This is a genomic window from Leptotrichia sp. oral taxon 847 (genome assembly GCF_001553645.1).
Taxonomy (GTDB): domain Bacteria; phylum Fusobacteriota; class Fusobacteriia; order Fusobacteriales; family Leptotrichiaceae; genus Leptotrichia.
On record NZ_CP014231.1, the window covers coordinates 1153428 to 1211098 of the forward strand.

Genomic DNA, 57671 nt, shown 5'->3' on the forward strand with positions numbered 1-57671 from the left:
CATTATATGCATCATTAATATAGACAGTTTTCCCCTTTTCTATTATTTGAAATCTCATATCAGTCAAATTTATATTTTTTATTGCATCCTCAATTACTTTATCTTCAACTCCAAATTGTTTTGCAACCGCTATTGCCATTGTTAAATTTAATATGTTATGTTCCCCTAAAACATTTGTTACATAATTCCGTGTAACATTTTTTTTGCAGATTTGTCCAAAATATTTTAATGTAAATCTCGTATTATTTTTATCAAAATCAATATCTCCGTAATAAAAATTTTCCGAATTTTCCAAAAAGTCATTTTTTTCTAAATTTAATGCTTTTATGACTTTTATCTTTTCGGATTTTATACTTTTTAAATATTTGTCATCTCCGTTTACAATCAGTGCATCTTTTATATACGGTAAAATTTCCGTTTTAGCACGAAAAACATTTTCTTTTGTTTTTAAAAATTCAAGATGTGATTCTCCGATATTTGTTATGACGTTTATATCGGGATTTGCAATTTGTCCTAGTAAGTCAATTTCCCCAAAATCACTCATTCCCATTTCCAAAATAATAAATTTATCATCCGTTGCGCTCCGAAGTAAAGTAAACGGCAATCCAATATGGTTATTATAATTTCCCAATGTCTTTTTACCTTTAAATTTTTGCGATAAAATATGATAAATCATATCTTTAACTGTAGTTTTCCCATTGCTTCCTGTAATTCCTATCACTTTTATACTAAGACTTTCTCGCCATTTTTTTGCAAGTTTTTGTAAAAATTTGATACTATCGTCCACAAAAAAAGCCTTTTTTTCAAAGCCTTTTTTTATCTCTATATCAGAATTATCATAAATTACAAACGCACCTTTACTAAGTGCTTCGTTCACAAAATTATTTCCACCTCTAATTGCAATAAATAAATCTTTATTCTTTACTTTTTTTGAATTCATCTCGATGTTGTTGATATCTATTATTTCTCTTTCAAATTCTATGTTCTCTTCCTCTAGTAAGGCAACAAAAACATCCCTTTTTTTCATAATCTAATTCTCCATTTTTTTACTTATACATTTCCTTGTAGGATTATATCATTTGACAACCATTTTTTCAATATATTTTTGAAATTAATTTTTTTTTAATACTATTTCAAATCTTTTACAGCTTCACTCAAAGAATTGAAAATTCAAAACCTTTTTTATTTCAAAAATATAAATAAAACTATTATTTACACATATCTGTTAATCACTTGCCTCAGAAAAGTTTTCTAAAATCAAAAGAATTTCTCTACCGTATTCTTTCGTTTTTTTTCGTCCCATTCCCTTTATTTTTTCCAATTCTTCAAAATTTTTAGGTCTTGCTTTTATTATATCCACAAGAAGCTTATTAGAAGCGATTATATATGGTGGATACCCTAAATCTTGCGATTGCTCCATTCGCCACTCCCTTAAAATATCATAGAGCTCTTTTTCATATTGAGTTTGAAGTTCCTCTTCCAGTAGGCGTTTTTTATTTTCCAGAGCCGAAGTTCTTTCCAAATCATTATTTTTTTTACAAAGATTATTTTCTTTTTCCGTTTTTTTCTTTTTCTCATATTCGATAAAAACTGTCCAGTAATGTCTTCCATCTATTTCCACCAATTCTGGCTTATACCTTTTTATTTCAGAATCTTTTAACGCAAACAAAAATTCCCGCTCCAGCCTATCTTGGTCAAATTCTTCCATATCCTCGTCAAACGGCAATGTTATAATTTTAAACATAACCTTTTCCCCCTTTTATTTAACTTTTTTGACTTTATTGTCTCAAGATACCGTCAAAATCTTTTTTTACTTTGTTCACAATTTTATTTGAAATTTCCACAATTTCTTTTTCTTCAAGCGTTTTATTTTTATCTCTCAAAATTACACTAATAGCCACACTCTTCATGCCAGGTAAAACTCCCACGCCACGATAAACATCAAATAATTCCACTTTTTCAATCTTTTTATCAACTTTTTCAATTGCTTTCAAAATATCCCCAACCAACACATCTTCTTTTACAACAAAAGCAAAATCTCTTGGTACTGCCGGAAATTTAACAAGCGGTTCATAAACAGTTTTTCTTCCAATATATTTTTTAATCAAATCAATACTAAATTCTGCAACTAAGACAGCTTTTTTATTCAAATCAAAATTTTCTAATACATCTGGATGAATTTCCCCGAAACTTCCGATTAATTCCCGTCCGACAAACACATCTGCCGATCTTCCTGGATGAAGTTCAGTCGCAGCACTTCTTTTTATCTGATAATTTTTAAATCCCAATTTTGTAAAAATTTCCTGCACAATTCCTTTTAAGTCATAAAAATCGTAAGGCACAGGTTTTGCATTCCACAAAGTCTTATCGTTTTCCCCCGCAAGTATAAACGCTAGTTTAGTCTCTTCACTAGCAAGTTCTTCCCCTTTTTCAAAAGTTCTACTCGCTTCAAAAAATCTTATGTTTGATACATTTTTATTCATATTATCTTTTGCATTTTTCAAAAGGCTATAAATTAGTGTTGGTCTCAATGTTGCAAAATCTTCTGTAATTGGTCTTGGCAAGTCTATCAAATTTTTTCTTGGAACTTTTGTGAATTTAATTTTATCCATCGCATCTCTTGGCACAAAGCTGTAATTTATCACTTCTTTTAACCCCGCTTGAGAAGCGATAACCTTTACTTTGTCATAAAGTCTTGTCGTATCTGTAATCGCTTTTGGATTGATATCAAGCCTTGGCAAAATATTTTCGATATTGTCAAAACCGTACATTCTAATAACTTCTTCAAAATAATCCTGCTCATTTTCCAAATCATCTCTGTAAGTTGGTGCAGTCAGTGTAAGGCTATCTCCATTATCTTTAACTTCCACTTCAAGTTTTGTAAGTATTCTAATAACTTCTTCTTTTGGAATAACTTTCCCAACAAATCTGTGAAGTTTTTCAAAACTAAGTGTTGCAACTCTTCTATTGTAAGGTTCTGGATAGACATCAACCGCTCCAGCTAAAATTTCTCCTCCAGCAACTTCTTGAATCAAGTTTGCAAGTCTATTAATCACATTTATAGCGTTACTTCTGTCAACTCTTCTCTCGAATCTATACGAAGAATCACTTATAAGTGCAAGTCTTCTCGATGTTCTTCTAATGTTTATTGGATTAAAATGAGCCACTTCAAGTAATACATTTTTTGTATTTTCAGTAATTTGAGAATTTTTACCTCCCATCACTCCACCAAGTGCCACCACTTTTTCTGCGTCAGAAATAACAATGTCGTCTGTCGCAAGGTCTCTTTCCTCTTCATCTAAAGTAATAAGCTTCTCATTTTCTCGTGCACTTCTAACCGAAATTTTACTTCCAGCAATTTTATCAAAATCAAAAGTGTGATTTGGCTGATTCATTTCCATCATGACAAAATTTGAAGCATCCACAATATTATTTATACTTCTAATCCCAATTGACTCAACTCTTTCTTTAAGCCAAGCTGGACTTTCTTTCACAGTCACATTTTTTATAATTCTAGCCACATATCTTTTCGACAAATCGCTATTTTCAATTTCCACTTTTATATTATCTTCAGTTTTCTCACTAGTTTCACCGTTTATTTCTGTACTTGGATAATTAACTTCTTTGTTGTAATAAGCTCCAAGTTCTCTTGCAATCCCTATGTGAGAAAGACAATCTGGTCTATTTGGCGTGATTTCCAGCTCAAATACGACATCGTTTACTCCAAGATATTCTTTTAACGGCATTCCAACAGGTGCATCTTCTGGCAAAATCATAATTCCGCTAGAATCGCTTCCAAGCCCAAGCTCTTCTTCTGAACAAAGCATTCCACTTGATTCCACACCTCTAATTTTTCCTTTTTTTATGACAAAATCTTCAGCCAGTCTTGCTCCAATCTGTGCCAGTGCAACTTTGTCCCCAGCTTTGTGATTAGGCGCTCCACACACAATCTGCAAAATTTCTTTTCCGTTGTCAACTTTACAAATTGTAAGGTGATCAGAATCAGGGTGCATCTCTTTTTCAACGATTTTTGCTGTCACAACTTTTTCAAGATTTTCCCCTTTTACATCTATTTTTTCCACTTCCTGCCCAATCATAGTCAAGGCATTTTCTAATTCACTTATTTCAATTCCATCTAAATCTATATATTGCTTTAGCCAGTTTAACGAAATCAGCATTCTTTTCTTCTCCTTATTTTTTAAATTTTTCTATCTATTTTTTACTTTAAAACTCCCATTAGATTCTCAAAAATTCTAAAATTGATCCAAAAATCTTTCATCATTTTCAAAAAATGCTCTTAAATCATCAATTCCATATTTTAGCATCGTAATTCTTTCAAGCCCCAATCCAAATGCAAACCCTTGATATTTTTTTGCGTCAATTCCAGCATTTTCCAAAACTTTTGAGTTTACCATTCCGCTTCCAAGTATCTCAAGCCAGCCTGTACCTTTACATACACGGCAACCTTTTCCTTTACAAACTCCACATTCCACATCCATCTCAGCAGATGGCTCTGTAAATGGGAAAAAGTGTGGACGAAATCTCACATTTCTATCTTTTCCAAATATTTTTTTCACTATGTTTTCCAAAACCGCTTTAAAGTTAGCAAACGACACATCTTCTCCCACCATAAGCCCTTCAACTTGGTGAAACATAGGAGTATGCGACACATCATAATCAGGACGGTACACTTTTCCAACAGAAATCATTCTAAATGGTGGAACTTTATCTTTCATATAACGAATTTGCATTCCCGAAGTCTGAGTTCTTAAAACAACGTCATCTTTTATATAAAAAGTATCGGTAAGCTCTCTCGATGGATGTGTCTTAGGAATGTTTAAATCATCAAAATTATATTTGACAAATTCCACTTCTGGACCATCCACAATGTCAAATCCCATTTCAGATACAATATCTTTAATTTCCATAACAGTTTTTGTAATTGGATGAAGTGAACCAATATTAGCCACTCTTCCCGGCAAAGTTATATCAATAGTTTCATTTTTAAGTCTTTCCTGTTTTGCAATTTCTTTTAAATTAACTGTTGTTTCATCAAACTTAGTTTGAAGAACTTTTTTTATTTCATTAGTAGTTTTTCCAAATTCGGCTCTTTTTTCAGCGGCAATATTTGCCATTTCTTTCATAATCGCCGTAAATTCCCCTTTTTTACCCAATATTTTGACTTTCAGATCATTAACTTCATCAAGAGTTTCTATTTCGTCAAGTTTTTTTAAAACATCCTGTCGAAGCTGTGCCAATTTTTCCAACATTATATCTATTTCCTCCTAATTTTATTCTATTTTTTATTTTTCTAAGGCTATTTTTTAATTATACTACTATTTTAAATATTATGCAAGATTTCAACTATATCGAAACGAAGCAAAATATTTGACAGTTTCAAAAAAAAATGATAAAATGAGTTGTCATACTAGCTGGGGAGATAGCGGTGCCCTGTATCTACAATCCGCTTTAGTAGAGGTGATGTCAAATTTGAGGAAAATTTTAGTGTCAACGCCTTATTTTAAAAATGTTGAGAAAACAGTCCTATATTGTAGAAAGCTTACGAATCGTGTCAGGTCGGGAACGAAGCAGCACTAAGTTAGTTTTTCTAGGTTTATGGGGTAGCTGTTTTTGAGTTTTTATCTTAAGAAACGGATGGTAAAATTTTTTCGATTGTTTGGCGTATGACGCTTTTTTTGAAAATAAAATTATAAAATCCATAAAGAATAGCAAGTGCTATTCTATTTTTTATACTTAATTAGTTTAAATAATTTTGGAGGGAAAAATGAGAGTTGAACACTGGGATAAAAAGTCACATATAACAAAAGAATTACAAAAATTCAGAACACTGGATATAAATTTTTCAATTGATTTAGACAATGACGAACTTTTTTTCATTTATAATGAAGAAAAGTTGTGTGGATATGCGACGATAAACTTGAAAAAAAATGCAAAACTGAAAAAGATTTTTATAATTCCAAAATATAGAAATAATGGCTATGGAACGTTTTTGCTAAAATATATAATCAATTGGATAACTAAAGAAAAATGTGATTCATTGACTGTGACAAATCATAAAAAGATGAACAATTTTTTGGAAAAGCAAAAATTTTTGCGAACGGAAGACGGATATATTTTAGATAAACTTCTGGAAATTCAAAAACAGGAAAAAAATATGGTTTTTGTAGCAAAAGTGGCAATAATTATCAATATTATTTTGGCTTTCTTAAAAATATTTTCTGGAAAAATTTTTAACAGTATGTCGCTTTTAGCGGATGGATTAAACTCGTTTTCAGATTTGATTACAAATGTTTTGGTAATTGTTGGCTTGAAAGTTGGAAGCAATCCCGAAGACAAAGAACACCCTTTTGGACACGGAAAAATAGAATCTGTCTTTAGCGTCATAATTGGAACATTTATTATGCTTTCTGCAGTTCATTTGATTCGAGAAAATGTAGAAAAAATTTTTTCAAAAAATGGAGAAGGAGAAAATGTGAAATTAAATAGCATCCTTATCACAATTTCAATAATTTCTATTTTAATAAAAGTTTTTCAACTAATTTTTATGAAAAATAAAACAAAAAGTTACCGGGGCGCTTTGATAAATTCACTACTTCAAGATTACAAAAACGATATTATAATCTCAATTTCAGTACTAATAGGACTTTTATGCTCCGAAATTAATCCTGTTTTTGACACACTTATTGGACTTTTCGTTGCAATTTATATTTTAAAAAGCGGATACGAATTAATAAGAGATAATTCTTTAATCTTGATGGATTCCCAAGACGAAGGACTACTTTCCAAAATAAGAGATGAAATTTTAGAATTTGAGGAAATCGAAAATGCACACGACTTTAAAATGACGACTTCTGGAAAAGATATTCATATTTTTTTGGATGCGAGAATGAAAAAAGACAAGACAATAGAAGAAGCTCACGAAATCATAAATACAATTTCCAAAAAAATAAAATATCAGCACCCTAATATAAAATCACTATTTGTACACATAGAGCCAATGTACGAAGGCGACTAAAAAATTTTTTTTAATTTTTTAAAAACAAAATAGATGGTTTAAAAATTTTAGGGGCAGATTTTTTAATTTCAAATTTTTTAGGTTATTCTTGATTACAAGATGTTATTTTGTTTAATATTATTTTTTTATTTTTTACATAAGGGGAAAGGACCGCCATTTCCCCTTATAATCCCCACGCTCGTCTAAGCATTTTTTTGAAGCAAAGCCGAAACTCACTTCGTTCAGACAGTCGTCTTTACTCCAAAAAAATCACGACACTTTTGTATGATAGTAAAATTTAAACCGTCGGAGCATTTTTATGTGCTGACAAAACTGTCTGAGCGTAAGCGAGTTTTTTGGCAGTGCATAAAAATGTCGAAGACTAGCCGGGGTGCAGGGGTGCGGCGATGAGCACTTCTGCTTAAAAAAATAAAAAAATATTTTAGTAACTTTCTGGATTGAATGAAAAACTTAAAATAAGATTTTTTATTTACCCCTAACTATTTTACTCTGTCAAACAAAATATTTTTATTGAAAAATCAAAAAAAATGTGTTAATATACACTTGAAATAAACATTTGGGAATGTTTTGGTTTCGACAGGATAGAAAACTTATTACTAGCAAGTAAGCGGGAGCTTTAAAATCCAACTAAAATATAATCGGAAACGATAATTACGCATTAGCTGCCTAAGATAGCAGCTCATCACTTTTGGAAATGCCGTTTTTCCACTAGATGATGTTACTTTTTACGGCTTACTCAAATGTATGATTATGTCACTTGAGGAAAATTTATAATCTCGCTTTTAGACTTTTGTTTGTTTAATATCTAAAAGTTAAAAAGATAAATAAACTAAACTTGTAGAAGGTAATAAAGACTTTTTATTTTGGACACGGGTTCGATTCCCGTCATTTCCACCAAAACAAAAATAAAATCTTTTTAAACGAATTAATAATTTTTCATAGCTGAATAAGTCTTTTTTAGACTTATTTTTTTATAAAATTTTTTCTTTGAAAAAGTTTTCTCTAAAAAAAATTTTTTAATATTCTTGATTTTGACAATTATTTTTGATATAATTATATAAAACCTGCTCTATTTGGAAGTAGGGCTAAAAAGCCGAAGGAAAGGAGAAAATCAATGAGAAATTACGAAATTATGTTTATTTTATCTACACAATTGACAGAAGAAGAAAAAAATGCTGGAGTTGAATTTGTAGAAAATACTTTAAAAGCTGCTGGAGCAGTTGAAGTAAAAACAGAAGTTTGGGGAGATAGAAAATTAGCTTATCCTATCAAGAAAAAAGAAAATGGATACTACGTATTAACTACATTCCAAACAGATGGAACAAGATTTACAGAAATTGAATCAAAATTAAATATCAATGAATCAATTTTAAAATACATGATTGTCAAAAATGACTAATAAATAGTAAAAACAAGGGGGACAAGTAAAATGAATAATGTTATATTGATGGGAAGATTGACGAGAGATCCAGAATTAAATCAAAGTTCGGGTGGAAAAGCGTTTGTTAGGTTTACTGTAGCAATAAATAGAATCGGTGAAGGAACTGATTTTATAAACTGCGTAGCTTGGGAAAAAACTGCCAAAACTATTTCTGACTATTTTAAAAAGGGTCAAAGAATTTTAGTGCAAGGAAGCATTAGAACAGGAAGTTACGAGAAAAATGGTCAAACTATTTACACGACAGACATTTTAGTAAATAGATTTGAATTTATCGAAAGTTCTGGTAACAATACAAACAATGGAAATTATAGTGACGAATATCAAAATTCTTATAAAAAATCTAAAAAGTCTTTTAAACAGCAGGAAGAAATTTTTGAAGATAAAGATTCAAAAGCTGATGAAGATGATTTTCTTAACAAGGATTCTAATGATTTTGATGATAATGACGACGATGAAGATGATGATCAGTTTCCATTTTAAAAAATAAATTTAAAAAAATTTTAGGAGGTGTAAACTAATGAGAGCAAAACCAGCTACTGTATTTAAAAGAAGAAAAAGAAGACCAAAAGTAAAATTTAAAGTAGAAGATATTAATTATAAAAATGTTGAATTATTAAAAAATTTTATGAACGATAAAGGTAAAATTTCTCCTGCAAGAGTAACAGGATTAGAAGCTAAAATTCAGAGAAAAATTGCAAAAGCAATAAAAAGAGCAAGACAAATAGCTTTAATGCCTTACACAAAAATTGAAAAATAATTAGACATCTAAAAGACTATCTAGTAAATAATATAATTTATTTTTTAGATAGTTTTTTTATAACAAATATTTGGAATTTTATAAAAGTCCTAAAGTATTTCAAAAAAAAATACTTGACATAAAAGTGCATATATAGTATAATTATTTTTGTAAATTTACTTTGGTAACGAAGTTTAGGAATGCGCTAAAGATTTAAAATTTTATGAAATGCTATTCTGTTTTAATTTAAATCCGATACTAGTATGTTTGTGTCATAGTAAATTTTCATTTGTCGCGGGATAGAGCAGTCAGGTAGCTCGTCGGGCTCATAACCCGAAGGTCGTTGGTTCAAATCCGGCTCCCGCCACCAATTACGCCTAGATAGCTCAGTTGGCTAGAGCATACGGTTCATACCCGTAGGGTCGGAAGTTCAAATCTTCTTCTAGGCACCACTTCATAAGAATAGATTAAGTCAGGAAGTTAGAGCACTTTCTTTTTTTTTGGTTAAAAACTTGACTTAATTTGATATTCGATGGAAAAAATTATAAAATATAAATAAAAGGAATATATTTATGAAAATTTTGATAATGAGATTTAGCTCATTTGGTGATGTTTTACTAACGACACCTGTAATTACTGCGATCAAAAAAAAATATCCGAAAGCAGCAGTTGACTTTATTGTGTATGACACTTTTTCTCAAGCGATTTCGCAAAATCCTAATATCCGAAAACTTGTGATATTTGAGAGAAAAAAAAGTCGAAATAAAGAATATATAAAAAACATGATTGAGCAATTAAAAAAAGAAAAATATGATTTTGTGATTGATTTACATTCTAAAATTTTATCACGGATAATTGGAAAAAAATTAAAAAACAAAAAAACTAAGTATTGCCGTTACAAAAAGAGAAAATGGTGGAAAACTCTTTTAGTTAAAGCCAAAATTATTGATTATAAAGCAGATTGTACAATTGTAGAAAGTTATTTTTCTGCTCTTAAAAAAATGGGAATTGAATTTTCTCTAGAAAATAGAAGAAATGGACTTGGAGATGCTTTGGAGTTTTATGTGGAAAATTCGGTGGAAAAAAATTTGATTGAAAAATACAATTTTAGAAATGAGAATTACTTTGTCCTTGCGCCAGGTGCTTCTAAATTCACGAAAAAATGGCCATTTTATAATGAACTGGCGGGAGATTTGTTAAAACATTTTTCAGAAAAAAATATAAAAATTTTTGTGATTGGCGGAAAAGAAGATGAAAAAATTGTGCAAGATAGTGAAAATGATCGAGTCATCAATTTATGTGGAAAAATTTCTTTTAAAGAAAGTGGTGTTATCTTAAAATATGCAAAAATTGCCGTTGTTAATGATTCTGGTCCATTCCACATCGCTCGTGCTGTTGGAACTCCAACTTTTGTATTTTTTGGACCGACGGATCCAAATTTATTTTCTTTTGAAAAAAATACTTTTTTGATAAAAAATCCAAATTGTAAACCTCATTCACTCTATGGGGATGACAAATTTCCGAAAAAGTATAGGGACTGTATGTCTGGAATTCCTGTTTCAGAAGTGCTAAAAAAAATAATCTTGGAATATGAAAAAATCACCAAAAATAAAAATAATTTATAAAGGGAGAAAAAATGAAAATACTTGCAATCGAATCTTCCTGCGATGAGACTTCTGTCGCTGTTGTAGAAGATGGAAAAAAAGTGTTGAGCAACATTATTTCAACACAAATTGATATTCACAAAGAATTTGGTGGAGTTGTGCCTGAAATTGCCTCTCGCCACCACATTGAAAATATTTTACCTGTTTTCACACAGGCGCTAAAAAAAGCGAATGTAACTCTTAAAGACATTGACTACATCGCCGTTACAAATACACCGGGACTTATTGGATCACTTTTGGTGGGGCTTATGTTTGCAAAATCTGTAAGCTTTGCCAATGATATTCCACTTATTCCGATAAATCATATAGACGGACACATTTTTTCAAGCTTTATTGAAAGTGATGTAAAACTTCCTGCAATTTCCTTAGTTGTTTCGGGTGGACACACAAATTTGTACTACATTTATGAAAAAGATGAAAAAATTGTGACAGAACTTTTGGGAGAAACTCTGGACGACGCAGTTGGAGAGACTTATGACAAAATTGCTAGAATTTTAGGACTTTTGTATCCTGGCGGTCCACAAATCGACAGACTTTCTGTTGATGGAAAAGATATTTTAAAAATAAAAAAACCTAAAGTTGATGGATATAATTTTAGTTTTAGCGGAGTTAAAACTTTTATTACAAACTATGTAAATCACGAAAGAATGAAAAAAAATGAAATTTCAAAAGAAGATATTTCAAAGTCGCTTCAAGAAGCTATCGTAAACATTTTGTATGACAAAGTTAAAAAAGCTATAAAGGAAAAAAATGTTAAAACTTTGCTTGTTGCTGGAGGAGTTTCAGCGAACAAAGGTCTTCGGAAAAAATTTGAAGATTTTTCAAATATTGAAGTTCATTTTCCAAAAATGGAATATTGTACGGATAATGCTGCAATGATTGGAGTTGCGGCTTACTACGAACTAAAAAATAAAAAAATTGACGACAAAAAAAATAATTATGACGTCGATGCGATTTCAACAAAAGTAAAAAAATAAATTTTGAGAGGAAAAAAAATGGAAAAAAATAAGTTTCAAACACAAAGTATTCCAAGACTGTTAGCTTCTCTGGCAATTCCAGCGATAGTTGCAAATTTGGTAAACGCTCTTTACAACGTTGTAGACCAAATTTTTATTGGACAAAAAATAGGATTTCTTGGAAACGCTGCAACCAATGTAGCTTTTCCACTTACGACAATTTGTCTTGCAATTGGGCTTATGACTGGAGTCGGAGCTGCAACTAACTTTAATTTGGAATTGGGAAGAAAACGTCCGAAAAGAGCAAAAAGTGTAGCAGGAACAGCGGCAACAATGCTACTTTTAAGTGGAATTATTTTATGTATATTAGTTAATCTTTTTTTAAAGCCAATGCTTCTCGCATTTGGAGCAACAAATCAAATTTTTGATTATGCGATTGAATATACCAAGATTACATCGCTTGGAATACCATTTTTATTATTTTCAGTAGGAGGAAATCCTATGGTAAGAGCTGATGGGAATGCCTTTTATTCAATGCTTGCAATAGTTATTGGAGCACTTACAAATACGATTACTTGATCCGCTGTTTATGTTTTATTTTGACATGGGAATGGATGGTGCCGCCTGGGCAACTGTCATTGGACAATTTATTTCAGCAGTTATGCTAGCTTCTTATTTTTTTAGATTTAAAAGCGTAAAGTTTGAATTGAAAGATTTTAAAATAAAAATACGAGAAATCTGGATTTTATTTGCATTGGGAACATCACCTTTTATTTTCCAATGTTCTGCACTAATCATTCAAATTGTAACAAATAATTTACTGAAAATATATGGTGCAAAATCTATTTACGGAAGTGAAATCCCCATTGCTGTGGCAGGAATTGTCATGAAAATAAATGTCATATTTATAGCGATTCTTTTAGATCTGGCACAAGGAGCACAACCCATTGCGGGATTTAATTATGGAGCAAAAAAATATAGAAGAGTTCGGGAAATATTAAAATTAACGCTAAAAGTGGCTTTTATTATTTCTTTGGTGGCATTTATAATTGTTCAAATTTTCCCTGTTCAGATAATTTCTGTTTTTGATAGTGGAAGTAAGCTCTATTTTAAATATGGGACAAAATATATGAGAGTATTTTTATTTTTCATATTTTTAAATGGTATTCAAGGTGCGATCACAATGTTTTTAACATCAATCGGAAGAGCCTCTAAAGGAGCCTTTTTGTCACTTGTAAGACAAATTATATCACTTTTGCCATTACTTATAATTTTACCATATTTTATGGGAATTGACGGAATTATGTTCGCATTTCCAATAGCAGATTTGGTAGCTTTTATTGTGTCCGTAATTATTTTAAAAAGTGAAATGAAAAAAATTCCAAAAATAGATGAGACTGATTAAAAAAATAAAAAGTCTTAAAAATTGAAATCTATAAACTTTTACAAATAACTAAAAAAATAAGGAGAAAATTTTAATGAAATTAATAGTGGGACTTGGAAATCCTGGAGAACAATATAAATTAACCCGTCATAATGTAGGATTTATATTTATTGACGAATATTTGAAAAAAAATAATATAAGTGATATGAGAGAAAAATTTAAATCATTATTTATTCAGACAAATTATAATGGGGATAAAGTCTTTTATCAAAAACCTTTAACTTTCATGAATTTAAGTGGAGAAGCGATTGGAGAAGCGGTAAGATTTTTTAAGATTGATCCAAAAACCGAGCTTTTTGTAATTCACGACGATATGGATATGCAGTTTGGAAAATTGAAAATTAAGTCAAATGGAAGCGCAGGTGGACATAATGGAATAAAATCCATTATTTCTCATGTTGGAAATGAATTTGTGCGGATAAAATTTGGAATTGGAAAACCAAAGACAAAAGAAGAAACATTAGGATTTGTGCTTGGAAAGTTTTTGCCTGAAGAAAAGGAAGTTTTAAGAGATTCGAGAGAAAAAATTTTTAATTTGATTGACGATATAAAAGATGATATGCCAATTCAAAAAATTATGAATAAATATAACTCCAAAAAATAATTTTTTTATTTTAGACAAATTGTATATAAAAATGTTGACTTATACAGTTATTGTGATATAATAATTTTGTAAAAAAATAAATAAACTGTAACAATTGTATTTAATTGATATAAAAAAATACATTTGTTTACTTGGAAAGGAAGTAAAAAATGAAAAAATTATTGATTATGTTGTCATTATTTATGACATTTGTACTAGGTTGTGCCAAAACTTTTGAAGTAAACACAGAACCTGGAAATAAAGTTCCAAATTTTGAGCTGAAAGATTTTAAAGGAGTTAAGACAAAAAGTAGAAAAATTTTTAACAATGGAAAGCCAACATTATTTATAGTGGCTGCTGAATGGTGTCCTGACTGTCACGCCGAATTACCTGATGTACAAAAATTTTATGATGAAAATAAAGACAAAGTAAATGTAGTAGTTGTATTTACAAACAGAAAATCTTCATTACAAAATGCAAAAAAATATGTTGAAGCACAAAAATTTACTTTCCCTGTGTACTACGACTTTGATGGCTCAATTTCAAAAGGATTCAAAATAACTGAAGTTCCAACTAACGTTAAAATAGACAAATCTGTAATAGAAGATTTCCAAAAAGGAACTATGCAGATTGACGGATTAAACAAAATGTTTGCAAACTAATAAACTAATAAAAGTTTTTATAAAAAAATACAGGAATACTATTACTAATAAATTTCCTGTATTTTTAATTTACTGAATTTCTCACGACTAAAGTTGCGAGTGTTCTGGCATAATTAATAAATCATAAGTTATTTTACAACGAAAGAAAATATTTTACCAGTTCTTCTTCAATTTTTTCATTAAATTTTCCAATTCTATAATTGTATTTTAGATTTTCAAAATCATCTGGATTTTTGTCCATTTCTTCTCTTACAGCTTTTGGAAATTCATTCCAAAATAATTCATAATTTTTACCCTTTTTAACAAATAAAGACGGTATTTTTATACTTTCTCCCTCTTTTAAATTTGGGAAAAATTCAGCGCCAGTTTCTCTATTTCTATAATCTACCTTAATTTTATCATTCAAATCACTAAATTTTTTTAAAAATGTGATTGCAGCACGGCAATCTGGACAGTAAACTTGTGCAACTGCGACAATTTCAATCACTTTATCAATACTTTCTATCACTTTTTTCGTTTTTTCTGAAAGCTGTACTTTTTCTATAATTCTCAACTGTTTTTTATCTTCTTGCTCTTCAGTAACTCCAAACTTCAAATAATCTTCAAATGTAGCCATAAAATTTTATCCTCCCAATCTATTCAATTATATAATTGAATAGTATCATATTTTATTTTATAAGTCAAGATTTTTTAACAGTCAGGATGGTTTAAAAATTTTAGGGGCAGATTTTTTAATTTCAAATTTTTTAGCTTGTTTTTGATTACAAGATGTTATTTTGTTTAATATTATTTTTTTATTTTTTACATAAGGGGAAAGGACCGCCATTTCCCCTTATAATCCCCACGCTCGTCTAAGCATTTTTTTGAAGCAAAGCCGAAACTCGCACTAAACGTGCTCAAACAGTCGTCTTTACTCCAAAAAAATCACGACACCTTTTATATAACAGTAAAATTTAAACCGTCGGAGCATTTTTATGTGCTGACAAAACTGTCTGAGCACAATCAGTGCGAGTTTTTTGGCAGTGCATAAAAATGTCGAAGACTAGCCGGGGTGCAGGGGTGCGGCGATGAGCACTTCTGCTTAAAAAAGGAATAGAAAAAATTGTTATTTTAGCAACTTTCTGGATTGAATAAGAAACTTAAAATAGAAGTTTTTATTTCCCCTAAATATTTTACTCTGTCTAACAGTCAGTAAAACGAAATTTAAAAATTGAAAAAATTAGAAAAAAATATTTATTTTTGTTGACTATTTTTAAAAATAAGGTATACTTTATTGTAAAAAATAATAAATTAAAACAAATTGTGGCTACGCAAAACTAAAAATTTTGAAAAATTATATTTTTTCTATTTTTAGTTTTGTTTTTTTATCTATAAATTTATTTAACTTAATAATTTTGTTTTTCAAAAAAGTTTCTAGCATTACAAAACAATTTTATTGTAAACTTTTTAACATCGCAATTAAAATTGAAATATCATTGTAGGTTACCCCACTTATTCTACTCGCTTGTCCAATATTTTTAGGATTTCCGTAGATTAATCCAGAAATTGCTATGTTACTCAGTCCTTTTACATTTTCATAATCAAAGTTTTTGGGAATTTCCATCTCTTCCAACTTTTTAAATTTTTCAATCTGAGCTTTTTCCCGCTCTATAAAAATTTTATATTTCGCATTTATTTCCACTTGTTCTTTCGCCAATTTTGACAAATTCACAGTTTTGCAAAATTCACTTAAGTTATCGTAATTAATTTCTTTTCTTGCCAAAAAGTCAAACGCCGACACAGGACTATTCATACCATTTTCTTTGCCACCTTCAATACTTTTTAATTTCTCATTATTCTCTTTCGTCGGATAAATTGTAATTTCTTTTAATCTTTTTGTTTCATCGTCAATTTCTTTTACGGCATCTTCTAATTTTTTTGTCGTATTTTTATCCAAAATTCCGATTTCTTTTGATTTTTCAAGAAGTCTTATAAAGACATTGTCCTGTCTTAATGTAAGCCTATATTCAGCTCTTGACGGCAGCACCCGATATGGTTCCGGTGTTTTTTTATTAATTATATCGTCAATCAAAACTCCAATATATCCTTCACTCCTGTCAATCACAATTTCTTTTTTTCCCAAAATTTTTCTAGCCGCATTCACACCCGCAATAAATCCTTGACATGCCGCTTCTTCATATCCACTTGTCCCATTAATTGTTCCCGCAGTATAAAGCCCTTCCAAAACCTTCGTTTCAAGCGTCAAATTGAGCTGATGAGCTGGAATGAAGTTATACTCCACAGCATACCCATATCGCACGATTTGAGCATTCTCCAAGCCTGTGATTGTATGCAGCATAGCTTCTTGTGCAAATGGCGGCATAGCAGTCGTAAATCCGTTTATATAAATCTCATCTGATTCTATAGATTCCTGCTCCAAAAATATCTGGTGGTCGGTTTTTTGCGGAAAATTCATAATTTTTCTATCAAGTGAAGGACAATGTCTAGGTCCTTTAGTGCTTACAATTCCCGTTACAATCGGTGAATATTTTAACATTTCTTTTCCAACTTTTATCGTTTCTGGTGTTGTAAATGTAAGCCAGGTGGGAAGTGTTTCACTGTATTCCTTTTCAGTTTCATAAGAAAAATATCTTGGATCTTTCTCTCCGCCCAGTTTTTGCATTTTAGAAAAATCTATTGATTTTTTAGCAATTCTAGGTGGCGTTGCAGTCTGGTATCTGTCCAGCTCAAATCCATATTCTTCCAATCTATTGGGTAAATCAACACTCGCAGGTTCCCCTACTCTTCCCGAAGAATATTTAACATCTCCCATAATGTATTCTCCGCCTAAAAATGTTCCTGTACAAAGTACAACCGCTTTTGCCCCATATTCGATTCCAAAATTATCCACAACCCCGCATACTTTTTTATCACAAACTTTTAAATCCACGACAATTGCTTGAACAACCTCCACATTTTCTTGATTTTCCACAATTTCTCTCATTTTAATTCTATATTTATATTTGTCGGCTTGAGCTCTCGTTATTCTTGAGGCAAGTCCCTTTGTATGATTTAAGTTTTTAAGCTGTAAATTATATTTATCAATATGCCTTGCCATTTCTCCGCCAAGCATTCCCAATTCTGACACCAAATGACTTTTTCCAGGTCCTCCAATTGACGGATTGCACGACATCATAGCAATACTGTCCAAATAAATAGTAAATAAAGCTGTTTTTAGACCTTGTCTTGCTGAAGCCAAAGCTGCTTCCACTCCCGCATGTCCTGCTCCAACTATTATTACATCATAATTTTTACTCATCTTTTTTCCTTTCTAAAAAAATTTTTTTCTTAAAATTATTTTTTCTTTTTAAAGGCTCTTCTAACTGGTCTAGTTAAATCCATTATAAACACATAATTTTTATGTTTTTTTATAAATTTATTTAAATTTTTGTAGACAACACTTTCAGGTAGTTTACAATATTTTGCATATTCATTGCAAAAAATTTTAGCTAGATTTTCATCTTCCATCATTCTTGAAACATTTTTCATCCGACTTTTAATACTCATCTTCACATCAAATTTCATTCTGTTCAAATCCACAAGATAAAACTCATAATTTTTGCTTTTTTCCACAATTAACACATTTCCTGGCGAATAATCCTCAAAATAAATCCCCTTTTCGTGCAGTTCATACGAAAATTTTGCAAACTGTCTTATAACTTTTTCTCGTTTTTCTTCAATTTTTTTGTACCAATTCTCCTCTTTAACTTCTTCGTAATCTTCAGGCCAAAATATCTCCCGACAGGTAAAATCATATTTTAAATCTTCACTTATATAATAATCCCTTTTATCTTTTCCAAATTTATCAAAATAAGCAATTGGCTCCGGTGTTCCTATTTTTTTTTCCAAAAGCTTTTTGGCATATTCAAAAGAGCGCTTAGCCTTTGATCCTTTTATATATTTATAAATAACATTTGAAATAAAATTTGGCTTTTTAAATTTTTTTATGTTTAGCGTTTTATAAAAATTCTTTTCATCTACAACAATTCTTTTTATCTCATTCCGACCGGGTTCCACGACATATTCACCAATTTTATCAAAATTTTCTAATATTTTTACCAAAATTTCCTTTTCATAATTTTTATTTATTTCATAGTCATTCATCTGTAACCTCTTTTTTTTTATTTTTTAAAGTTTTTTTATATTTTCTTCTACCTTCATTCAACTTTTTTTTGAGTTCTTTTAAAATATTTTCATTTGTCAAAATATTTTTATTGTTTTTTATGCACTCAAAAGCTTCATCATACTTGTGTTCCTTTTCCAAAACAAATATCAAATTGTAGTAATGTCTAGGAACTTCTGGCTCAATCATTATCATCTTTCGACAAATTTTTTCAGCTTCACTAAATTTTTTTCTTGCAAGATAATATCGCCCTTTTAAATTTAATATTTTTATTCTGGGTAAACCAGAACTTTCATAATTTAAAAACAACAGCTCAATTTCTTTATATTCCTTCGCTTGTATCAATATTTCAAAAAAATCTTCAAATATATAATCTTGTACATCTTCACAGTTTACAGCGATATTGTAATACTCTATGGCCTTTTTAATATCATTTGAATAAACCATTGTATCTCCCATTCGAGCATATAGTTTAGCCAAATTTATTCCTTCAAAATTTACAAGGCTTTTATACTGCAAAATTGCACTGTCATATTTTTTCATCATTGTAAAAATGTCGCCTTTTTGCACATATGCTTCGACACTTTCTGGCTCTAATTCAATAGCTTTTTCCACATATTCCATCGCTTTTTTAAAATATTTTAAAAATGAATAGCACATTCCTAAATTCAAGTAAACAAAATAATTTTTCTCATCTTCCAAAAATTTTTTGTAAATAAAAATTGCTTTTTTAAACTTTCCCAATGTCTGATAAATGTATCCAAGAGAAAAAATGGCATCTTTATTTCTAGGATATTTTTCATAACGCTTCTTTGCATATTTTACTGCGTCCCCATACATTTCAAACTCAGAATACAATTCGACTATTTCAGTCAATGCCGCAAAATTGCTTTCATCTATTTCCAAAACTGTTTTTAAATAAAGCATAGCGCTGTCATATTCCTTTTTTTCTATCATTTTATTCGCTTCCAAAAGCAGTTGCTCCACATTCACTTAACTTTTCCCTTTCTTTTAAATCTTTAGTTTATCATCAATTTCAAAAATTTTATTTTTATCTGTATCTGTATTTCATTCTGAATTCCACATCTTTTTTTAATTTTGACAAAATTCTTTTTCGCTCAATTTTAAAAACTTCTTTGTTATCACTCCCAATTTTACAATTAACATAACTTTTTATCATATCTTCCATTTCTTTTTTAGCTTCGTTTCGTATTTCAAAGCTATATTCTTCGTTGTCGCCAATTTCTTTATTTTTTTCAATACAAAAGTATAAAAGTTCATTATAAATCTGCTGTGCCAAAACTTCCCGTGCCTTGTAATACGTCTTTTTATCCGTCTTTATAATTTTTAGTGCCTGTCTTTCCCCAATAAATGGCTTTTCCTGAATAAGCCCCATCATACTCTCAAAAATTTTATTTTTCTTTGCCATTTCGCACTCAAAACAAATTTTTTCATCGTTCATTGGCTTAAATAGACCTTTACACATTTTGCACTCCATATATCCAAGCTCTTTTAAACAAATTCTCCGCTTTTCCATCTTTATCAAAATGCTTTCCAATCTTTTTGAAAGATTTTTATCACGATTTGGATTTTCAGTCATAGCTTTATGAATTTCGTCAACTACTCTTTGAGGTAAAATAACTTTATTTATATCAATTTCACCTTTTTTTTTAGATTTTTTAATAAAAACTTTTTTTTTATTACTTCCCCATCTTCTTTTTGTAACTTCATGCTCTCTTAACATCTGTCCAACTTTTAGAGTCCCAAAATTTTCTTCATTTTCAATTAATTCATCCAAAATTTCCCTTTTTATTTTATAGTTTACTTTATGAATCTCAATATTTCCTACAACATCTTCACCTAAAAATTTATTGATTCTGTCTTTTACCACATTTTTATGTAGAAGAAATGTGTGATAAACCGTTGCATCTGTCAAATTTACTGTCAAAATTTTCTGAAACAGACTTTTTGGCTCAGACCTTTCAAAAATTGGTCCCCCCACAAATATTTCCCAATTTTTTTTTATTTTTGACAAAATATAACTTTCATTTTTAAAAAATGACATTTTTTTCTTATCATACATATATTTTGCTAAATCTCTAAAGTTACTTACTTTCTTTTCCATCATTTTCACCTACTTCAACTTTTCCAGCGTCAACAATAAATTTTTTACCACAAATTTTTAGGTCCTGTGTCGAAGTTATAAAACATTGAATTTTTTTATTTTTAAAATAATCCAAAATACTTTTTTTCCTAATTTCATCAAAATACGAAGAAATGTCGTCCATAATAAAAATTGGATATTCTTTTTTTCTTTCATCAAAATGTCGATTTCTGCAATTTTTAGAGAAAAAATTATAGATTTCTTTTCTCCTTGAGAAGAGTAAGATTTTGCATTTTTCCCATTTAACTCAAAGACAAAGTCATCTTTTTGCGGTCCTAATAAACTGTATCCCAAAAAACTTTCCCGCTCCATTTTTTTTAAGCACTGCTCTTCAAACTTTTCTACCAATTCAGATTTACTTTTTTTTTCCACATCTCCCAGAAAACAATCGTACTTTAGCTGTAACTCGGCTTTTTCGTCAAACAGTTTCTGGTAATTGAGGTTTAGTAAAACTGATATGTTTTTTATAAATTCCCTTCTGTGAATTATAATATTTACGCCTTCATCAATAAATTTTTTATTATAAATTTTATAGATTTCTTCATAAGTTTTTTTTTCTTTTATCAGTTTATTCCGCACTTTTAATATTTTTTCAAAACTTACAATTGACTTCAAATAATCTTTTCTCGCCTGTGAAATTTCGTAATTAAAAAAACCCCTTCTAATATTTGGATTTCCCACAATTAGTTCAATATCTTCAGGAATAAAAGAAATTACATTTAAGTTTCCGATATAGTCTATATATTTATTTTTATTCTTATCTATGTAGTAATCTTTTTTTTCCTCGTTGACATCAATTGCAATCGTTTTATCTCCGTCATTTCTCTCAAATTTTCCAAAGACAATCATCCTATGAAAATTATACTTTCTCATTTCCTTAACTTTTTTTGTCCTAAAACTTTTTCCCGTTGCAACAAAATAAACAGCTTCAATAAGCGAAGTCTTTCCTTGTCCATTTTTCCCATAAATCAAGTTAAAATCTTTGCCAAATAACAATTTACTGTCTTTTAAGCAACGAAAATTATTAAAATTTATCTGACTTAAATACATTATTTTTTCCCTTTTTTCTATTTTTTACGCTTCTTTTTTCACAACAATTTTTTCACCACTAAATTCCACAATATCACCCGAATATATTTTTTTCCCTCTTCTAGTTTCAACTTTTCCATTTACTTTTACATTGCCATCCAAAATAATCATCTTTGCTGCGGCCCCAGATTCTACCAGATTTGCCCATTTTAGAAGTTGATCTAATTTTATAAATTCGGTGTTTATTTTTATTTCCTCAATTTTTTTGTCCATCTTTATCTCCTTCTTCTACTTCACTTATTATTATTTGCTATTATAAATTCTCAAAAATTTGTATTTTAATATAGATACACTTTTCTCATTTCCCACAATCATTAATAATATTAATGTTTAAATTTTAACTGTAAAAACCTTAATTTTATTGTGGAAAACTTTTTCCACATTTTTTCCACATCTTTTCCACAACATCGCTTTACTACTATTTTTAAAGTCTTTCAGCCATCATAAAATTTATTTTTTTAATTTCTATTATTTTTTAATTTTGTGGAAAACTTGATTTTTTCTTTTTATTTTTAATTTATTTTATAATTTTATTAAATCACATTTTAAATTATTTTGAGTCTTTCATAATGTGGAAAACTTTTCCCACTTTTCCACAATTTTGTAATTTAGTTTTCCACACAGTTTTCCACATCTCTAACTTTTTCTCATTAAAATAAAGATTTATATCCACTTTTTTCTAATATAAATTGTGGATAACTTATCTTTTTTTCCACATTTTTCAAATTTAGTTTTCCACAATTTAAAATATTTTTTTATTTTTTTTATGTTATAATAATTTTTATTTAATTTTATACAAACTATTTTTTTTATGTGGAAAACTTTTTCCACATTGTTGAAAACTCTCTAAAATTTTACCAAATTTTTCCACAATTTTTTCCACACTTCTAACTTTTTTTTCCACATATGAAATAAATAAAAAAACTCTACATTTTAAATATCTTTCTATTTAAATCTTCCACTTCTTTTTTAAACACGATATCCTCTTTTTTTGACTTTTCCACCTTTCTAATGCTACTTATTACAGTGCTGTGATCTTTTCCTCCAAAAAGTCCGCCAATAGCGGTTAAACTTAAATCCAGTTCAGCATTATTTTTTAAAATAAACATTGCAATTTGTCTGGATTTTACTATTTTTTTTTGTCTTTTTTTAGATTTCATATCGGCAACACTTATGCCATAATGTGATGAAATCATCTCTATTACCTTTTGAGCGGTTATTTTTGAGCGTTCTCTTTTTATATTGTGAGATAACATTTCCTGCACCTGCTCTATTGTAATTGGTTCATTTAATAGCTTTGCTCTGGCGTTCAAATTTGTTAAGATTCCTTCAAGTTCTCTTACGTTTGAAACAACTGCGTCCGAAATATATTCCAAAATATCATCACCAATTTCTATATCTTGATTTTTTGCAATATTTTTTAAAATCATCATTCTAGTTTCAAAGCCTGGACGCTGAATTTCTACCGTAAGTCCCGATAAGAATCTTGATTCCAGCCTTTTAGATAAATTTTTTATTTCTTTAGGAGATTTGTCGCTTATCATAATAATTTGTTTTCCTAATTCCTGCAATTTATTAAAAGTGTGGAAAAACTCTTCTTCCACAGTCCCCTCACCACGTCCAAAAACTTTTTCAAAAAATTGAATATCATCTAACAAAAGCACATCCAAATTTCTAAATATATCCCTAAAATTCTGGATTCTTCCACTGTTTAAAACTTTAAAGAATTCATTTGCAAATTCTTCAGATGTGGAATAATATACTCTTTTTTCAGGATCTTTTCTAAGAATTTCATTTCCTACAGCTTGCATAAGATGAGTTTTTCCAAGTCCTGAACTACCAAAAATAAAAAGCGGATTGTAAACGGGCTTGGGATTGTTTACGACAGCAAGACAGGCATTGTATGCAAGTCTACTGTTTTCACCAACTACAAAGTTATCCAATCTATGTTTTGGATTTAAACCCGTATTTTTGGGCTTTTCCTTTTGAATTTTTGTTTTTTCCATTTCTTTTGTGGGGAAAATCTTCATTTCAGGCTGCTTTATTTCTTTTTTCTGTTTTTTTACATCTATTTTTATCTCCATCTTTTCGTCGGTTACGAGTTCTAAAATCTCTTCCATTTCAGCTTTATAGTTTTCCACATTTTTTTTTATAACTTTTGAATTACAGGACAAAAACAATGTATTTTCCACAATGTTCACAGCTTTAACATTTTGAAAAAATGTTTCAAAAATTACTTCTTCTACACTTTTTCTTATTAATTTTTTTAGCTTTTCCCACAATTTTTCAGCTTCTACCACAACTTCATCTCCTTTTTAGTCAAAGTCTTAAAATAGCTACTATTCCAAATAAATAACTGCTTTTCTAAGTCATTTTTTTAGTTTTTATTTCATCACTTATCAAATTTAAATCTCCACTTTTCCACAAAAAATAATAATTTTATAGTAATTTATAAAAAACTTTTTCTACAAGTTTTCCACAATTAATTTTTCGCAGTATTAAAAATTTTTTATTTATTTCCAAATAAATAAAAAACACTAGATAGTTTTCCACAGCTTTTAATTTTTTTTATCCATTTTTTTTAATTTGATACATTTTTATACTATGAATATAACATATATAAAATAAATAATCAAGATTTTGGAAAAAGTTTTCCACATAGTTTTCCACAATATTAAAACACTATATTTACTGTAATTGCACTGATTTTTCTTTTAAAGAAGTTCACTTTTCCACATTAAAACGAATAGCTTATATTACTCACTTTCCACACGTTTTCCACATTTTTTTGCTTTTCCACATTGAGTTGTTGAAAACTATGTTGATAAAATTGTGGAAAAAAGTTTTCCACAAAATCATTAAAAGTTTTCCACATCTTATTCTCTGGCAAATAAGCTATTTATCAGTATTTCCACATTTCCACAGAGTATAATAATAATATATATAATAATATATAATATATTATATATAATAGGTTGTGGAAAAAAGTGGAAAAATAAAAAATTGATAAACTAATTTAATAAGAAAAAACAGAATGGAAACAGTTATTTTTTTTATTTATTTTTGTAACAAATGTTTAACACTTATACAAACCCTTATTATCCAATTTTCAGAAAAAAATTGACAAGTCTAAAAAAATAGGGTAAAATAAAAAAACATCTAACTAGAAATTACAAAAGGATAAACATATGGCAGGTAAAAATTTTAATTAATAGAACAATTCTATTAAAAAAGATTAATCCTAAAAAGATGGATTTAATAACTTTAATTGATGATGCTAAAAATATAGATTTTCTTAATGATGAAAATCCCAAAAAATTAGAATTGGGAGATAAACTTAATGCAAAATTTGAAAAAGCATCTCAAAACTACAGTAATGTCATCGAACAGTAACTCTTAAAATAAATATCTGCAGAGCAAATGACAAGAAAAATTGATATGTCAAATGCCTTTGCTGTGGATTACGAAGAATCTTATAGTGATAAAACATGAACTAGAACATTTTTATTAAAGATTAAGCAAAAAAAAGAAAAAAATTAAAGAAGTTGCAATTAAAGGTGGATATGCTGCACAAGAAGAATAGGAAATAACAAGAGGTAGACAATCCAGTCTATCTCTTTATTTTTTTATAGGAGGAAGTTACAGAAATAATGTCTATAAATAAACATCCAGTTTTTAAAAAAGGAAATGTACTGGAAAAGGCAGACTTAGACTTACTTAGAGACGATCCTTTAGAAATATTGAGTTTACTTTATTCTGATAAAAAAAATGAAATAATAAAGGGTTTTTGATTTGTTATCAAATCAAGAAGAAAAAACAGTTACTGTAACAAAAGGAGATATAAATGTATAAAAAAATAGTAATTTCAATTTTAATATTTATCTTTTTGATAATGAGCTGTGGAAATTCGAAATTAAATGATGAAGAGAAAAAAATAGTAAATAAAGCAAAAACTGAAGTCAAGGAATTGAAAAAAAATCCTTCAAAAGAGAAAGCGCAAGAACTGTTTAAAAAAGGTGGAATACAAAATGAGAAAAAAAACTAGAAAGTATATTGATTCTAATATGTCCGAGATGTCAGTTAAAATATTCAAAAGAACAATTTTTAGAAGAAGTTAATCATGAATTAGGAGGAGCGTGGGACAAATGAAACAATGTACAAATAATGAAGAATTATTAGAGAATATCAATGAAGAAATATTAAAACATCAAATGGATTATGAAAAAAATGAAATAGAAAAAATAAAAAAAGTTTTTGAGGAAATTATAAATGTAAAAACAGAAAATGCAAATTCTATTGGTGATAAATTTATATCTCTTGTAGGAAGTGATCATATGGCTGTTTATTATTTAAAAAGTATATGGATTATAGAATTATTAATTAAAATTCTAGAAAATTCAAAAGGGAATAAAACTAGAACTATATTTTGTGTTGCTGTTTTAGGGGATTTATATTATTTTGGACTTGATGATTTAGATGAGCTAAGCATTGAAGAATACGAAATTGAAGAAAAAAAAATAAAACAAAAACTATCTTTATATACAGGAAAAATTGGTAAGGAATTAATTAAAAAATGTGAGGATAAAGAAGAGACTTTGGATTTAAAATTAAAAAGAAAAGAGAATCAAAATCAATTAATAGAAATGGACATTCTCATCAATTAAAAAATTATAGAAAGTAGAGAAAGTTATGAGTAAAATTATTTTTATTGTTATAGATATTATATGGCAAATATTTAAAATATATAATAGAAAAGTTTTTTACAATAAATATTTACAACAAAATTATGTAACTTTTGTAGATTATGTATTTTCACTGCTGGCGATTATTATCTTCGGATTTTTTATTTATTTTTTTTCCCTGTTTAATAATATATTTCAGAACGCGAATTTAATTATATCTTTCAAGTTACTATGTTTATTACTGATTTTCATATTTTATTTTGGAAAATTATATGTGTTAATTTCAAGAAATGTAAACATTAAAATAAAAAAAATATTTTTTGGAATTTCTTTGGTATTAGAACTTATGATACCCTATTTAATAGATATTATATTTTGAAATTATATATTGTATGTTAGAATGAAAAGTGGAGAATATGATAAACGCAGGAAGAATTATAAGAATAATAAAAAAATAGTGTTTATAATAAATCTAGAGATTCCAATTTAAAATCAAAAATAAATTTAATTAAAAAAATTCCTTTGGTAGCCTCTTTAAAAATCATATAGTTAAGATTTTAATAAAATTTTCATGCGTTTGTCGTGATTGTAAGGCAGGATAACCGCAAGAAAAAAACTTTAAAAGTCTGAATGACTGATTTTTAAAGAGTTTGAACTAATATTAAAAAATTTTTTTATAAAAAGTCAATTCATTTATTTTATCCGATAAATAAAGGGTTTCATAAAAAGAAAAATTTAACACGCGATAGCCCAATTGTAAGGATTTTACTTGACTTTTATTTAAATTTTGTATATAATATTTGTAAAATATTTAAAAGATTGTTGAAAAAAAGAAAGGAAAAAAAATGACAAAAAGAACATACCAACCAAATAAAAGAAAAAGAAAAAAAGACCATGGTTTTAGAAAAAGAATGCAAAATAAAAGTGGAAGAAATGTACTAAAAAGACGAAGAGCAAAAGGAAGAAATAAATTATCTGCATAATTTATGACTTTGACAAAATTAAATTGTAGGGGAATAATTCCCCTGTTTTTTAACTAAAAAATGAATGAATTAAAAATAAAGAAGAAGAAGTATGTCTATTAATAAAATAAAAAAAACAAAAGATTTTTCGCTAATATACAATAACTCAAAAAAAGTGCATACCAGGTATGCCATTATTTTTATAAAAGAAAATTTAAAAAAAGAACAGAGATTTGGATTTGTAGCAAGCAAAAAAACAGGAAACTCTGTTTACAGAAACAGGATAAAAAGACTATTTAAGGAATTTGTAAATCTGAACAAGAAAAAATTTAAAGAAAATACGGACTACATTTTTGTGGGGAAGTCAATTTTAAAAGAATGTATAAGAGATATTAAATATAAAGATATAGAAAAAGACTTAAGTAAGGTGATAAAATGATAAAAAGAATATTGCTACTTTTAATAAAAACTTATCAGAAGTTCATTTCTCCTATGTTTGGAAGAAGATGCAGATTTTATCCCACTTGTTCGGAATACTCAAAACAGGCAATCGCAAAATATGGAGCAGTAAAAGGAACTTATTTAAGCATAAAAAGAATATTAAAATGCCACCCTTTTCACAAAGGTGGTTACGACCCGTTAAAATAAATAAAAAAATTTGTGAAAAAAAATAAAATATGGAGGAAAATTTATGTTCAAAATACCAGCATTGGTAAATTTTGTTGTATTTGTACTAAATGCTATTTATAAAATTGTGGGAAACTATGGAATAGCAATAATTATTGTAACAATACTAATGAGAATAATTGTATTCCCACTGACATTAAAACAGGAAAAATCAATGAAAAAAATGCGTGAAATACAACCTGAAATGGATAAGTTAAAAGAAAAATATAAAGATAATCCACAGGAATTCCAAAAAAAGACAGCGGAACTATACCGTGAAGCGGGAGTAAACCCATTAGGAGGGTGTCTTCCATTATTAATCCAATTACCGATATTTGTAGCACTATACTATGCGTTTATAGGAGATGCGATACCTAGTAATGCAAAATTTTTGTGGTTTACATTAAAACAGCCAGATAGATTATTTATGATAGGAACATTTGCCTTTAATTTATTGCCAATATTAAATGTGGTTATCACATTTATTCAGCAAAAAATAATGGCAGCACCAGGACAAGACAATCAGCAAATGCAAACAATGTTGTATATGATGCCAATTATGATGTTATTTATATTTTATAGAATGCCATCAGGGGTAACTTTATATTATTTGGTTTCAGGAGCATTGGCACTACTGCAACAGTATATTATTTTAAAAGGGAGAAGTGATGATGGAGAAAATAGTACTAAAGTCACAAAATGAAGAAGAGCTTAAGGAGATGATAGAACGTTCCCTAACTTTGGGACCTGATGAAACTTATCGTGTGAAAATATTAAAATATCCGAAAAAAATATTATTTATTAACATTAAAGGGGAATATGAAGTTGAGATTATAAAAAAATCAGAATTGGAAAATTTAGAAAAAAATTTTTCCGGGAAAGAAAAAATTAAAACAAAAGAAATTGTGGAAAACTATTCCAAAGACTCAAAAGAGAAAAAAATAATTTCAAAACCTAATTCAATTAAAAAAAATGAATCAACAAGAATTACAGCAGATGCAAATGTTGATAAAATCAGAGGATTTTTTAAAGAATTTATAGTTAATGCAAAACTGGATATAAAAATTGTCGCAATAAAACGGGAAAGCAGTGACAAATATTTAGTTTTATTGGATGGAAGAGACATGAGATACATCATTGGAGAAAAGGGAAACACTCTAAATAATTTTGAATATTTGCTAAGTGTGGTAAAAAGATTTAGAAATATAAGAATTTTAGTGGATTCAAATAATTATAAGGAAAAGCGGGAAATTTCGCTTAGAGAACTTGCAAGAAAAAAAGGAAGAATAGTACTTTCGACAGGACACACGATAAAATTAAATGCGATGTCGGCAAGGGAGCGAAAAATAATTCACGAAGAAATTTCTTTTATGCAAGGACTCAAAACGGAAAGTTTTGGAGAAGAGCCAAAAAGATATTTAGTTATAAAAAAATTGGACAATGAAAATGTCTAGTAAAAAAATGCTAAAAAGAAAATGATTTAAAAAGAGGTAAAAAAATGTTATGGGATGACACAATAGCTGCAATTTCAACACCAAAAGGTGAAGGAGGAATTGCAATAATAAGAATATCTGGCGATAAATCATTTGAAATTTTGAAAAAAATATTTAAAAAACAAAACCCAAACAGCGATTTGGGTTTTTCTAAATTAAATTATGGATTTATCAAAGATGGAGCAAAAGCGATAGATGAGGTGATGGCAGTAAGGTTAAAAGCGCCAAAGACGTACACTTGTGAAGATATCGTGGAAATAAATTGTCACGGAGGAGCGGTCGTTTCACAAAAAATATTGGAGCTAGTTTTGAGAAATGGAGCAAGACACGCAGAAAAAGGGGAGTTTACAAAAAGAGCCTTTATGAATGGGAGAATAGATTTATCTCAAGCTGAGGCAGTGATGGACATTATTCATGGAAAAACCGAAAAAAGCGTTTCTTTGTCGTTGGATCAGTTAAGAGGAGACTTAAGAGACAAGGTAAATAGCTTTAAAAAGGCGCTTTTGGACATTACAGCGCATGTGAATGTGGTGCTTGACTATCCTGAAGAAGGGATTGACGATCCTCTTCCAAAAGATTTGAGAGATAATCTTGAAAATGTGTATGAAGAAGCGAATAGACTTATTGAGTCGTATGACAAAGGGAAAAAAATAAAAGAGGGGATAAAGACTGTCATTGTTGGAAAACCGAATGTGGGAAAATCGACTTTACTAAATTCGCTTTTGAGAGAAGAAAGAGCGATTGTTACACACGTGGCAGGGACGACAAGAGACGCCATAGAAGAAGTCATTAATATAAAAGGAATTCCTTTGGTGCTTGTAGATACAGCGGGAATTCGACAGACTGACGACATCGTGGAAAATATAGGCGTTACGAAGTCCAAAAAATTTATAGAAAAAGCGGATTTGGTACTACTTGTACTGGATGCGTCCAAAGAATTGGAGAAAGAAGACAGGGAAGTAATAAAGCAAATTAGGGAAAATGGCAAAAAGACAATAGTTTTATTAAATAAAATTGATTTAGCCAAAAAAATTGACATAAAAGAATTTGATTTGGAAAACGTTGTGGAAATTTCGGCAAAGGACAATATAGGAATTGAAGAAATGGAAGAAAAAATTTATTCGTACATTGTAGATGAAAAAGTTGAAGATTCTTCAGAAAAGCTTATAATTACGAACGTAAGACACAAAACAGCGCTTGAGAAAACAAAAGATGCAATAAATAATATTTTTGAGACAATAGATGCAGGACTTCCTATGGATCTAATTTCAGTTGACTTAAAAGAAGCTCTTGATAGTCTTTCAGAAATTACAGGAGAAATTTCGTCTGAAGATATTTTAGACCACGTGTTTGGAAATTTTTGTGTGGGGAAATAAATGAGAAAATAAGTGGTTTTGGAAGTAAAAAAGAAACTAAGGAAATTAAAAAAAAATGTAGTATAATATATTATAGTTTATTTTGATTTTTTGATAAAAAAATTTATTCTAAGAAAACTTAAGTAATATTGAGTATTTTGTATAAAAAAAGTTAAAAGCATATAAGAAAATAAAGAGAGGAATTATAAAAAATGGCTAATAATTATGGAGCTGAAAGTATCACGGTATTGGAAGGACTGGAAGCTGTAAGGAAAAGACCTGGAATGTACATAGGTTCAACGTCATCGAAGGGGCTGCATCACCTGGTGTGGGAAATTGTGGATAACAGCGTGGATGAGGCGCTTGCAGGAATTTGTGATAAAATTACTGTAAAAATACTGGAAGGAAATATTATTGAAGTGACGGATAATGGACGTGGAATCCCCGTTGCAATGCATAAGACAGGAAAATCTACGTTAGAAGTAGTCATGACTGTGCTTCACGCTGGAGGAAAATTTGACAATGACAACTACAAAGTGTCAGGAGGACTGCATGGAGTGGGAATTTCAGTTGTCAATGCCTTATCTGAATGGGTGGAAGCGACTGTAACAAGAGATGGGCAAATTGTAAGACAAAGATTTGAAAGAGGAGTGCCGGTTTCAGCTCCGGAAAAAATTGGAGATGCACCGCTTGATGCGCATGGAACAGTCATCAGATTTAAAGCAGATGATGAAATTTTTGAGACAACGGCTTATGATTATTCTGTTTTGGAGTCGAGATTAAAAGAGCTGTCATACTTAAATAAAGGGCTTAAAATAAAATTGATTGACGAAAGAAAGAAAGATGAAATAAAAGAGGAAGAATTTCATTTTGAGGGCGGAATAAAAGATTTCTTGAATGAAATAACGGATGATGAAAAAATTGTAAATGACGTCATTTATATGGCGGATTCGTTTGAAACTCAGCCTGCCAAAGAAGTGGAAGCCGTGGATGAAAATGGAAACGTTTATTTAAAAAAAGTTGGAGCAAAAGTAGTCGAAGTGGAAATTGCGATGAATTACACAACCGCTCAAAGAGAAATTGTCTATTCATTTGTAAATAATATAAATACTCACGAAGGTGGGACTCATGTCAGCGGATTTAGAACGGCGCTTACTAGAACGATTAACGATATAGCAAAACAGATGAATTTGATAAAGGAAAAAAGCGGCACATTTCAAGGAACAGATGTGAGAGAAGGGCTTGTCTGCATAATAAGCGTAAAAATTCCCGAACCGCAATTTGAGGGGCAGACAAAAACTAAGCTTGGAAACAGTGAAGTTACAGGAATTGTTTCAAATATTGTCGGAAGCAATTTAAAATTCTATTTGGAAGATCATCCAAAAGCGGCTGAAAAAATAATAGAAAAGATGACAATGTCGAAAAAGGCAAGAGAAGCGGCTAAAAAGGCAAGGGAACTTGTACTAAGAAAAAGTAATCTGGAAGTGGGATCGCTTCCTGGAAAACTAGCTGACTGCTCTTCAAAGGATCCTGCTGAATCAGAAATATTCATAGTCGAAGGAAACTCGGCGGGAGGTTCTGCAAAACAGGGAAGAGATAGAAGATTTCAGGCAATCTTGCCGCTTCGTGGAAAAATATTAAACGTGGAAAAGGCAAGTGTGCATCGTACGCTTGAAAATGCAGAAATACGGGATATGATAACTGCATTTGGAGCTGGATTTGGCGATGATATGAACCTTGAAAAATTGAGATACCACAAAATCGTAATAATGACGGATGCCGATGTCGATGGGGCTCACATAAGAACATTGATGTTGACATTCTTTTACAGACATTTAAGAGAATTGATAAACGAAGGGTATATTTATATAGCGCAGCCCCCTTTATACAAAATTCAGGCTGGAAAAGCAATCAGATACGCCTATTCAGACGATCAGCTAAAACAAGTGACAAAAGTCTTGGAAAATGACGGAAGAAAATACACAATCCAGCGTTATAAAGGGCTAGGAGAAATGAATCCTGAACAATTGTGGGAAACTACACTAGATCCAGAAGTAAGAACACTTTTGAAAGTTTCAATGGAAGATGCGTCTTATGCTGATAAAATGTTTAATATTTTAATGGGTGATAAAGTTGAGCCCAGACGTAAATTTATTGAAGAAAATGCAAGTTATGTCAAGAATTTGGATATTTAAAACTGCAAGAAAATTTTGAATTTGAAAAAGAAATGAGGTAAATAAATGTCTGATGATTTCAGAGATGACAAAGAAAAAAAAGATGAAATAGAAAAAAATAAAGAAAACAATGAGAAAGAAGTAACTTTAGAGGGAATTTCTAAAACAACGGACTTATCAAATGAGCAAAATGTCTATATTGAAGAAGAAATAAGGTCTGCATATCTTGATTATTCGATGAGTGTCATTGTGAGCCGTGCTTTGCCTGATGTGAGAGATGGCCTAAAACCTGTTCACAGAAGAATACTTTTTGCAATGAATGAAATGGGGATGACTCATAAGACACCATTTAGAAAATCTGCAAGAATTGTCGGAGATGTACTTGGTAAATACCATCCGCACGGAGATTCTTCGGTTTATGGGGCTATGGTAAGAATGGCACAGGATTTTAATATGAGATATGAGTTAATTGAAGGGCACGGAAACTTTGGTTCAATTGACGGCGATGAAGCAGCTGCCATGAGATACACTGAAGCTAGGATGGACAAAATTACGGAGGAATTACTAGCTGATATAAATAAAGACACGATTGATTACAGAAAAAACTTTGATGAAAGTTTGGATGAACCAGTTGTACTTCCTGCAAAATTGCCAAATCTACTTTTAAATGGAGCAAACGGAATAGCGGTGGGGATGGCTACAAATATACCACCACATAATTTAGGAGAAGTTGTGGACGGAATAATTGCATTAATTGATAATCCTGAAATTTCGATTGATGAATTAATCGGGTACATAAAGGGTCCAGATTTTCCAACAGGTGGGATAATTAATGGAAAACAGGGAATTTATGATGCGTACAGAACTGGGCGTGGAAAACTTCGAGTGGCAGGACGTGTGGATGTGGAAACATCAAAAACTGGAAGACAGTCAATTATTGTATCAGAATTACCGTATCAAGTGAATAAAGCAAGACTTATCGAAAGAATTGCAGATTTGGTAAAACAGAAAAAAATATCAGGAATTTCGGATTTGCGGGATGAAACTGACAGAGATGGAATAAGAATTGTAATTGAGTTAAAAAGAGGTGAAGAAAGTGAGCTTGTATTAAACAGTCTTTACAAATTTACTGATTTACAGAATACTTTTGGTGTGATAATGCTGGCATTGGTTGACAATGCGCCAAAAATTCTAAATTTAAAGCAAATTTTGGAAAAATATCTTGAGCATAGATTTGAAGTAATTACAAGAAGAGTAAAATTTGAGTTAAATAAAGCTAAAAATAGGGCTCATATCTTGGAAGGCTTTAAAATTGCACTGGACCACATCGAAGAAGTAATAAGAATTATTAGGGCTGCAAAAGATGCTAATATTGCAAAAATAGATTTGATAAACGCCTTTTCATTTTCAGAAGTACAGGCAAAAGCAATTCTTGATATGAGGTTGCAAAGACTTACTGGACTTGAAAGAGATAAAATTAATGAGGAATATGACGAGCTTATGGCGTTAATTTCAAAATTGACGTCGATTTTAGAAGATGATACAAAAGTGTTTGCAATAATTAGAGAAGAAGCGATTAAACTAAAAGAAGATTTTGGCGACGCGCGAAGAACAGAAATAAGAAATGCGAGAGCTGAAATAAGTATTGAAGATTTAATAAAAGATGAAGAAGTGGTTGTAACACTTACTGAAAAAGGTTATGTAAAAAGAATGGCAATTGATACATACCGTTCTCAAAAAAGAGGTGGTGTAGGTGTAAATGCCACAAATACTGTGGAAGATGATGTAATAAAAGATATGTATATTGCAAAAAGTCTTGACACACTTCTTATTTTCACAACAAAAGGAAAAGTGTTTAGCATAAAAGTATACGAAATTCCTGAAACTGGAAAGCAAGCTCGTGGAAAACTTATAGGAAATATTATAAATCTGGATAATGACGAAAAAGTAAGCACGATAATAAAAGTTCGTGAATTTGAAAAAAATAAAAACTTATTCTTTGTAACACGAAACGGAGTTGTTAAAAAATCTGAATTGACATTATTTAAAAACATTATGAAAACTGGAAAACGGGCGATTAGATTAAATGATGAAGATGAAGTTATGTTTGTAGGCCTTACAAGCGGAAGTGGAGAAGATGAAATCTTTGCGGCAACTAGAAATGGTATTGCAATAAGATTTTCTGAAAAACATGTAAGAAGCATGGGAACTGGAGCTGCTGGAGTGAAAGGAATAACGCTTCGTGATAAAGATAAAATTGTGGGAGCTGCGATTATAAGTTCAGAAATAAATGATGATGAAATTAAAATTCTTACAATAACAGAAGAAGGTTATGGAAAACGGACTAAGTTATCAGAATATAGACTGACTTCCCGAGGTGGAAAAGGTATTATAAATGCTAAACTAAACGAAAAGACAGGACTTATAATAGATGTTAAAATAGTCGGAAGCGATGATGAAATAATGCTTATAACTTCTGAAGGTACTCTTATTAGAACGAAAGTTGATAGCATTTCAACATTTGGCCGTTCTTCGCAAGGAGTCAAAATAATGAAAGTGAGAAACAACGAAAAAATAGTTTCAACGGTAAAAATAACAGAAACATCCGAATTAGGAGAAAAATAAAAAAATAATGTGAGGAAGTGATTGAAATGTTATCTAAAAAAATCTTATTTTTGATTACCGCAGAAAATGAAATTAACGCATTGACGCAATTTGGAAAAAAATTCAAGGAAAAATACGATGTGCAAATGGACGCAATTTATGTAAAAGATGTTTTAAAATACGAAGTTTTTCCTGTTGCAGTCGAAGGAATCGGCGTAAATGTGGGAATGAATTACTTTGTGAAAGAATACAAGGACCAGGAAGAAAAGACTTTTCAAAAAATAAAAAAACAGATGGACGCCTCTTTTGAAAATGTTTACGCAAAAGAAGGAGAAACTGATGAAATTGCGCTTGAAGAATTAAAAAAATACGATGCGCTTGTTTTAGTAAAAAATGAAAAAGTTAGTCCAATTTTAAAAGAACTCTTGAGAAGTAACTACAAACCTCTAATTATTCTTCCAAATGTGGAAAATTTTGAGTTAGAAAATATACTACTGCTGGATGATGGCGCTTATAATGCGAATAAGACATTGTTTACATTTTTATATATGTTTGGGGAACAAAAAATAAATGTTCTTCGGGTAAATAGCGATATTGAAAAAGAAGAAGATGGACTTGTTCAAAGATTCGGTAAAAATTATAACTTGATTTATAAAAAAGGTGAAACTTTTAAAACTCTTTTGCAGGAAACTAAAAATTATGATTTCATATTGATGGGGGATTTAAGATATACAATTATGGTGGAAAAAATTACAGGAAAACTAGGAATAAGACTTCTTGAAAATGTGAAAAAACCAATATTTATAGTGTAAAATCTCAAACTGTATCCAAAAATCAAATAAAAATTTGTTTATTTTGGATATAGTTTTTTTAAATTTTAAAATCAAATAAAAAAATATATAAAAACAGGAAAAGATAATGGAAAAATAAGTGATTTAAAATTTTAATTAACTATAATTATAACACACAAAACATTATATAAACAAATTTTCTAATCTAATTAGTTATTTCTTTCTAGTTAATAAAAAATTAATATTTTAATTTGAAAAAGAAAGGGGAAACGAAATTATGAAAGCATTAATTTGCTCTGACAGCCATCGAAGACTAGACTATTTTCAGCAGGTGATGGAATTAGAAGAACCGGAAGTTGTCATATTTGCTGGAGATCACAGCACTGATGCATTTGATATGTCACTTGTATTTAGAGAAGTTCCTTTCGCAATTGTAAAAGGGAATACAGATTCGGATGACTTCGATACAAGGGAAACAAAAGTCTTTGATTTATTCGGGAAAAAAGTTTTACTTACTCACGGACATCTTTTTAATGTCAAAACAACTCTCAAAGAATTAGAAAAAAAAGCACATTATGAAAATGTAGATATTTGCGTATTTGGACATACTCATAAAGAGTTTTTGGAAGAAAAAAATGGAATAATTTTTGTAAATCCTGGAGCATTGCAGGATAAAAAGTACGTAATTTACTACGGTGGAAAAAGATTTGAGCAAAAAGTTTTAAAATAAAAAAAATTTTTCTAAATAAAAATTTGCAATATGAAAAAGATGAGGTATAATTTTATTAGCAAGTTTATTTAGAGAAATTTTATTTTATTTGAGCGAAAGGAGTCTTTATGATTAATTTAATTGTAGCGACACATGGAAAAATGTCCGAAGAAACTGTCAATCTGACAAAAATGGTTTTGGGAGAAAGTGAAAAGCTTGATTTTGTAACTTTTGTTCCTGGAGAAGGACCTGAAGATTTGATAAAAAAATATCAGGATATTATTGCAAAATATGACAGTAAAGGGACATTATTTTTAGTGGATTTATTTGGTGGAAGTCCTTATAATGCAGCTTGCAGAGTAGTTGCCGAAACAAAAAATACTGATGTAATAACAGGAGTAAATGTACCTATGTTATTAGAAGTATTGGATGCTAGAGAAGAAACTGACGATGTTGCAGAGTTAGTTCAAATAGCAAAAAATTCTGGAATAAACGGAATTAAAATTTTTAGTGAATTGTTTGTAGACAGTTCGGAAAATGAAGACGAAGATTTGGATGAATTGGATTTGTAAAAACTTAATAAAAATGTTTTATTTAAAAAAAATAAATTGAAATGAAATGTGACAATTTTTTTAATTTTTCAAAATTAATTTTTTCAAAATAAAATAGTCAACTTTTTAGAAATAAAGTAAAAAGAAAATAAAATATAAAGAAAGGAGCGTTACTGTAAACTAAATTTTAATTTAAAATTAAATTTAGAATTTTCAGTAGCGGAAAATAAAATCATGGAATTAGTATTAACAAGAATAGACTCGAGATTGATACACGGACAAGTTGCAACTTCATGGGTAAAAGCAACTAAGCCAGAAGCGATATTCGCGGTAAATGATGCCGTAGCAGAAGATAAAATAAGAAAATCACTTTTATTACAAGTGGCACCAGAAGGAGTAAAATCATTTGTAATTTCTGTCGAAAAAGCGATAGCAGTTTACAAAAATCCTAAATATGCCAAAACAAAAGTATTGTTACTTGTCACTTGTCCAGCTGATGTAGTTAGATTAATCGAAGGTGGAGTTGACATTAAAACAGTTAATGTCGGAGGAATGACATTTAAAGAAGGAGACAAATTAATTTCAAAAGCGGTTGCAATTAATAAAGATGACTTAGAAGCATTCAATAAATTAAGAGCTATGGGAGTAGAACTTGACATGAGACAATTGGCAACTTCTGCAAAAGAAGATATAAATTCAAAATTGGATTCTATCTCATTTGACTAGTAAAAATTATCAGGAAATATAATTTTGCTGATTTTATTTAATATAAAGTTGCTAAATAAAACATTGAAAATTAAATTTAGGAGGACATAAGAATGAATGTTGTACAGCTAATTTTGCTGGTATTAGTAGCAGCAATAACAGGAATGGGAAGTGTACTTGACGAAAGACAAACTCATCGTCCATTAGTGGCGTGTACTTTGGTTGGTCTTGTACTAGGAAATTTAAAAACAGGAGTTTTACTAGGTGGTTCACTTGAAATGATAGCGCTTGGATGGATGAATGTAGGAGCCGCAATGGCGCCAGATGCAGCACTAGCCAGTGTTATTTCAGCGATACTTGTAATTGTAGGAAAACAGCCAATTGGAGAAGGAATAGCAGTTGCAGTACCGATTGCAGCGGCAGGGCAGGTTCTTACAATTTTTGTCAGAACAATAACAGTGTTCTTTCAACATAAAGCAGATGATTTTGCAGAAAAAGCTAATTTTAAAGGAATAGAAATGTGTCATTTGGCGGGGCTTTTGTTACAGGGGCTAAGAGTTGCAATACCAGCACTTCTAGTTGGTCTGATTGCGGGAACAAGTGCTGTAGAAGGAGCATTGCATGCAATTCCTGAAGTAATTACTAGAGGATTGCAAATCGCAGGAGGATTTATCGTAGTTGTTGGGTATGCGATGGTTATAAATATGATGGAAGCAAAGGCTTTGATGCCATTCTTCTTCTTAGGATTCGTAATAGCGGCATTTACAGAATTTAATTTAGTTGGTTTAGGAATTTTAGGATTATGTCTTGCAATACTATATATTCAATTAAATCCTAAATATCACGCATCTATTGCATTACCTAGTGAAAAAAGTGGTTCAGGTAGTGGAACTTCAGAAGAAGCTGACGACGAATTGGAAGGACTATAGGAGGTAAGAAAAATGGCAGAAAATAATGTAGAAAAAAAATTAACTGATAAAGATTTGAAAAGCATGTACTGGAGATCAACTACTTTATTGGGTTCATTTAACTTTGAAAGAATGCAGTCAATGGGATTTTGTGTAACGATGATTCCTGCAATAAAAAGACTTTATTCTAAAAAAGAAGATCAAGCTGCAGCACTAAAAAGACATTTGGAATTCTTTAACACTCAACCATGGATTGGTTCAACTATAATGGGTGTTACAGCTGCGATGGAACAGGAAAAAGCAAATGGAGCGGACATTGATGATGCAACTATAAGTGGGATTAAAGTAGGACTTATGGGACCACTTGCAGGGGTTGGAGATCCAATTTTCTGGGGTACATTAAGACCTGTTTTAGCGGCACTTGGAGCATCAATTGCACTAGCTGGAGGAAATTTATTAGGACCTATACTTTTCTTTTTGGGAATAAATATAGCAAGAGTTTTGACTAGATGGTATGGATTAAAATATGGTTACGAAAAAGGAACTGAAATCGTTGGAGATATGGAAGGTGGAGTTATTCAAAAATTAACTCAAGGTGCTTCTATATTAGGGCTTTTTGTAATGGGAGCGTTAGTTTCAAAATGGACTACAATAGATGTGCCGTTAGTAATATCAAAATATAAAGATGCAGCAACTGGAAAAGAAGTTGTAACTACAGTTCAAAGTATACTAGACCAATTGTTACCAGGGCTATTGGCATTATTGTTGACGTTTGCATGTATGAGCTTATTAAAACGAAAAGTAAATGCTATTTGGATAATCTTTGGATTCTTTGTAATAGGAATAGTAGGATTCTGGTTAGGAATTTTGCAGTAATATGTTTAAAAAAATGATTTCAAAAGTGGAAAAATTTGTAAAAGTTCCTCCGAAGGAAGGGTATATTAAAAATAGTTCTGTCTTAGTTACTGGACTTATGATTATTGGAATGATTTTATTAAATAATGCAAGAACACTCGCAACTTTAGTCGTGAGATGAATTGTTTGAGAATTTTAGTAAGCATATAGGGAAACTTGTATGTAGATACAGAAGAAAAACTGTACAACAAAGAAACTGAATTGCTGGGAACTCTTAAAGCTGGTATAACCACAACATAGTAATCTTACTCATAAGAGGCAAATGTGAAGGTAGCGAAAGCAGAAAAAATATACTAGATGGTGCAAGGTTAAATCCTAAACACTGAGCCATATAAAAAGGCATATAATAGACAATCAGCAGCTAAGCCTGAAAAGGAAAGTTCAACGACTATCCCTCGTGAGGGGAGTACAATACAAGCAATTGGTATTGGAAGTGGTTTCGCCTAAGTCCTTGAAATAGGATATGGATAAGATATAGTCTGTGCTTGTTAGAGATAACAAGAAGTTCATAAGAGAACTGCATAAGTAGTAGCGCACTTATGTGAACGACGCCTCCCACTGTTGTGGGGTTTTAAAAACTTTAAAAATATTTAAAAATAAATAAAAAACTTTACTTAATTATTGAAAATGTATTAAAAATACGGTATAATAACCTTATGAAAGTGAGGTGATGTATACGCATTTAACATTAAAACAACAGGTAAAACATCTTAGTAAAAAAGAGTTTAGAAATTTAAAATATTTATCACATATAGCCAAGAACTTAACTAATGAAGCTATATATAATATTAGACAATACTATTTTAATAAGAAAAAGTATTTAAGTTATAATGAAAACTATAAAATACTTAAAAATAGTGAGAATTACAAGAAATTAAATTCTAATATGGCACAACAAATTCTAAAAGAAGTAGATGGAAGTTTTAAATCATTTTTTGGACTTTTAAAACTTGCTAAGAATGGTCAATATGATAATAAAAAAATAAAATTACCTAAATATCTTGCTAAGGATGGTTTTACAACTCTTGTTATAGGTTTTGTTAGATTAAAAGATGGTATGCTGATAGTTCCTTATTCAAATTCGTTTAAGAAAACTCATCAGGAAGTTAAAATTAAGCTACCACCAGTATTAAAAAACAAGAAAATAAAGGAGATTAGAATAATACCTAAACAACATTCTAGGTACTTTGAAATTCAATATACTTATGAAGTAGAAGAAGTTCAAAGGGAATTAAATAAAGAAAATGGACTAGGAATAGATTTAGGTATAGATAATCTATGTACTTGTGTAACTAATAATGGAGCATCATTTTTAATAGATGGTAGGAAATTAAAATCAATAAATCAATACTATAACAAGATAAATGCAAAATTACAAAGCATAAAAGATAAGCAAAAGACCTCCCGCACAACATTAAGGCAAAAGAGAATAGCTAGAAAGAGAAATAATCGTATAGAAGATTATCTTTCAAAAGCAGCAAGAATAATTGTAAATTATTGTCTTAATAATGATATAGGAAAACTAGTTCTAGGGTACAATGAAGATTTTCAAAGAAATTCAAATATAGGAAGTATAAATAATCAAAATTTTGTAAATATACCATATGGAAAAATAAGAGATAAATTACAATATCTATGTAAACTATATGGAATAGAATTCAAGCTACAAGAAGAAAGTTATACATCAAAAGCAAGTTTCTTTGATGGAGATGAAATCCCAATATACGATAAAGAAAATCAAAAAGAACATATATTCAGTGGAAAAAGAATAAAAAGAGGACTATATCAAACAAGTAAAGGATATCAATTAAATGCAGATTGTAATGGAGCATTAAATATATTAAGAAAAAGTAAAGTTGTGGATTTAAGTATCCTATACAATAGAGGTGAGCTGAACACACCTAAAAGAATAAGGATAGCATAGGACTATCAAACTTCTTAGAAAATTTTTAAATAATTTTAAAGATTTTAGAACCCCGCGACGTAAGAAGTGGGAGGTTCAGATCCTTTTACAAAGGGCTATGGAACGATAATAGCACTATCAGCGGCGTTAATTGTAATGGTTGGACAAAAAATACTGATAAATCAAACAAGAAATGATTTTCGTGATATGTATTATGCCAAAGATATGTATTTGAAAACTAAAAATACAGAGTATCTGGATTTTATTCTAGCTCGTTCAAAGCAAATGACGAATGATGTGAAAGTTTTGTCAGAAAGGGCTAAAAAAGAGATAGCAGAACTTATTGAGTTTGTCAAAAAATATAAAAAATAATGAAAAGAAGGGATTATCTTTAGGGGTATTTCCTCTTTTTATTTTAAAAAAAATTTTTATTTGTTTATAAGTATAGTAGAGTAGAAATTTCAAATATAGATTTTTAGTTTCAATATTTTTTTGAATACAAAATGTTTTTTTGTTTAATCAAATTTATTTATTTTTTTACATAAGGGAAAAGGACCGCCATTTCCCCTTATAATCCCCACGTCAGTCTAAGAATTTTTTCTGCGTCAAAGACGAAACTCACTTCGTTCAGACAGTCGTCTTTACTCCAAAAAAATCACGACACTTTTGTATGGTAGTAAAATTTAAACTGTCGGAGAATTTTTATATGTTAACAAAATTGTCCTATTGAAAGTGAGTTTTTAACAGTGCCAAAAAATTTTGAAGACTAGTTGAGGTACAGAGGTGCGCCAATGAACATTTTTGCTTAAAAAAGAATAGAAAAAAATTATTATTTTAATAGTTTTATGGATTGGATAAGAAATTTGAAACAGAATAAAAGTTCATTTATTTACGCATAAATACTTTACTCTGTCTAAAAAGTAGAAAAAAATAAGAAAAAAGTGTCATTTTATGATATAATCTTTAAGAAAGAAAAATTAAAAAAAGGAAAATGATATGAAGATATTAATCATACATACTGCGTTTATTGGAGATATTGTTTTGTCAACGCCATTGATACAGAGATTAAAAGAGATGTATCCAGATTCAGAAATTGATTATTTGACTTTGCCGACAAATAAAAGCGTAATAAGCAATAACCCAAATTTAAATGAGATTCTTATTTATGACAAGAAGGGAAAAGGTAAAGGAATAAAAGGGTTTTTTAGAGTTTTAAAAATTTTAAAGGAAAAAAAATATGATTATGCTGTTATTCCACATAGGTTTATCCGTTCAATTGCACTTGCAAAAATGGCTAAAATTCCAAAAATTGTTGGATTTGATGTGGCAACAGGAGCTTTCCTCTTGGGTAAAAAAGTTCACTATGATATGAGAAAGCATGAAGTTGAAAGACTTTTGGATTTGGTTGAATATAGTGGAAAAAGAATTCCAATTAGAATTTATCCAAGTGAAGAAAATAAAATAAAAATTAAAGAAATTTTGAAAAGAAAAAATTTTGACGAAAAATTTATGAAAATGATTATCGTTGCGCCTGGAAGTCAAAGACCGGAGAAAATGTGGGCGATTGAAAAATATGCAAAAGTTATAGAAAAGTTGTCAGATGATGAGAAAAATTTTGTTGTGATAACAGGAAGTAAAGCGGAAAAAAATTTGCCTTTGAAATTTAGCGAAAAAAATGTGATAGATTTGAGAGGAGAAATAAATTTATTGGAATTTTCGGCGCTGTTGTCGTTTGCGGATGTGGTTGTTGGAAATGACAGTTCTCCCATTCATATTGCTAGTGGATTTTCCAAACCTTTTGTAATTGGAATTTTTGGTCCTGGAAAAAGGTCGCTTGGATTTTTTCCTTGGAAAGAGAAAAGTAATGTCATTGAGGATAATGAGTTTTATGAAAATAATATTGTGAAAATTCCTAGACATCAGCATCCATACAGAAAGGATTATTATAAAGGGATTCCTTTGATCAGTGTGGAAAGAGTTTATGGGGAAATTGTAAAAAGATTGGAAGAAAATTAGTTAGGAGAAAAATATGAAAAGAATAAAAAGTATAGGATATGGAATTTGTTTACTGTTTGCAATGTCACTATTTCTGTCGGAAAAATTTGAAAATAATGTGTTAATTCCACTACTTTTGGTGTTGTTTTTAATTTCTGTCATTTCACACAAAAATAGAGAAAATAGTTTTGTTTTTAAAGAGAAAAAAATTTCTGTTGCAGTTTTGTTGCTGGCTTTTACGCCGTTTGTCATTGCTTTTTTAGACGGAGGATTACATTCAAGGCTTGATAATTATAATTTTAAATATTTGTCTTTTTTTCCTCTAATTTATTTTTTGGATGAAGATAAAAAGATATTTAATTTTATAAAAGCGTTGTTAATTGGTGGAACAATAACGTTAATGCTTGCGATGTTTAATTTTATTAAAAATTTTAATGCTTGGGCGCATCCTGCGGGGTTTGATTATCCAAGAGTAACCGCTATCTTGACAGTTCAGGATTTTGCTAATATTATGTGTATAATTTTGTTGTTTTTGCTTTCTTTTATACTTTTTTATAAAAATAGCGATGAGAAAAAAAACAGGATTATAAAAATAGTTTTGATTATTTTAGCATTATTAGTCGCTTTTATCGTGGTTGTCAACAGATCTAAAATGGTTTATATTTCTCTTTTGCCGACCGTTTTTTATCTAGTTTTTAAGAGAAATAAAAAATATGTTGTTGCACTTGTGATTGCTTGTGTGTGTGGATTTTTTCTACTTCCGACTTCGATTTCAAGTAGACTTAAATATATAGTGGATTATAAAAAGGATCCGTCAAGTAATCTTAGAGTGATTTTTTGGAAAACGGGAATAGCAGCATTTGAAAAAAAGCCGATTTATGGATGGAAGGCAATAGAACGAAAGCAGTTTAATTTGGACTATTATAAGAAAATAGGAGCTATGGACTACGTGAATAAATATTTTTTAAGTGGACCAAATATTAGAACACAGCACTATGTGGCGTCACATAATTCATATTTACAGTATTTATTGGATTATGGAATTTTAGGATTTGCATTTTTTATATTTTTATTTGTTGAAATTGCAATAATATTTTTTAAGACACAATTTTCTAAAAGTGAAAAAAATTTAGACTCAAAAATTTTGGCGTTTGAACTGGCTACGAAAGTTTCGCTTGTCGCTTGGCTTATTCAAGGAATGACAGATGATAACTTAAATGACAAGCATATGATTTTGACTTTGACTATTTTAATCGTGTTTATGTGCTATCTTTATCAAAAATGGGAAATTTTGAAAAATAATAAAAAATGAAAGGACAGATTATGAAAGAATACAAATTCACCGCTTCCACAATTTATAAATTAAATGAAAAACTAAAAAAAAAGCCATTTAAATATATTTACAAAGAACTTATGCCAAATTTTTTGTTTGATAAAATACAAAGAGAAGTGTATTTTTCTAATCAAAAGGCTATTGTCAGTGACTGGGATAAAATTTTAGCCGATTATTTTGAAGATAAAATTGAAATAGCTAAAGTTATTCCAAAAAAAAAGTTTTTAAATGATGAAAAAATAATTTGGCAGTTTTGGGGACAAGGATGGGATTATGAAAAATTGCCAAATGTGGTAAAAATTTGTTATAAAGCGATGGATAAATATAAAGGAAATTACACTTTGATTAGGCTGGATATGGAAAATATTAGTAAATATTTGGAATTTCCTGATTATGTGATGAAAAAATTGTCTGAAAAGAAAATGGGATATGCTCATTTTACGGATATTTTGAGATTTGCTCTCTTAAAATATTATGGCGGAGTATGGGTTGATGCGACAATTTTACTCACAGATTATTTGCCGAGTGAATATTTTGAAATGGACTATTTTCTTTTTCAAAGAGATGATGATTTCAAAAATAAAAAAGAATTTGAACTTTATGATTCGATTTATTTTTCTTGGAATAAAAAATCTAAAATAAAGATGTTGAGCAGTATAATATTTTCTCATAAAGATAATAAAATAATGGCAACACTTCTCGATTTACTTTTAGTTTTTTGGCGAGATAACGATAGAATTCCAAATTATTTTTTTATGCAGATTTTATATACGGAATTAGTTGAAAAATATTATAGGAAAGATAGGTGTAAAATTGTTTCGGACACATTGCCTCACGAACTTTTTAAAGTGTGGTTTGATACTTATTCCAAAGAAAAACTAAAAAAAATAACTGATTCTGTGAGCATTCACAAGTTGTCATTTAAAATAGACAGCAGTAAAAAGAAAGTTGAAAATACTTTTTTTGAATATTTTAAAAATTTATATGAAATTTAAAAAGTGAGAGGAAAATTATGAAAATATTGGTTTTACACGGTCATTTGAGTATGGGAGGAGAAGAGCGAGTTTTAATTAGTGTATTAAAAAATTTAAGAGATTTAGGGCACAACATAGATTTAATTATAACTTGGAATCATAAAGAAAATAATTTGTTTGAAAATGAGATTCCTAAAGGCGTAAATTACGAATTTTTGTTTGATTTTTATGATGGGAAAAATAAACTTATGAAAGAGTTTTATAGATTTTTTTCAAAAAATAAATATCCAAAATTGATAAAAGAAAAAATAAAAAAAGAAAAATATGATGTTGTGATAGATTATTCTTCAAATTTATTAAAATATGAAAATTTTTCTGTAAATATACCTTTGATTTCATGGGTTCATTTTTCGCTTACTTTTGGGGAAAAATTGACGAGTAAAAAAATTGAAAAATATAAAAGGCAATATAAAAAGTATTCAAAAATTATAGCGATTACAAAAGTTATGCAAAAAGAGTTTTTGGAAAAACTTGAAATGAATAGTGAAAAAGTTGTGATGATTTACAATCCGATTGACTTGGAATTTATAAAAAAAAGAGCGGAAGATGTGGAAAAAAAATATGAAAAATATTTGAAGGAAGATTATTTTTTGCAAGTTTCACGACTTTCGGAGCAAAAGCAGCCTGAGCATTTAATTGATATTTATTATAAGTTGAAGAAAAAAGGGATAAAAGAAAAACTTTATTTTGTTGGAAGCGGGATAAAAAATGAATTGCTTCGTCAAAAAATACAGGAATATAAATTGGAAAATGATATTTTTTTGCTGGGGCAGATGGAAAATCCATATCCATTCTTTAAAAATGCAAAATTGTTTGTGCATACGGCGAAATATGAAGGACTTCCTACAGTTTTAATTGAAAGTATGACATTTGGGACTCCAGTTGTCGCCTATGATTGTCCTACCGGACCAAAAGATATTTTGGGAGAAAATAGCGAATACGGAAAACTTGTTCCGCTAAATGACAAAGATAAATTTGTTTTAGATGTTTTGGAACTTGAAAATGAAGAAAAGTATAGATATTATTGTGAAAAGGCGCTAAATCGTGCTAAGGATTTTTCAATTGAAAGTAATAGGAATGAATTACAAAAATTGTTGAAAAATCTGGTTTTTGAATAAAATTTAGATTTTAATTTAAATAAAATTGCTTTGGCAGAAAAATAGCAGGAGTAAAATAATGAATATGATAAAAAAAATTAAAATAAAATTGACAATTTTACTACTTGGAAATAAAAAAAAGTATAAAAATATTAATTTAAAAGATGTAAAAACGGTGCTACTAAGCCCAAAAGATGCACTGGGGGATACATTAATTTCATTTAGTCACGCAAGGCAGCTTAGGAAAATGTATCCATATGCAAAAATAGGGATTGTTTCAACTATTAGAAATAAAAATTTTATAAAACTTATTAATCAGAAAGAAAAAGTGTTTGATGAGATTGTCGATAGGAAAAAAATAATTAGGCATCGAAAAAAGTGGGATTTGCTTTTGGATTTTAAAGATCAGATTAATACAAAAAGACTTATTTGGACAAAGATACTAAAACCAAAAATAATAATAAGTTTTGGAAAGGATAAAGCTGGGCACTACTTTAGCAGGAAAAATATAAAAATTTATGATTTTGTAACTGCACCACCAGAAAAAGCTCATATTGTCGACTATCTGATGTATTCGGAATTTTCAAAATATTTTAATATTGAAAAAGAGATTCCAAAATTGGAATTAAATGGATTTGAAGTTTCAAAAATGGTTAAGAATTGGAATTTGAAGCGAAGAAAAATAAAAATTTTATTGGCTCCACAGGGAAATGACAGATGTATTAAAATCGAAGAATTGGCAAAATTTTTGAATGATATAAATTTTGAAAATGTAAAATTTATTATGTCTAAAACTAGCGGAAGTGAAAAGTATTTTGAAAAACTAACTTCACTTTTAAAAAGTAATATTGACATTTCATTATCCAAGGCATTTTCAATAGAAGAATATGTAAACTTTTTGGCATCGTCAGATATAGTCGTGGGAGTTGACAGTGGAAGTGTTCATATCGCCTGTGCCTTAAAAAAGCCGGTGCTTAGTTTTTATGCGAATAATGAAGCGAACCTTTATAGATGGTCGCCTGTGCCAAATAAAAATGTAGATAGTTTACAGATTATTTCAAATATTGCTGGAACTCAAAATGATCTTTATGATTTTCCTATGGAAGATGCAGTAAAGTGGTTGAACATTGAAATAAATAAAATTTATGGACAAAGTGAAAGGTAAAAAGAAAAAATGGGAAAAATAAACTGGAAATTTTACAAGCCGTATAGAGATGCGCTAGTTGACAAAAAAAATGATTTTTTGAGTAGAATGTTTGACAAAAAGAAAAAGAAAATTAACCTTACGCCTGATAAAATAAAAAAAATGCTATTTATGCGAATAGATGGGAAAATAGGAGATTATATCATAAGTTCTTTTATGTTTAGAGAAATTAAGAAAAAATATCCACATATACAGTTGGATATAATTTCCATCAACTCTTTGGAAAATTTGTTGAAATATAATAAGAATATTGATAATTATTATGTCTTTAACAGAAAAAAGCTTAGAGAGTGGAGAGAAATGATAAAAAAATTAAAGCCAAATAATTACGATGTGATACTGGATTCTACAGAAGGCCTAAAATACAAGCAAGTTTATTTTTTAAATAAAATGAATGCTAAAGTGAATATTGGGTACAACAAAGATAATTTTTCAGTTTACAACGAGAATGTCAAACAAAGTAAGAGTTTGAGAATGAAAGACATCTATCGGGAAATGCTTAACTGTGTAAATATTAAAATTACGAATACCAAATATGACGTGCCAATTTCAAGTGAGTCAGAAAAAAAAGTTGACAAATTTTTTAGAGAAAAAAATATTCGTCAAAGTGATAAAAGTGAAAGAGTGATTTCAGTAAACTTTTTTGGGGCTTCTAGCGGAAGAAAGACAAATTTGAAAAATTCACTTGTGATATTAAAAGAATTGAGAAAAAAATATCCAAATGATAAAATTGTGATACTTGATTCGCCGTCTGACAGAGAGCAAATTTATGAAACACTAAAAAATGTGAATGATGAGAATGTATATTTTTTTGAAGATTCAAGGACGATTTTGGATAGTATTTCTCTAATTAATCGAAGTGATTTGGTCGTTTCCTTGGACACTTCGATACTTCATTTGGGAGAGGGATTAAATCGAAAAGTGATGGCTTTTTATGGACCAAAGCTTAATAAAAATAAATGGCGGATAAAGGAAGAAGGAAATATTTTGATTGATTTTCCTGAAAAAAATATAAATGACATTGATTTTGAAAAACTTTTATGTAATTTTTAAAGAAAAATAATTTTAAAAAATGGGAGAAAGCTAAATGAAATTATCGGTTGGGATAATAACTTTTAATGAGGAAAATAGGATTGGAAAGACGATTGATGCGATTAAAGGAATTGCAGATGAAATAATTGTTGTCGATAGCGAGAGTAGAGATAGAACTGTAGAGATAGCTAAGTTTAAAGGGGCAAAAGTTTTTGTGGAAAAATGGAAAGGATATGGGCCTCAAAAAAATTCTGTTTTGGAAAAGTGTTGTGGAGAGTGGATTTTACTTCTTGATGCAGATGAGGTTGTGTCGCCTGAATTAAAAGAAAAAATAAAAATGATCATAAATAGTAGTAATCCTTCAAGTGAAGTTTATAAAATAAAACTTAGAAACATCGCTTTTGGGCGTAAAATTAAGTTTGGTGGTTGGGACGACTATGTAATTAGACTTTGGAAAAATGGGAAAGTTAAAATTAGTAACAGGGAAGTTCACGAGAAATATCAGACAAAAGAAAAAATTGAAAAAATTAATGAGCTTATAATTCATTACACTTACGACAGTATCGAAGAATTTTTGGAAAAGTTGAATCGGTATACTTCGCAAAGTGCGAAAGAATATATAAAAAATAAAAGAAATCCAAGTTTTATAAAAATTTATTCAAAGATGTTGTTTAGATTTGTGAAAATGTATATTTTGCAATTGGGATTTTTGGACGGCTACGAAGGATATTTACTTGCAAAATATAGCTCGATTTATACTATGACAAAATATACTAAATTGCGGGAAGTTTATTACAACACTTTGGGAAAAGACACTTCTCTTGTGATTACGACTTATAATTGGCCAGATGCATTAAAACTGTGTTTAGAAAGCGTTTTGGCTCAAACTGTCTTGCCGCATGAAATTATTGTGGCAGATGACGGCTCAAGGGAGGAAACAGCTAATTTGGTGCGAGATTTTCAAATTAGTAATCCTTTTGTAAAAATTATTCATTCCTGGCAGGAAGATAAGGGATTTAGAGCGGGAATGTCGAGAAATAGAGCGATTGCTAAGGCAACTGGAAATTATGTCATAATAATTGACGGGGATTTGATATTGGAGAGACATTTTGTGCAAGATCATATTGAAAAAAAGAAAATGGCTTTTTTATTCAAGGTTCCCGTGTTATAATATCAAAAGATAAATCGCAAAAAATTATAAATGGCGAAAAATTAAATTTGTGGAAAAATTTGTTTGACAAAAATTTTAAAAATAAACTTAATATGATAAGAAATTCGATTTTATCTAAAATTTTGACAAAAAAAGATAAAAATTTAAAGGGGATTAGAAGTTGCAATATGTCTTTTTTTAAGAAGGATTTGGAGCTCGTAAACGGATTTGAGGAAAAAATTGAGGGCTGGGGCAGAGAAGATAGTGAACTTGCGCTAAGGCTTTTTAACAATGGAATTAAAAAAAAGAAATTAAAATTTAGTGCGCTGACTTATCACATTTTTCACAAGGAAAATGACAGAAGCCACTTAAAAGAAAACGACAAATTGTTAAGTGATGCGATAAAAAATAAAAAGATGGTGGCTGAAAGAGGGCTAAACCAGTACGATAAATTATTATAGAAAAGAGAAAAAGCGATGGAAAAAGAAGTTACACTTGTCATTACAAGTGCTGGAAGATTTGATTTGTTAAAAGAAACGTTGGACAGTTTTTTTGAGTACAATACTTATCCGATAAAAAAATAATAATTACAGAAGACAGTACTGAAGGGAAAAAATTGGAAAAATTGATTTCAAATTATAAAAATCAAAATTTTAAACTTATTGTAAACTCTACAAGATTAGGGCAATTGAAGTCAATTGACAAAGCTTATAAAGAAGTTGACACAAAATATATCTTTCATTGTGAAGATGACTGGAAGTTTTTTAAAAAGGGATTTGTTGAAAAGTCAATGGGTCTTCTTGAGGAAGACAGCTCAATTTTGATTGTCGGAATGAGAGCGAAGGAAGATTACAACAACGATTATTTTTTTAACGAAAAAGACGATTATGTGTCAAAGTCGGGTGAGAGATTTTACAAGGTGAAAGGCGAGATTTTTACTTATAATCCTGGGCTTAGACGAAAAAAAGATATGGATTTATTTGGACTTCACGAAAAGCTTGAAAATCAGCGATATGAAGAAGTTTTATCAAATTTTTATAAAGAGAGGGGATTTTGTACCGTATTTTTTAAAGAGCCTTATGTTAGACATATTGGAGACAAAAGACACGTGCATTTTAGTAAAAATAAAAAAAACACGGTTTTGAGTTTTAAAATTGACAGATTTATAAAAAAAGTGAGAGCTAAATTTTTAAAGTTGATTGGAAAAATAAAGTGAGGGGAGGAAAACAATGACTGTAATTTTAATAGCAATAGTTATTTTGGCGTTTTTAGTATTTATCATTTACAACAAAACGAGAAAAAATTTTGCAATTTGTCTTATGTATCACAGTATTGATGATAAACCTGGAAAAGAAGGTATATTTGTAGATGAATTTGAAGAGCAGATGAAACTTATTAAAGATAAAACTTCTTTTAAAATGGAAGAGTTAAAAGATATGAATTACAAATTACCTAAAAATTCGATACTTGTCACATTTGACGACGGCTACAAAAATAATTATACACTGGCTTATCCAATTTTGAAAAAGTATAATATAAAGGCGACTATTTTTTTAAATACGAGATACGTTGGAAATAATGTAGATTATTTGAGCTGGGAAAATGTGAGGGAAATGTATGAAAGTGGCTTAGTTGATTTTCAGATGCACACACACTCACATGATTTGACGATAAAGCGAATCAAAGTTGTGGATTTTTATGAAAAAGATACTTCGCCATATTTTAAAAGAGAGAGCTATAATTTGTTTTATGACGGAAAAGACGGACATTTTAATGTGAAAAATGACAGTAGTAAATTAGACGGACTTCCTATCTTTAAGCTAGTTAGCCAAGTGTCAGTCGCTGGATTTCGTCCAAAGAGAAATTTTGTTGAAAAGTATAGAAAAATTGAAAATTCTGATGGATTTCGGAAAAAATCTCGTAAGGAAAAGATAGAATTTTTGAATAAATTGTTTGTTGAAAAAAAAGATGAGTTTTTCTATAAAATTGACGAAAATAAATTTTTTGAAATAATAAATTTTGAAATTTTGGAAAATAAAAAGATTATTGAAAAAAATCTTCACAAAACTCCTTTTGTTTTGGCATATCCTTGGGGACACCGTTATAAAGGGAATAGAGAAGATTTAAAAAAACTTGGTGTGGAAGTGTTTGTTACGACAAGAAAAGGAGCAAACTCGTTAAATTTAAATAAAGACTGGATTTATCGAATAAGCGGAGATGATTTTGAAAATTTATCTGAATTTAAAAAAGAAATAAATAATGGGGAAACTCCATTTTATAAAAAAATAAAAAAATTACTTAAATTTTAAAAGAAAGGATAACAAGCAATGAAAATTACAAAGTCAGAAAATTATAAATCAATAAAAAAATTAAGAAAATATATGAAACGTTATTCTTTTCCAATATTTTTGAATATTATATTAGCTATGGTTTCTTCAGCTGTGTCTTCGGCGCCGCTTGCCCTTATAAAAAGGCTTTTTGACAAAGGGATTATTGACAGCAACGAAAAAGATATTCTATATGCGGCAGGTTCTATGATTTTACTTGCTGTAATAGGAGCTGTATTAGTTTACTGGAATACTGTTTTTTCAGCGTTAATTTCCGCTTCGATGTACAAAAATATCGTTGATGACATCTATGTGAAGATACAAACACTTGATATGGAATATTTTTCTAGTACCAAAATTGGAGAACTTATGACAAAAGTTATAACTGATCCGAATAATATAAATAGCGTGATAAAAGAAACGTTTAATATGATTCCAGAAATTTTTAAAGTTTTAATTTGTTTTGGATTTGCACTTAGTATTGATTGGAAGTTAACTTTAGGTATTCTTATTGTTGCACCAGCTTTAGTTACAATTGTAAAAAAATATTCAAAAAAATTGAAACGCTCTGGAAAAAGACGACAGGAAGCGATGGGAATAATAAATTCAAAATTGCAGGAATCTCTTTCTGGAATCCGTGTAATTAAAGCATTTGCAATGGAAAGAGAAGAAATCAGGGATTTTAAAATAAAAAATATGAAGTTAAAAAGAATTGCTGTTCAAGCCGCAAAATATAACGCTCGTTCGAGTGCTGTTTCAGAAGCTCTAAATTATATTATGATAGCGGGACTTCTGCTTGCAGGAGGATACCGTGTTTTGCGTGGACACGATTTTACGCCAGGATCTTTTGTTACAATAATGGGTGCTATAAGCTCGATGTATACTCCGATTCGTCGTGCAATTACACGATTTAATGAAATTAGTATAGATATTCCGTCAGTTGGTCGGGTATTTGAAATTTTGGAAGAAGAGCCTAAAATTGTAAGCAATGAAAATAAAGTTTCATTTGAATATTTTTCGGACAGTATTGTTTTTGAAAATGTTGATTTCAAATATAAAGATAGTGAAGAAAAAATTTTAAAAAATATAAATTTAACTGTAAAAAAAGGTGAAACAGTAGCTTTTGTGGGAAATTCTGGAGGCGGAAAATCAACTCTTGTAAATTTAATTCCAAGATTTTTTGACGTTTCAAGTGGGGAAATAAAAATTGACGGAGTAAACATAAAAGATTATGATATAAAATCGTTGAGAAAAAAAATTGGTATAGTTCCGCAAGAGACATTTTTGTTTTCAGGAACAATTTTAGAAAATATAAAATATGGAAAAAGAGATGCAACTTTTGAAGAAATACAAGAGGCTGCAAAGCAAGCTAATGCTCACGATTTTATAGAAAAACTTGAAGACGGATACAATACTGAAATTGGAGAACGGGGAATAAAATTGTCAGGGGGACAAAAACAAAGAATAGCAATAGCTCGTGCCATTTTGGAAAATCCGCAAATTCTTATTTTAGATGAAGCAACTTCGGCGCTGGACAACGAATCAGAAAAATTGGTTCAAGATGCACTGGAAAAATTGATGGGAAATAAAACTACATTTGTCATCGCTCACAGACTTACAACTATCGAAAATAGTGATAAAATAGTAGTTCTTCAACAAGGAGAAATAAAAGAAGTTGGAACTCACAAAGAGCTTTTAGAAAAAAATGGTCTATATAAATCACTTTATAATAAAAACTTTGACTTTTCTGTAAAAAAATAAGGAATTATTACTAAAAATGTGATATAATAATAAAAAAGTAAATATGATAAATAGGTAATTGTAAAAGTAATGATATAAAAACTTAATAAATGCAGTATTTTTATTCAAGATATTCAAAAAAATTTTTTTAAAACAAAAAAATAGAGGAAATTAAAGTATAAAAATACTGTAGTTTGAAAATTTAACTTTTACAAGTGACTAAAATATTTTAAAGTTTAGGAGAATGTCTATGAAACAAATAAAAGGAATTTTCGTATTTTTGATTTCTGTCGGATTACTTATATTCGGAAGTTTTACTACAAAAAAAACAAAAAGTTTTGCTAAAAAAACAAATAGTAATCCATTTGCCTGGATTATGAATAAGAAAAAAAGCACTAAAAAAGCAGCAAAAGTTGCTAACCCGGATTCTGAGAAGGCACCTGCAGCACAGCCTACTGCTAGTCAACCTTCACCTGCAGCACTAAAAGCTCAACAGGAACAGTTAAAAAAACAGCAGTTGCAGCAACAGCAGCTTAAACAGCAGCAATTACAATTGCAACAGCAACAGTTAAAGCAGCAGCAACTTAAACAACAGCAATTGCAGCAACAACAGCAAGCTTTAAATCAGCAGCAAAATCTTCAAGGTCAGTTTGTAGAAAATGTCAATCAAAAATTTGCAGTTGACGCAAATGGTAAAAAACATCACAAAAAAGGTAAAAAGAAGAATGGAAGTTATGCACCTAAAAAATTTAAAAAACATTCACTAGGCAGCTCGACTGGCAGTAAAAAATCATCTGGTAGCAGCGGGGATAGTAGCTCAGCTGGTTCTACACCTACTGGTGGAAGCGATAGTGGTGCAAGTAGCGGTAGTTCATCATCACAGGAATAAATTAGAAAAAATATAATTATTTAAAGTTTAGAAAGAAAGGTAGTGAAAAAATTTATTATGTTTAGAAATAAAAAAAGACTAATTGAAGAAAATATGTTTCATACAAATATTGATATTTTTATCTCACTAATTCCGATATTAATAGCTTCTTTTATTTATACTTTACAACCATTAATAACTATAATAACTTCTACTATTGGAGCAGAGTTAGTAGAGTGGATTTATTTAAAATTATATAAGAAAAAAAATATTTCAGAGAGAAAGGACACGTTTTCTTCAACGGTTATAGGAGTTTTAACAGGAATGATGTTACCGCCATTTATACCATTTTATATAGCATTTTTTGCTGGAGCGATGGCTGTTATTTTTGGGAAAAATGTATATGGAGATATCAATAAAAAAATATTTAATCCGATTGTGTTAGGAAAATTATTTGTTATTACATTCTTTTCAGAATATTTGATGCCAAATTCTCCTGTTTGGGGATTTAATGAAGCGCTTAGAATCCCAATTGACGATTCTTCAAAGATAATGTCTTTGTTTATAACAAGTAGAGGAATGATAGGTACGTTTTCCGTTTTAGCAGTTGTTATTGGAGCAATTTATTTGATTATAAGAAAAAGAATAACTTGGCACATTCCGTTTGCGTTTTTTGTAACGATTTTTATAGGATTAAATGTGGCTTCTAAAAATGGTATTTCGGTTACAACTACACTGGGAGAATTTATGTTTTTAGGTGTTTTTGTAATGACGGACAAGTTTACAAGTCCAGAACATTCCTTTGGTAAAATATTTTTTGGAGCTATGATTGGAATTTCAACGATTGTATTCTGGTTTTTGGGGGTTCAGTCAGAAGCTATCATTTATTCGATCTTAATTTTAAATATTTTTACGAGAGGAATAAACATTATTTATAAACCGAATGTATTTGGAAATGAAACTGTTTCGATTGCAGAAATTATTCAAGGACTTGGATTTGCAATATTAATTATGATTTTAGTCTTTGTGTTCGCATTTTTACACAATAATGGATTTATACCATATTTAGTTTACATCTATTTAGTATTTGGAGTTTGGAAGTTGTACAATCAAAATAATGAAGATTAAAAATAGGAAAATAAATCCTATTCACTTTGGCTGAAAAGCCAGAGTGTTTTTTTTATATTTTAAAAGAAAGGGTGGAAAATGGAATTTTTAAATTTTTTAAAACAGATAGATAAAAGTTTTTTTGCAAAATTAAATGAGAAAGATAAAGTGTATCGAGGGGAGATTCCGTGGATTTTGCAGCAATCAAAAGCAAAAAAAATAATTTATATTTCAACTTCCAACAAAAATTTGGAAAATTATTATTCAATGCTAGATAATTATTATAATGAGAAAAACATTTTTTCTAAAAATTCAGATAAAGATACAAAGTATATTGATATTTTTGAAAATATTTTGCAAACTAAAGAAGATATTGTCGGAATCAATGTAAAAATGCTGGATATTTTAAGAAATCAAGATAAATTTATT

At 29.5% G+C, this 57671-nt stretch carries 55 protein-coding genes, 2 tRNA genes, 2 other RNA genes and 1 pseudogene (2 of these 60 cut by a window edge); 48 read left to right on the top strand and 12 right to left on the bottom strand.

The window, feature by feature from the left end; translation table 11 throughout:
* The 4 genes from AXF11_RS05325 to pheS all read right to left on the bottom strand — a co-directional run.
* Positions 1–1027, bottom strand: the 5' portion of a protein-coding gene (locus AXF11_RS05325; RefSeq protein ID WP_068155606.1) for a UDP-N-acetylmuramoyl-tripeptide--D-alanyl-D-alanine ligase. Its footprint begins 359 nt before the window's first position; the window shows 1027 of its 1386 coding nt (coding positions 1–1027); it begins with the start codon at positions 1025–1027; the stop codon falls past the left edge of the window.
* Between the two features lie 198 nt (positions 1028–1225).
* Positions 1226–1744 carry an HRDC domain-containing protein gene (locus AXF11_RS05330; RefSeq protein ID WP_068155609.1) on the bottom strand — a complete coding sequence of 173 codons (519 nt, stop codon included), beginning with the start codon at positions 1742–1744 and terminating at the stop codon, positions 1226–1228.
* Positions 1745–1778: 34 nt separating this feature from the next.
* Positions 1779–4178 (bottom strand): phenylalanine--tRNA ligase subunit beta, encoded by a 2400-nt coding sequence (pheT, locus tag AXF11_RS05335; RefSeq protein WP_068155611.1) that lies wholly within the window; start codon positions 4176–4178, stop codon positions 1779–1781.
* A 75-nt stretch (positions 4179–4253) separates the two neighbouring features.
* A complete protein-coding gene (pheS, locus tag AXF11_RS05340; protein ID WP_068155613.1) occupies positions 4254–5270 on the bottom strand; it encodes a phenylalanine--tRNA ligase subunit alpha in 1017 nt (338 codons plus the stop codon).
* Positions 5271–5423: 153 nt separating this feature from the next.
* Between pheS and ffs the strand changes: the two genes are divergently transcribed.
* The 13 genes and pseudogenes from ffs (at position 5424) to AXF11_RS05405 (ending at position 14522) form a co-directional block, all read left to right on the top strand.
* Positions 5424–5688, top strand: an RNA gene (ffs, locus tag AXF11_RS05345) — signal recognition particle sRNA large type.
* Between the two features lie 97 nt (positions 5689–5785).
* Positions 5786–7036, top strand: coding sequence for a GNAT family N-acetyltransferase (locus AXF11_RS05350; protein WP_068155614.1), 1251 nt, complete (start codon positions 5786–5788; stop codon positions 7034–7036).
* Positions 7037–7594: 558 nt separating this feature from the next.
* Positions 7595–7933, top strand: a transfer-messenger RNA (tmRNA) gene (gene ssrA / locus AXF11_RS05355).
* Between the two features lie 217 nt (positions 7934–8150).
* Positions 8151–8435 (top strand): 30S ribosomal protein S6, encoded by a 285-nt coding sequence (rpsF, locus tag AXF11_RS05360; RefSeq protein ID WP_068155616.1) that lies wholly within the window; start codon positions 8151–8153, stop codon positions 8433–8435.
* A gap of 30 nt (positions 8436–8465) precedes the next feature.
* Positions 8466–8957 carry a single-stranded DNA-binding protein gene (locus AXF11_RS05365; RefSeq protein ID WP_082729385.1) on the top strand — a complete coding sequence of 164 codons (492 nt, stop codon included), beginning with the start codon at positions 8466–8468 and terminating at the stop codon, positions 8955–8957.
* 37 nt (positions 8958–8994) lie between these two features.
* Complete coding sequence (gene rpsR, locus AXF11_RS05370) at positions 8995–9234, top strand: 30S ribosomal protein S18 (RefSeq protein WP_068155618.1); 240 nt, start codon at positions 8995–8997, stop codon at positions 9232–9234.
* Positions 9235–9506: 272 nt separating this feature from the next.
* Positions 9507–9583, top strand: a tRNA-Met gene (locus tag AXF11_RS05375).
* A gap of 5 nt (positions 9584–9588) precedes the next feature.
* A tRNA-Met gene (locus tag AXF11_RS05380) sits at positions 9589–9665 on the top strand.
* Positions 9666–9785: 120 nt separating this feature from the next.
* Entirely contained in the window at positions 9786–10838 is a 1053-nt protein-coding gene (locus AXF11_RS05385; RefSeq protein WP_068155620.1) for a glycosyltransferase family 9 protein, read from the top strand.
* An 11-nt stretch (positions 10839–10849) separates the two neighbouring features.
* On the top strand, positions 10850–11854 hold the full coding sequence (gene tsaD / locus AXF11_RS05390) for a tRNA (adenosine(37)-N6)-threonylcarbamoyltransferase complex transferase subunit TsaD (protein WP_068155622.1): 1005 nt from the start codon (positions 10850–10852) through the stop codon (positions 11852–11854).
* 18 nt (positions 11855–11872) lie between these two features.
* Positions 11873–13238, top strand: a pseudogene (locus AXF11_RS05395) (MATE family efflux transporter).
* Positions 13239–13311: 73 nt separating this feature from the next.
* Positions 13312–13881, top strand: a complete 570-nt coding sequence (pth, locus tag AXF11_RS05400) for an aminoacyl-tRNA hydrolase (RefSeq protein WP_068155624.1) — start codon at positions 13312–13314, stop codon at positions 13879–13881.
* A 149-nt stretch (positions 13882–14030) separates the two neighbouring features.
* On the top strand, positions 14031–14522 hold the full coding sequence (locus AXF11_RS05405) for a TlpA family protein disulfide reductase (RefSeq protein ID WP_068155627.1): 492 nt from the start codon (positions 14031–14033) through the stop codon (positions 14520–14522).
* A 133-nt stretch (positions 14523–14655) separates the two neighbouring features.
* On the opposite strand, the gene AXF11_RS05410 is transcribed toward AXF11_RS05405, so the two are convergent.
* The 8 genes from AXF11_RS05410 to dnaA form a co-directional block, all read right to left on the bottom strand.
* Positions 14656–15138 (bottom strand): thioredoxin family protein, encoded by a 483-nt coding sequence (locus AXF11_RS05410; protein ID WP_068155628.1) that lies wholly within the window; start codon positions 15136–15138, stop codon positions 14656–14658.
* Positions 15139–15954: 816 nt separating this feature from the next.
* Positions 15955–17820, bottom strand: coding sequence for a tRNA uridine-5-carboxymethylaminomethyl(34) synthesis enzyme MnmG (gene mnmG, locus AXF11_RS05415; RefSeq protein ID WP_068155629.1), 1866 nt, complete (start codon positions 17818–17820; stop codon positions 15955–15957).
* 35 nt (positions 17821–17855) lie between these two features.
* Complete coding sequence (locus tag AXF11_RS05420; RefSeq protein ID WP_068155631.1) at positions 17856–18665, bottom strand: lipopolysaccharide kinase InaA family protein; 810 nt, start codon at positions 18663–18665, stop codon at positions 17856–17858.
* Positions 18658–19641, bottom strand: a complete 984-nt coding sequence (locus tag AXF11_RS05425) for a tetratricopeptide repeat protein (protein WP_231724644.1) — start codon at positions 19639–19641, stop codon at positions 18658–18660. The genes AXF11_RS05420 and AXF11_RS05425 overlap by 8 nt, the downstream gene beginning before the upstream one ends.
* Before the next feature lie 94 nt (positions 19642–19735).
* Positions 19736–20812 carry a DciA family protein gene (locus tag AXF11_RS05430; RefSeq protein WP_082729386.1) on the bottom strand — a complete coding sequence of 359 codons (1077 nt, stop codon included), beginning with the start codon at positions 20810–20812 and terminating at the stop codon, positions 19736–19738.
* A 72-nt stretch (positions 20813–20884) separates the two neighbouring features.
* Positions 20885–21898: a DNA replication/repair protein RecF gene (recF, locus tag AXF11_RS05435; RefSeq protein WP_442915228.1), complete on the bottom strand. Its 1014-nt coding sequence runs from the start codon at positions 21896–21898 to the stop codon at positions 20885–20887.
* Between the two features lie 24 nt (positions 21899–21922).
* Complete coding sequence (yaaA, locus tag AXF11_RS05440) at positions 21923–22150, bottom strand: S4 domain-containing protein YaaA (RefSeq protein WP_156440387.1); 228 nt, start codon at positions 22148–22150, stop codon at positions 21923–21925.
* Positions 22151–22863: 713 nt separating this feature from the next.
* Entirely contained in the window at positions 22864–24237 is a 1374-nt protein-coding gene (gene dnaA / locus AXF11_RS05445) for a chromosomal replication initiator protein DnaA (RefSeq protein WP_068155637.1), read from the bottom strand.
* A gap of 949 nt (positions 24238–25186) precedes the next feature.
* Here dnaA and AXF11_RS10580 point away from each other — a divergent pair.
* From AXF11_RS10580 to AXF11_RS05605, 35 genes are all read left to right on the top strand, one after another.
* A complete protein-coding gene (locus AXF11_RS10580) occupies positions 25187–25330 on the top strand; it encodes a hypothetical protein (protein ID WP_156440388.1) in 144 nt (47 codons plus the stop codon).
* Positions 25331–25587: 257 nt separating this feature from the next.
* Entirely contained in the window at positions 25588–25728 is a 141-nt protein-coding gene (locus AXF11_RS10420) for a hypothetical protein (protein WP_231724645.1), read from the top strand.
* Between the two features lie 53 nt (positions 25729–25781).
* Positions 25782–25982, top strand: a complete 201-nt coding sequence (locus AXF11_RS05450) for a hypothetical protein (protein ID WP_068155639.1) — start codon at positions 25782–25784, stop codon at positions 25980–25982.
* 100 nt (positions 25983–26082) lie between these two features.
* Positions 26083–26601 carry a hypothetical protein gene (locus tag AXF11_RS05455; protein ID WP_156440389.1) on the top strand — a complete coding sequence of 173 codons (519 nt, stop codon included), beginning with the start codon at positions 26083–26085 and terminating at the stop codon, positions 26599–26601.
* Positions 26602–27464: 863 nt separating this feature from the next.
* Positions 27465–27602 carry a 50S ribosomal protein L34 gene (rpmH, locus tag AXF11_RS05465; protein WP_068155646.1) on the top strand — a complete coding sequence of 46 codons (138 nt, stop codon included), beginning with the start codon at positions 27465–27467 and terminating at the stop codon, positions 27600–27602.
* Positions 27603–27693: 91 nt separating this feature from the next.
* Positions 27694–28020: a ribonuclease P protein component gene (gene rnpA, locus AXF11_RS05470; RefSeq protein ID WP_068155648.1), complete on the top strand. Its 327-nt coding sequence runs from the start codon at positions 27694–27696 to the stop codon at positions 28018–28020.
* On the top strand, positions 28020–28229 hold the full coding sequence (gene yidD, locus AXF11_RS05475) for a membrane protein insertion efficiency factor YidD (protein ID WP_068158264.1): 210 nt from the start codon (positions 28020–28022) through the stop codon (positions 28227–28229). Before rnpA ends, yidD begins: the two co-directional genes overlap by 1 nt.
* Positions 28230–28272: 43 nt before the next feature.
* On the top strand, positions 28273–28950 hold the full coding sequence (locus AXF11_RS05480; protein ID WP_068155649.1) for a YidC/Oxa1 family membrane protein insertase: 678 nt from the start codon (positions 28273–28275) through the stop codon (positions 28948–28950).
* A complete protein-coding gene (locus AXF11_RS05485) occupies positions 28919–29701 on the top strand; it encodes a Jag family protein (protein ID WP_068155652.1) in 783 nt (260 codons plus the stop codon). The genes AXF11_RS05480 and AXF11_RS05485 overlap by 32 nt, the downstream gene beginning before the upstream one ends.
* A gap of 44 nt (positions 29702–29745) precedes the next feature.
* The gene (mnmE, locus tag AXF11_RS05490) at positions 29746–31116 is read left to right on the top strand and encodes a tRNA uridine-5-carboxymethylaminomethyl(34) synthesis GTPase MnmE (protein ID WP_068155654.1); all 1371 of its coding nucleotides are present in this window, start codon (positions 29746–29748) and stop codon (positions 31114–31116) included.
* 191 nt (positions 31117–31307) lie between these two features.
* The gene (gyrB, locus tag AXF11_RS05495; protein WP_068155657.1) at positions 31308–33290 is read left to right on the top strand and encodes a DNA topoisomerase (ATP-hydrolyzing) subunit B; all 1983 of its coding nucleotides are present in this window, start codon (positions 31308–31310) and stop codon (positions 33288–33290) included.
* Positions 33291–33335: 45 nt separating this feature from the next.
* Positions 33336–35894, top strand: coding sequence for a DNA gyrase subunit A (gyrA, locus tag AXF11_RS05500; RefSeq protein WP_082729387.1), 2559 nt, complete (start codon positions 33336–33338; stop codon positions 35892–35894).
* A 26-nt stretch (positions 35895–35920) separates the two neighbouring features.
* Positions 35921–36685 carry a GntR family transcriptional regulator gene (locus AXF11_RS05505; protein ID WP_068155659.1) on the top strand — a complete coding sequence of 255 codons (765 nt, stop codon included), beginning with the start codon at positions 35921–35923 and terminating at the stop codon, positions 36683–36685.
* A gap of 256 nt (positions 36686–36941) precedes the next feature.
* Positions 36942–37394, top strand: coding sequence for a YfcE family phosphodiesterase (locus AXF11_RS05510; protein ID WP_068155661.1), 453 nt, complete (start codon positions 36942–36944; stop codon positions 37392–37394).
* 107 nt (positions 37395–37501) lie between these two features.
* Positions 37502–37945 carry a PTS sugar transporter subunit IIA gene (locus AXF11_RS05515; protein WP_068155663.1) on the top strand — a complete coding sequence of 148 codons (444 nt, stop codon included), beginning with the start codon at positions 37502–37504 and terminating at the stop codon, positions 37943–37945.
* Positions 37946–38158: 213 nt separating this feature from the next.
* Positions 38159–38650 (top strand): PTS system mannose/fructose/N-acetylgalactosamine-transporter subunit IIB, encoded by a 492-nt coding sequence (locus AXF11_RS05520; protein WP_068155665.1) that lies wholly within the window; start codon positions 38159–38161, stop codon positions 38648–38650.
* Between the two features lie 92 nt (positions 38651–38742).
* Positions 38743–39558, top strand: coding sequence for a PTS mannose/fructose/sorbose transporter subunit IIC (locus AXF11_RS05525; protein WP_068155666.1), 816 nt, complete (start codon positions 38743–38745; stop codon positions 39556–39558).
* Positions 39559–39570: 12 nt separating this feature from the next.
* The gene (gene manZ, locus AXF11_RS05530; RefSeq protein ID WP_068155668.1) at positions 39571–40413 is read left to right on the top strand and encodes a PTS mannose transporter subunit IID; all 843 of its coding nucleotides are present in this window, start codon (positions 39571–39573) and stop codon (positions 40411–40413) included.
* A gap of 1 nt (position 40414) precedes the next feature.
* Positions 40415–40573: a hypothetical protein gene (locus AXF11_RS10585; RefSeq protein ID WP_156440390.1), complete on the top strand. Its 159-nt coding sequence runs from the start codon at positions 40415–40417 to the stop codon at positions 40571–40573.
* 549 nt (positions 40574–41122) lie between these two features.
* Positions 41123–42376 carry an RNA-guided endonuclease InsQ/TnpB family protein gene (locus tag AXF11_RS05535; RefSeq protein ID WP_068155670.1) on the top strand — a complete coding sequence of 418 codons (1254 nt, stop codon included), beginning with the start codon at positions 41123–41125 and terminating at the stop codon, positions 42374–42376.
* A 66-nt stretch (positions 42377–42442) separates the two neighbouring features.
* Entirely contained in the window at positions 42443–42727 is a 285-nt protein-coding gene (locus AXF11_RS05540) for a hypothetical protein (RefSeq protein WP_068155672.1), read from the top strand.
* Positions 42728–43351: 624 nt separating this feature from the next.
* Positions 43352–44371, top strand: a complete 1020-nt coding sequence (locus tag AXF11_RS05545; protein WP_068155675.1) for a glycosyltransferase family 9 protein — start codon at positions 43352–43354, stop codon at positions 44369–44371.
* A 13-nt stretch (positions 44372–44384) separates the two neighbouring features.
* The gene (locus AXF11_RS05550) at positions 44385–45662 is read left to right on the top strand and encodes an O-antigen ligase family protein (RefSeq protein WP_068155677.1); all 1278 of its coding nucleotides are present in this window, start codon (positions 44385–44387) and stop codon (positions 45660–45662) included.
* A gap of 11 nt (positions 45663–45673) precedes the next feature.
* Positions 45674–46678, top strand: a complete 1005-nt coding sequence (locus AXF11_RS05555) for a capsular polysaccharide synthesis protein (RefSeq protein WP_068158270.1) — start codon at positions 45674–45676, stop codon at positions 46676–46678.
* 17 nt (positions 46679–46695) lie between these two features.
* Positions 46696–47835 (top strand): glycosyltransferase, encoded by a 1140-nt coding sequence (locus tag AXF11_RS05560; RefSeq protein WP_068155679.1) that lies wholly within the window; start codon positions 46696–46698, stop codon positions 47833–47835.
* 58 nt (positions 47836–47893) lie between these two features.
* Positions 47894–48979 carry a glycosyltransferase family 9 protein gene (locus AXF11_RS05565; RefSeq protein ID WP_068155681.1) on the top strand — a complete coding sequence of 362 codons (1086 nt, stop codon included), beginning with the start codon at positions 47894–47896 and terminating at the stop codon, positions 48977–48979.
* 9 nt (positions 48980–48988) lie between these two features.
* A complete protein-coding gene (locus AXF11_RS05570; protein ID WP_068155683.1) occupies positions 48989–50071 on the top strand; it encodes a glycosyltransferase family 9 protein in 1083 nt (360 codons plus the stop codon).
* A 34-nt stretch (positions 50072–50105) separates the two neighbouring features.
* Positions 50106–51221 (top strand): glycosyltransferase family 2 protein, encoded by a 1116-nt coding sequence (locus AXF11_RS05575; protein WP_231724646.1) that lies wholly within the window; start codon positions 50106–50108, stop codon positions 51219–51221.
* Between the two features lie 47 nt (positions 51222–51268).
* Positions 51269–51661 carry a galactosyltransferase-related protein gene (locus AXF11_RS10855; protein WP_231724647.1) on the top strand — a complete coding sequence of 131 codons (393 nt, stop codon included), beginning with the start codon at positions 51269–51271 and terminating at the stop codon, positions 51659–51661.
* A 155-nt stretch (positions 51662–51816) separates the two neighbouring features.
* Entirely contained in the window at positions 51817–52416 is a 600-nt protein-coding gene (locus AXF11_RS05580) for a glycosyltransferase family 2 protein (protein WP_231724648.1), read from the top strand.
* A gap of 13 nt (positions 52417–52429) precedes the next feature.
* Complete coding sequence (locus tag AXF11_RS05585; protein WP_068155685.1) at positions 52430–53509, top strand: polysaccharide deacetylase family protein; 1080 nt, start codon at positions 52430–52432, stop codon at positions 53507–53509.
* 18 nt (positions 53510–53527) lie between these two features.
* Entirely contained in the window at positions 53528–55288 is a 1761-nt protein-coding gene (locus tag AXF11_RS05590) for an ABC transporter ATP-binding protein (protein ID WP_068155687.1), read from the top strand.
* 229 nt (positions 55289–55517) lie between these two features.
* Positions 55518–56156 (top strand): hypothetical protein, encoded by a 639-nt coding sequence (locus AXF11_RS05595; protein WP_068155689.1) that lies wholly within the window; start codon positions 55518–55520, stop codon positions 56154–56156.
* 42 nt (positions 56157–56198) lie between these two features.
* Entirely contained in the window at positions 56199–57263 is a 1065-nt protein-coding gene (locus AXF11_RS05600; protein WP_231724649.1) for an RnfABCDGE type electron transport complex subunit D, read from the top strand.
* Positions 57264–57341: 78 nt separating this feature from the next.
* A protein-coding gene (locus tag AXF11_RS05605; RefSeq protein WP_068155691.1) for a DEAD/DEAH box helicase crosses the window boundary here: on the top strand, positions 57342–57671 show its start. The gene runs 2787 nt beyond the window's last position; only the first 330 of its 3117 coding nucleotides appear in the window; the start codon lies at positions 57342–57344; its stop codon lies off the right edge, out of view.

Coding starts and splice junctions, on each gene's coding strand:
- AXF11_RS05575 (WP_231724646.1), top strand. CDS start 50,106: ATGAAATTATCGGTTGGGATAATAACTTTTAATGAGGAAAATAGGATT.
- AXF11_RS05595 (WP_068155689.1), top strand. CDS start 55,518: ATGAAACAAATAAAAGGAATTTTCGTATTTTTGATTTCTGTCGGATTA.
- AXF11_RS05410 (WP_068155628.1), bottom strand. CDS start 15,138: ATGGCTACATTTGAAGATTATTTGAAGTTTGGAGTTACTGAAGAGCAA.
- AXF11_RS10420 (WP_231724645.1), top strand. CDS start 25,588: ATGTCTATAAATAAACATCCAGTTTTTAAAAAAGGAAATGTACTGGAA.
- AXF11_RS05420 (WP_068155631.1), bottom strand. CDS start 18,665: ATGAATGACTATGAAATAAATAAAAATTATGAAAAGGAAATTTTGGTA.
- AXF11_RS05430 (WP_082729386.1), bottom strand. CDS start 20,812: ATGATGGAAAAGAAAGTAAGTAACTTTAGAGATTTAGCAAAATATATG.
- gyrB (WP_068155657.1), top strand. CDS start 31,308: ATGGCTAATAATTATGGAGCTGAAAGTATCACGGTATTGGAAGGACTG.
- yaaA (WP_156440387.1), bottom strand. CDS start 22,150: ATGGACAAAAAAATTGAGGAAATAAAAATAAACACCGAATTTATAAAA.
- AXF11_RS10585 (WP_156440390.1), top strand. CDS start 40,415: ATGTTTAAAAAAATGATTTCAAAAGTGGAAAAATTTGTAAAAGTTCCT.
- mnmG (WP_068155629.1), bottom strand. CDS start 17,820: ATGAGTAAAAATTATGATGTAATAATAGTTGGAGCAGGACATGCGGGA.
- manZ (WP_068155668.1), top strand. CDS start 39,571: ATGGCAGAAAATAATGTAGAAAAAAAATTAACTGATAAAGATTTGAAA.
- AXF11_RS05535 (WP_068155670.1), top strand. CDS start 41,123: ATGTATACGCATTTAACATTAAAACAACAGGTAAAACATCTTAGTAAA.
- AXF11_RS05515 (WP_068155663.1), top strand. CDS start 37,502: ATGATTAATTTAATTGTAGCGACACATGGAAAAATGTCCGAAGAAACT.
- rnpA (WP_068155648.1), top strand. CDS start 27,694: ATGTCTATTAATAAAATAAAAAAAACAAAAGATTTTTCGCTAATATAC.
- AXF11_RS05425 (WP_231724644.1), bottom strand. CDS start 19,641: ATGATAGAAAAAAAGGAATATGACAGCGCTATGCTTTATTTAAAAACA.
- AXF11_RS05405 (WP_068155627.1), top strand. CDS start 14,031: ATGAAAAAATTATTGATTATGTTGTCATTATTTATGACATTTGTACTA.
- AXF11_RS05350 (WP_068155614.1), top strand. CDS start 5,786: ATGAGAGTTGAACACTGGGATAAAAAGTCACATATAACAAAAGAATTA.
- pheS (WP_068155613.1), bottom strand. CDS start 5,270: ATGTTGGAAAAATTGGCACAGCTTCGACAGGATGTTTTAAAAAAACTT.
- AXF11_RS05545 (WP_068155675.1), top strand. CDS start 43,352: ATGAAGATATTAATCATACATACTGCGTTTATTGGAGATATTGTTTTG.
- AXF11_RS05510 (WP_068155661.1), top strand. CDS start 36,942: ATGAAAGCATTAATTTGCTCTGACAGCCATCGAAGACTAGACTATTTT.
- AXF11_RS05455 (WP_156440389.1), top strand. CDS start 26,083: ATGAAACAATGTACAAATAATGAAGAATTATTAGAGAATATCAATGAA.
- AXF11_RS05365 (WP_082729385.1), top strand. CDS start 8,466: ATGAATAATGTTATATTGATGGGAAGATTGACGAGAGATCCAGAATTA.
- pheT (WP_068155611.1), bottom strand. CDS start 4,178: ATGCTGATTTCGTTAAACTGGCTAAAGCAATATATAGATTTAGATGGA.
- AXF11_RS05480 (WP_068155649.1), top strand. CDS start 28,273: ATGTTCAAAATACCAGCATTGGTAAATTTTGTTGTATTTGTACTAAAT.
- rpsF (WP_068155616.1), top strand. CDS start 8,151: ATGAGAAATTACGAAATTATGTTTATTTTATCTACACAATTGACAGAA.
- AXF11_RS05570 (WP_068155683.1), top strand. CDS start 48,989: ATGGGAAAAATAAACTGGAAATTTTACAAGCCGTATAGAGATGCGCTA.
- AXF11_RS05385 (WP_068155620.1), top strand. CDS start 9,786: ATGAAAATTTTGATAATGAGATTTAGCTCATTTGGTGATGTTTTACTA.
- rpsR (WP_068155618.1), top strand. CDS start 8,995: ATGAGAGCAAAACCAGCTACTGTATTTAAAAGAAGAAAAAGAAGACCA.
- gyrA (WP_082729387.1), top strand. CDS start 33,336: ATGTCTGATGATTTCAGAGATGACAAAGAAAAAAAAGATGAAATAGAA.
- AXF11_RS05585 (WP_068155685.1), top strand. CDS start 52,430: ATGACTGTAATTTTAATAGCAATAGTTATTTTGGCGTTTTTAGTATTT.
- tsaD (WP_068155622.1), top strand. CDS start 10,850: ATGAAAATACTTGCAATCGAATCTTCCTGCGATGAGACTTCTGTCGCT.
- AXF11_RS05590 (WP_068155687.1), top strand. CDS start 53,528: ATGAAAATTACAAAGTCAGAAAATTATAAATCAATAAAAAAATTAAGA.
- AXF11_RS10580 (WP_156440388.1), top strand. CDS start 25,187: ATGGATTTAATAACTTTAATTGATGATGCTAAAAATATAGATTTTCTT.
- AXF11_RS05505 (WP_068155659.1), top strand. CDS start 35,921: ATGTTATCTAAAAAAATCTTATTTTTGATTACCGCAGAAAATGAAATT.
- recF (WP_442915228.1), bottom strand. CDS start 21,898: ATGTATTTAAGTCAGATAAATTTTAATAATTTTCGTTGCTTAAAAGAC.
- AXF11_RS05520 (WP_068155665.1), top strand. CDS start 38,159: ATGGAATTAGTATTAACAAGAATAGACTCGAGATTGATACACGGACAA.
- AXF11_RS05330 (WP_068155609.1), bottom strand. CDS start 1,744: ATGTTTAAAATTATAACATTGCCGTTTGACGAGGATATGGAAGAATTT.
- AXF11_RS05550 (WP_068155677.1), top strand. CDS start 44,385: ATGAAAAGAATAAAAAGTATAGGATATGGAATTTGTTTACTGTTTGCA.
- AXF11_RS05555 (WP_068158270.1), top strand. CDS start 45,674: ATGAAAGAATACAAATTCACCGCTTCCACAATTTATAAATTAAATGAA.
- AXF11_RS05485 (WP_068155652.1), top strand. CDS start 28,919: ATGGAGAAAATAGTACTAAAGTCACAAAATGAAGAAGAGCTTAAGGAG.
- pth (WP_068155624.1), top strand. CDS start 13,312: ATGAAATTAATAGTGGGACTTGGAAATCCTGGAGAACAATATAAATTA.
- mnmE (WP_068155654.1), top strand. CDS start 29,746: ATGTTATGGGATGACACAATAGCTGCAATTTCAACACCAAAAGGTGAA.
- AXF11_RS05565 (WP_068155681.1), top strand. CDS start 47,894: ATGAATATGATAAAAAAAATTAAAATAAAATTGACAATTTTACTACTT.
- AXF11_RS05560 (WP_068155679.1), top strand. CDS start 46,696: ATGAAAATATTGGTTTTACACGGTCATTTGAGTATGGGAGGAGAAGAG.
- rpmH (WP_068155646.1), top strand. CDS start 27,465: ATGACAAAAAGAACATACCAACCAAATAAAAGAAAAAGAAAAAAAGAC.
- AXF11_RS05450 (WP_068155639.1), top strand. CDS start 25,782: ATGTATAAAAAAATAGTAATTTCAATTTTAATATTTATCTTTTTGATA.
- AXF11_RS05525 (WP_068155666.1), top strand. CDS start 38,743: ATGAATGTTGTACAGCTAATTTTGCTGGTATTAGTAGCAGCAATAACA.